This window comes from Xanthomonas phaseoli pv. dieffenbachiae (genome assembly GCF_008639345.1).
GTDB lineage: Bacteria > Pseudomonadota > Gammaproteobacteria > Xanthomonadales > Xanthomonadaceae > Xanthomonas > Xanthomonas phaseoli.
The window spans coordinates 4,367,894-4,425,071 of the sequence record NZ_CP041380.1; the positions used below are offsets into that span (position 1 = coordinate 4,367,894).

The 57,178-nt window shown below is 63.1% G+C and carries 50 protein-coding genes and 4 pseudogenes (2 of these 54 cut by a window edge); 27 read left to right on the plus strand and 27 right to left on the minus strand.

Annotation, left to right across the window (positions count from 1 at the left end):
* The 4 genes in view from FLG15_RS19445 to FLG15_RS19460 are tightly spaced (at most 11 nt apart) and all read right to left on the minus strand, a layout consistent with a single transcriptional unit that may run on beyond the window.
* Positions 1-78, minus strand: partial view of a cysteine desulfurase family protein gene (locus FLG15_RS19445; RefSeq protein ID WP_209228146.1) — the start only. It extends 1,125 nt beyond the left edge of the window; 78 of the gene's 1,203 nt are visible here — the first part of the coding sequence; it begins with the start codon at positions 76-78; its stop codon lies off the left edge, out of view.
* 11 nt (positions 79-89) lie between these two features.
* Positions 90-926, minus strand: a complete 837-nt coding sequence (locus tag FLG15_RS19450) for a phosphoadenosine phosphosulfate reductase domain-containing protein (protein WP_150147101.1) — start codon at positions 924-926, stop codon at positions 90-92.
* Positions 919-4,245: an ATP-binding protein gene (locus FLG15_RS19455; protein WP_150147103.1), complete on the minus strand. Its 3,327-nt coding sequence runs from the start codon at positions 4,243-4,245 to the stop codon at positions 919-921. The genes FLG15_RS19450 and FLG15_RS19455 overlap by 8 nt, the downstream gene beginning before the upstream one ends.
* Positions 4,235-5,170: a DUF4007 family protein gene (locus tag FLG15_RS19460; protein WP_150147106.1), complete on the minus strand. Its 936-nt coding sequence runs from the start codon at positions 5,168-5,170 to the stop codon at positions 4,235-4,237. The genes FLG15_RS19455 and FLG15_RS19460 overlap by 11 nt, the downstream gene beginning before the upstream one ends.
* Positions 5,171-5,411: 241 nt before the next feature.
* Between FLG15_RS19460 and FLG15_RS19465 the strand changes: the two genes are divergently transcribed.
* Entirely contained in the window at positions 5,412-6,008 is a 597-nt protein-coding gene (locus FLG15_RS19465; RefSeq protein ID WP_150147109.1) for a hypothetical protein, read from the plus strand.
* Between the two features lie 142 nt (positions 6,009-6,150).
* Here the strand turns inward: FLG15_RS19465 and FLG15_RS19470 are convergent.
* From FLG15_RS19470 to FLG15_RS19505, 7 genes are all read right to left on the minus strand, one after another.
* Positions 6,151-7,295, minus strand: a protein-coding gene (locus FLG15_RS19470) for an IS3 family transposase (protein ID WP_150147752.1) whose coding sequence is annotated in 2 segments (ribosomal slippage) — positions 6,151-7,058 and positions 7,058-7,295 — 1,146 coding nt in all. Because the reading frame shifts where the segments join, the coding sequence is not laid out codon by codon here.
* A gap of 298 nt (positions 7,296-7,593) precedes the next feature.
* Positions 7,594-8,538, minus strand: coding sequence for an ATP-binding protein (locus tag FLG15_RS19480; RefSeq protein ID WP_017158593.1), 945 nt, complete (start codon positions 8,536-8,538; stop codon positions 7,594-7,596).
* 7 nt (positions 8,539-8,545) lie between these two features.
* The gene (locus tag FLG15_RS19485) at positions 8,546-9,205 is read right to left on the minus strand and encodes a 2OG-Fe(II) oxygenase (protein WP_007971045.1); all 660 of its coding nucleotides are present in this window, start codon (positions 9,203-9,205) and stop codon (positions 8,546-8,548) included.
* 26 nt (positions 9,206-9,231) lie between these two features.
* Positions 9,232-10,410 (minus strand): aminotransferase family protein, encoded by a 1,179-nt coding sequence (locus tag FLG15_RS19490; RefSeq protein ID WP_017158592.1) that lies wholly within the window; start codon positions 10,408-10,410, stop codon positions 9,232-9,234.
* 61 nt (positions 10,411-10,471) lie between these two features.
* Positions 10,472-11,515: a sulfotransferase family protein gene (locus tag FLG15_RS19495; RefSeq protein ID WP_007971047.1), complete on the minus strand. Its 1,044-nt coding sequence runs from the start codon at positions 11,513-11,515 to the stop codon at positions 10,472-10,474.
* A complete protein-coding gene (locus tag FLG15_RS19500; protein WP_007971048.1) occupies positions 11,508-12,386 on the minus strand; it encodes a TauD/TfdA family dioxygenase in 879 nt (292 codons plus the stop codon). The genes FLG15_RS19495 and FLG15_RS19500 overlap by 8 nt, the downstream gene beginning before the upstream one ends.
* Positions 12,387-12,661: 275 nt before the next feature.
* Positions 12,662-13,717 (minus strand): DNA-binding protein, encoded by a 1,056-nt coding sequence (locus FLG15_RS19505; protein ID WP_150147112.1) that lies wholly within the window; start codon positions 13,715-13,717, stop codon positions 12,662-12,664.
* A gap of 183 nt (positions 13,718-13,900) precedes the next feature.
* On the opposite strand from FLG15_RS19505, the pseudogene FLG15_RS19510 reads away from it, so the two are divergent.
* From FLG15_RS19510 to FLG15_RS19520, 3 genes and pseudogenes are all read left to right on the plus strand, one after another.
* Positions 13,901-15,171 (plus strand): annotated as a pseudogene (locus tag FLG15_RS19510) (tyrosine-type recombinase/integrase).
* 8 nt (positions 15,172-15,179) lie between these two features.
* Positions 15,180-18,173: a Tn3 family transposase gene (locus FLG15_RS19515; protein ID WP_150147116.1), complete on the plus strand. Its 2,994-nt coding sequence runs from the start codon at positions 15,180-15,182 to the stop codon at positions 18,171-18,173.
* A gap of 130 nt (positions 18,174-18,303) precedes the next feature.
* Positions 18,304-19,581, plus strand: a complete 1,278-nt coding sequence (locus tag FLG15_RS19520; RefSeq protein WP_150147119.1) for a lytic murein transglycosylase — start codon at positions 18,304-18,306, stop codon at positions 19,579-19,581.
* 499 nt (positions 19,582-20,080) lie between these two features.
* On the opposite strand, the pseudogene FLG15_RS19530 reads toward FLG15_RS19520, so the two are convergent.
* Positions 20,081-20,563, minus strand: a pseudogene (locus tag FLG15_RS19530) (IS5 family transposase); the annotation flags it as partial.
* A gap of 154 nt (positions 20,564-20,717) precedes the next feature.
* On the opposite strand from FLG15_RS19530, the gene FLG15_RS19535 reads away from it, so the two are divergent.
* Positions 20,718-21,149, plus strand: a complete 432-nt coding sequence (locus FLG15_RS19535; RefSeq protein ID WP_150147121.1) for a hypothetical protein — start codon at positions 20,718-20,720, stop codon at positions 21,147-21,149.
* On the opposite strand, the gene FLG15_RS19540 is transcribed toward FLG15_RS19535, so the two are convergent.
* The 6 genes from FLG15_RS19540 to FLG15_RS19565 all read right to left on the minus strand — a co-directional run bounded on the left by FLG15_RS19540 (position 21,135) and on the right by FLG15_RS19565 (position 27,423).
* Positions 21,135-21,386: a hypothetical protein gene (locus FLG15_RS19540; RefSeq protein ID WP_150147123.1), complete on the minus strand. Its 252-nt coding sequence runs from the start codon at positions 21,384-21,386 to the stop codon at positions 21,135-21,137. The genes FLG15_RS19535 and FLG15_RS19540 overlap by 15 nt on opposite strands.
* A 125-nt stretch (positions 21,387-21,511) precedes the next feature.
* Positions 21,512-22,417, minus strand: a complete 906-nt coding sequence (locus FLG15_RS19545; protein WP_150147126.1) for a hypothetical protein — start codon at positions 22,415-22,417, stop codon at positions 21,512-21,514.
* A gap of 575 nt (positions 22,418-22,992) precedes the next feature.
* Complete coding sequence (locus FLG15_RS19550) at positions 22,993-24,024, minus strand: TniQ family protein (RefSeq protein WP_150147755.1); 1,032 nt, start codon at positions 24,022-24,024, stop codon at positions 22,993-22,995.
* Between the two features lie 5 nt (positions 24,025-24,029).
* A complete protein-coding gene (locus FLG15_RS19555) occupies positions 24,030-24,917 on the minus strand; it encodes a TniB family NTP-binding protein (RefSeq protein ID WP_150147130.1) in 888 nt (295 codons plus the stop codon).
* Positions 24,914-26,824 carry a TnsB C-terminal domain-containing protein gene (locus FLG15_RS19560; RefSeq protein WP_150147132.1) on the minus strand — a complete coding sequence of 637 codons (1,911 nt, stop codon included), beginning with the start codon at positions 26,822-26,824 and terminating at the stop codon, positions 24,914-24,916. The genes FLG15_RS19555 and FLG15_RS19560 overlap by 4 nt, the downstream gene beginning before the upstream one ends.
* The gene (locus tag FLG15_RS19565) at positions 26,821-27,423 is read right to left on the minus strand and encodes a TnsA endonuclease N-terminal domain-containing protein (RefSeq protein ID WP_150147758.1); all 603 of its coding nucleotides are present in this window, start codon (positions 27,421-27,423) and stop codon (positions 26,821-26,823) included. Before FLG15_RS19565 ends, FLG15_RS19560 begins: the two co-directional genes overlap by 4 nt.
* Before the next feature lie 161 nt (positions 27,424-27,584).
* On the opposite strand from FLG15_RS19565, the pseudogene FLG15_RS19570 reads away from it, so the two are divergent.
* Both FLG15_RS19570 and FLG15_RS19575 read left to right on the plus strand, forming a co-directional pair.
* Positions 27,585-28,292 (plus strand): annotated as a pseudogene (locus FLG15_RS19570) (ATP-binding protein); the annotation flags it as partial.
* Between the two features lie 333 nt (positions 28,293-28,625).
* A complete protein-coding gene (locus FLG15_RS19575) occupies positions 28,626-29,135 on the plus strand; it encodes a lipocalin family protein (protein WP_057679040.1) in 510 nt (169 codons plus the stop codon).
* A 215-nt stretch (positions 29,136-29,350) separates the two neighbouring features.
* Here FLG15_RS19575 and FLG15_RS19580 read toward each other — a convergent pair whose 3' ends face one another.
* The gene (locus tag FLG15_RS19580; protein WP_017158194.1) at positions 29,351-29,527 is read right to left on the minus strand and encodes a hypothetical protein; all 177 of its coding nucleotides are present in this window, start codon (positions 29,525-29,527) and stop codon (positions 29,351-29,353) included.
* A 378-nt stretch (positions 29,528-29,905) separates the two neighbouring features.
* Here FLG15_RS19580 and FLG15_RS19585 point away from each other — a divergent pair, with 378 nt between their 5' ends.
* Positions 29,906-31,468 (plus strand): EAL domain-containing protein, encoded by a 1,563-nt coding sequence (locus FLG15_RS19585; protein ID WP_057679041.1) that lies wholly within the window; start codon positions 29,906-29,908, stop codon positions 31,466-31,468.
* Between the two features lie 64 nt (positions 31,469-31,532).
* Here the strand turns inward: FLG15_RS19585 and FLG15_RS19590 are convergent, their stop codons facing one another.
* The gene (locus tag FLG15_RS19590) at positions 31,533-32,654 is read right to left on the minus strand and encodes a fatty acid desaturase family protein (protein ID WP_017158196.1); all 1,122 of its coding nucleotides are present in this window, start codon (positions 32,652-32,654) and stop codon (positions 31,533-31,535) included.
* A gap of 9 nt (positions 32,655-32,663) precedes the next feature.
* Positions 32,664-33,740 carry a ferredoxin reductase gene (locus tag FLG15_RS19595; RefSeq protein WP_057679042.1) on the minus strand — a complete coding sequence of 359 codons (1,077 nt, stop codon included), beginning with the start codon at positions 33,738-33,740 and terminating at the stop codon, positions 32,664-32,666.
* Positions 33,741-33,832: 92 nt separating this feature from the next.
* On the opposite strand from FLG15_RS19595, the gene fabR reads away from it, so the two are divergent.
* The 4 genes from fabR to FLG15_RS19620 all read left to right on the plus strand — a co-directional run bounded on the left by fabR (position 33,833) and on the right by FLG15_RS19620 (position 39,174).
* Positions 33,833-34,480 carry an HTH-type transcriptional repressor FabR gene (gene fabR / locus FLG15_RS19600; protein WP_005989260.1) on the plus strand — a complete coding sequence of 216 codons (648 nt, stop codon included), beginning with the start codon at positions 33,833-33,835 and terminating at the stop codon, positions 34,478-34,480.
* Positions 34,481-35,765: 1,285 nt separating this feature from the next.
* Positions 35,766-36,890: a slipin family protein gene (locus tag FLG15_RS19610; protein WP_057679044.1), complete on the plus strand. Its 1,125-nt coding sequence runs from the start codon at positions 35,766-35,768 to the stop codon at positions 36,888-36,890.
* A 54-nt stretch (positions 36,891-36,944) separates the two neighbouring features.
* Positions 36,945-38,168, plus strand: a complete 1,224-nt coding sequence (locus FLG15_RS19615; RefSeq protein WP_057679045.1) for an RtcB family protein — start codon at positions 36,945-36,947, stop codon at positions 38,166-38,168.
* 205 nt (positions 38,169-38,373) lie between these two features.
* Positions 38,374-39,174 carry a hypothetical protein gene (locus tag FLG15_RS19620; protein WP_150147135.1) on the plus strand — a complete coding sequence of 267 codons (801 nt, stop codon included), beginning with the start codon at positions 38,374-38,376 and terminating at the stop codon, positions 39,172-39,174.
* A gap of 263 nt (positions 39,175-39,437) precedes the next feature.
* Here the strand turns inward: FLG15_RS19620 and FLG15_RS19625 are convergent, their stop codons facing one another.
* The 3 genes from FLG15_RS19625 to FLG15_RS23610 all read right to left on the minus strand — a co-directional run bounded on the left by FLG15_RS19625 (position 39,438) and on the right by FLG15_RS23610 (position 41,653).
* Positions 39,438-40,307, minus strand: a complete 870-nt coding sequence (locus FLG15_RS19625) for an alpha/beta hydrolase family protein (RefSeq protein WP_057679047.1) — start codon at positions 40,305-40,307, stop codon at positions 39,438-39,440.
* Complete coding sequence (locus tag FLG15_RS19630; protein WP_057679048.1) at positions 40,307-41,401, minus strand: DUF3182 family protein; 1,095 nt, start codon at positions 41,399-41,401, stop codon at positions 40,307-40,309. Before FLG15_RS19630 ends, FLG15_RS19625 begins: the two co-directional genes overlap by 1 nt.
* Before the next feature lie 87 nt (positions 41,402-41,488).
* Entirely contained in the window at positions 41,489-41,653 is a 165-nt protein-coding gene (locus FLG15_RS23610) for a hypothetical protein (protein ID WP_005914365.1), read from the minus strand.
* A gap of 411 nt (positions 41,654-42,064) precedes the next feature.
* Here FLG15_RS23610 and FLG15_RS19635 point away from each other — a divergent pair, with 411 nt between their 5' ends.
* The 8 genes from FLG15_RS19635 (at position 42,065) to FLG15_RS19670 (ending at position 47,808) form a co-directional block, all read left to right on the plus strand.
* Positions 42,065-42,346, plus strand: a complete 282-nt coding sequence (locus FLG15_RS19635; RefSeq protein ID WP_003486531.1) for a hypothetical protein — start codon at positions 42,065-42,067, stop codon at positions 42,344-42,346.
* Positions 42,347-42,389: 43 nt separating this feature from the next.
* The gene (locus tag FLG15_RS19640; RefSeq protein WP_057679049.1) at positions 42,390-42,665 is read left to right on the plus strand and encodes a hypothetical protein; all 276 of its coding nucleotides are present in this window, start codon (positions 42,390-42,392) and stop codon (positions 42,663-42,665) included.
* 75 nt (positions 42,666-42,740) lie between these two features.
* On the plus strand, positions 42,741-43,334 hold the full coding sequence (locus FLG15_RS19645) for a DUF4142 domain-containing protein (protein ID WP_150147138.1): 594 nt from the start codon (positions 42,741-42,743) through the stop codon (positions 43,332-43,334).
* A 206-nt stretch (positions 43,335-43,540) separates the two neighbouring features.
* Positions 43,541-44,428 (plus strand): TIGR01777 family oxidoreductase, encoded by an 888-nt coding sequence (locus tag FLG15_RS19650; protein WP_057679051.1) that lies wholly within the window; start codon positions 43,541-43,543, stop codon positions 44,426-44,428.
* A gap of 145 nt (positions 44,429-44,573) precedes the next feature.
* On the plus strand, positions 44,574-45,239 hold the full coding sequence (locus tag FLG15_RS19655) for a response regulator transcription factor (RefSeq protein WP_057679052.1): 666 nt from the start codon (positions 44,574-44,576) through the stop codon (positions 45,237-45,239).
* The gene (locus tag FLG15_RS19660) at positions 45,236-46,420 is read left to right on the plus strand and encodes an ATP-binding protein (RefSeq protein WP_057679053.1); all 1,185 of its coding nucleotides are present in this window, start codon (positions 45,236-45,238) and stop codon (positions 46,418-46,420) included. Before FLG15_RS19655 ends, FLG15_RS19660 begins: the two co-directional genes overlap by 4 nt.
* A gap of 376 nt (positions 46,421-46,796) precedes the next feature.
* Entirely contained in the window at positions 46,797-47,081 is a 285-nt protein-coding gene (locus FLG15_RS19665) for a hypothetical protein (protein ID WP_057679054.1), read from the plus strand.
* A 64-nt stretch (positions 47,082-47,145) separates the two neighbouring features.
* On the plus strand, positions 47,146-47,808 hold the full coding sequence (locus FLG15_RS19670) for a DUF3313 domain-containing protein (protein WP_057679055.1): 663 nt from the start codon (positions 47,146-47,148) through the stop codon (positions 47,806-47,808).
* 276 nt (positions 47,809-48,084) lie between these two features.
* Here the strand turns inward: FLG15_RS19670 and FLG15_RS19675 are convergent, their stop codons facing one another.
* Positions 48,085-48,936, minus strand: a complete 852-nt coding sequence (locus FLG15_RS19675; protein WP_057679056.1) for a hypothetical protein — start codon at positions 48,934-48,936, stop codon at positions 48,085-48,087.
* 243 nt (positions 48,937-49,179) lie between these two features.
* Here FLG15_RS19675 and FLG15_RS19680 point away from each other — a divergent pair, with 243 nt between their 5' ends.
* From FLG15_RS19680 to FLG15_RS19710, 7 genes are all read left to right on the plus strand, one after another.
* Positions 49,180-50,616, plus strand: coding sequence for a Do family serine endopeptidase (locus FLG15_RS19680; RefSeq protein WP_017158213.1), 1,437 nt, complete (start codon positions 49,180-49,182; stop codon positions 50,614-50,616).
* Between the two features lie 116 nt (positions 50,617-50,732).
* Positions 50,733-51,095: a hypothetical protein gene (locus tag FLG15_RS19685; protein ID WP_008574792.1), complete on the plus strand. Its 363-nt coding sequence runs from the start codon at positions 50,733-50,735 to the stop codon at positions 51,093-51,095.
* Positions 51,096-51,098: 3 nt separating this feature from the next.
* Positions 51,099-51,584 carry a phage holin family protein gene (locus FLG15_RS19690; protein ID WP_150147141.1) on the plus strand — a complete coding sequence of 162 codons (486 nt, stop codon included), beginning with the start codon at positions 51,099-51,101 and terminating at the stop codon, positions 51,582-51,584.
* The gene (locus FLG15_RS19695; protein ID WP_057679058.1) at positions 51,581-51,964 is read left to right on the plus strand and encodes a hypothetical protein; all 384 of its coding nucleotides are present in this window, start codon (positions 51,581-51,583) and stop codon (positions 51,962-51,964) included. The genes FLG15_RS19690 and FLG15_RS19695 overlap by 4 nt, the downstream gene beginning before the upstream one ends.
* Positions 51,965-52,577: 613 nt before the next feature.
* The gene (locus tag FLG15_RS19700; protein WP_150147144.1) at positions 52,578-53,684 is read left to right on the plus strand and encodes an AI-2E family transporter; all 1,107 of its coding nucleotides are present in this window, start codon (positions 52,578-52,580) and stop codon (positions 53,682-53,684) included.
* A gap of 100 nt (positions 53,685-53,784) precedes the next feature.
* The gene (locus tag FLG15_RS19705; RefSeq protein WP_150147147.1) at positions 53,785-54,522 is read left to right on the plus strand and encodes an HAD family hydrolase; all 738 of its coding nucleotides are present in this window, start codon (positions 53,785-53,787) and stop codon (positions 54,520-54,522) included.
* A gap of 41 nt (positions 54,523-54,563) precedes the next feature.
* On the plus strand, positions 54,564-55,934 hold the full coding sequence (locus FLG15_RS19710; protein WP_057679060.1) for a leucyl aminopeptidase family protein: 1,371 nt from the start codon (positions 54,564-54,566) through the stop codon (positions 55,932-55,934).
* 55 nt (positions 55,935-55,989) lie between these two features.
* Here the strand turns inward: FLG15_RS19710 and FLG15_RS19715 are convergent, their stop codons facing one another.
* Positions 55,990-56,742 carry an anti-sigma factor family protein gene (locus FLG15_RS19715; protein WP_150147150.1) on the minus strand — a complete coding sequence of 251 codons (753 nt, stop codon included), beginning with the start codon at positions 56,740-56,742 and terminating at the stop codon, positions 55,990-55,992.
* Positions 56,739-57,178, minus strand: a pseudogene (locus FLG15_RS19720) (RNA polymerase sigma factor) (it continues 78 nt past the right edge of the window). The gene FLG15_RS19715 and the pseudogene FLG15_RS19720 overlap by 4 nt, the downstream one beginning before the upstream one ends.

Here is a 57,178-nt window from a genome sequence, read left to right on the forward strand (position 1 = left end):
CATCGCATCAACGACCTCCTCGGCTGGAGGTGTCGACGCGGCGTAATCTAGATACAGCGGCTCTGCAGCGGCGTCCATGATAGTCACGTCTACTTGTGACACACCAGGCATGCCTCACCCGCGCTGAACATGTCCTCCATGTCCAACCCCTCGGAGGCTGTCTCCGGTCGCAATGGATTAAGCCGCTTTTTGGCCTTGGCACGTACCCGGCGGTGCTCGTGCTCGCGCTCGATGGCGGCCACACGCTCAGGTTGTTCGAGCTCCACCAGCGACTCACGGTCGCTCCAGGTGAATGGCGAGCCGTGTTCCATGGCGCTCTTCTCGTAGCGCTTGGCTTCCTCGAATTTATCCGGATGCTGCTGCTTCAGGCGGACCCACTCGATCTTCTGCTGGAAGAAGCAGAACGTACACCCGCTACGGGAGCGCCAGTCGTAGTACTTGGGCAAACCGACACCTGCGCCTTCCAGCAGATCCATGACGCCAGCGTGGTCCACGCCCGCCTCACGGAAGGGCAGATGCACGGTCAGGTTTTCGTGACCCGAGTCATACCCTTCTCGATGCGACTCGTCGGCGCGGATGGCGACATAGCTGTGCACGCAATCGCCAGCCTCCAGCCAGGGCTTGATCCAATTGCGGAAGGGCACCAGCTTTAGCTGCCGTGTACACCAGCGCGTCCTCACCGAAGGCAGGAAGTGGCCGTATTCGCGCAACCAGAAGTCGAAGTCGCGCTGGGGATTCAAGCGCAGGATGGGCTTGCCAAGGAAGCCTTCCAGGCTACCCAGGAATTCATACACCTCCGGCAGCTCCTTGCCAGTGTCGGTGAAGAAGTACTGGAGGTCGAGCTCGGGATGATGCAGCCGCATGTACACGGCAAGCGCCGCGCTGTCCTTGCCACCCGAAATCCCCAGAACATGCCGGTCAGTCACGCTTGCCTCCCTGTGCTTGCAACTCTTCGAGCACCTTGGCGCCGGCCTCTACGATGGCGGCTAGGATCAAATCTGGCTTTACCGCATTGCTTCGCAGATGCTCGATCAGGCCATCTCGAACGCGATGGATGACCGCCGCGTCGGACTCGGCAACGTCGATCGTCGCCGAGAGTGTGTCCTGTCCACCAAAGACCACCGCCATGGCGCGGCGACCGGACGGACGCCCCTGCACCGAGGCAAGCGCTTCGATACGGCGAAACTCGAACGCCCACTGCGAGAGCTGCACGACGGCCTGGTCCAGGTCGTGATCACTAAACTCCCGGGCTGGCTTGCTTACGGCCAACGCCGCCAGACTCTCGATGTCCGCATCACTGCCTGTATAGGTCGCCAGCCGGCTAGCAAAGGCCTCCAACTTCAGATCACCGCTGACGCCTCGCACCGATTGAGCGCGCTGCTGCAACGCATCCAATGCGCCAACATGGTCGATGCTGCCAAGGAGCTTGCCCTCGAGCGCCTTCAAAGCAGCCGGATAGGCCTGATTGAGCTCTTCGACGACCTCCCCGATCTTGTCGACCAATGCCTTGCCATCGCGACCCGTGTCGAGCACTTCAGGCAGGTCCACGAAGATCGTTTTGACAGGATCCGACGCCCGTAGCAGCATCGTGCGCGTGTTGCGCGCCAAGTCACTGACTTTCGCCGTGCGCTGTGTCCACTGCGGGAGGGACAAGGTCCAAGACACCAGCGCCCGTGCTGAGTCAAGCGGATCAGCCGCGACCGGACGCTGCGTCGCTTCTTCCAAACGTCCGGCCAAGCGGGTGAGCATCTGCTTGGCCGAGGCATCCATGCGAACCCACTTCCAGCCGATGCGCGCAGGGTCCTGCAGCCACTCATCCACGTCTGCGTCGTTTAGATCCGGGCAGAACATGCCATCGACATACAGCGCGATCTCGCTGCGATGGGCCATCAGGAATGCTAGCGCCAGAATGGGCAGCGCGCCTTGTTTGACGCCGTAGGGAATCTGCCGCGCCAAGTCGTAGAGCTGTGCCAGGGTGATCGCTCCATCGGCGTCCTGCAGCAGTTCGCGCCATGCCTGCCACAGCGGCACCAAAGAACGCGCTCCCTCTAGCTCTTCGGACAGTTCAGGCGAAGAAAACGTGCCACGCTTCTTCACGGTCCGATGCAGGCCGAGTGGCGCCAGGATGGTGTGGTACAGACCCGCCTCGGCTGGGTAGCCCAAGTAGTCCAGCTCGTGCTGGTCACCGTGCGAAAGCATGCGGTGCATCAATAGACGCTGGGCCTTGGCCGCGTTTGAGGAGAGCACATCGCGATTGACTAGTTCGCTAAAGATCTGCGGGGCACTCTTGAAGACCGCATCACACACGCGACTAGCTGTGGGCGAGAGGCCCTCTTCGGCGGTTGGATGGAACGTCTTGCTGGCGCTGTACCAGGTGGCCGTCGCGAAGGCATCACGCAACGCTGCTTCCAGATCGCCACGCAACTGCTGCAGCCTCGCGTGGATTTCGCGCCGGGCAACGCCATCATTTTCCAACGACGGCGTGCTTTCGGCCACGTGCTCCAACGCGGCTAGCTCGCTGGCATATTCGGCCAGGCGATGATGACCTTTGGGGACACCAAACAAGGTCAGCGGGTCCTTGCTCGCCCTCGCCAGGTTGTGAGCCGCCTGCGCCAGCTGTTCGGAAGTGCTCTCTTCGTTCGGCACCAGCAGCGCGAAGCGTCCAGCTGGCGTCTTCTTGGGCGGCGCATGGGGATCCAGCGCGCCGCTCGGCGTCACTACGGAGCGTTCGAACCAGCGAAGCGTGCCCGTCTTGGAGTAGTGCTTGCGCGCGGTCAGCGGGGGCAGCACACCCAGTTGCTTGAGCTGCTCGTCGATGCTTTGACTGCGCTCGCGCTTGGCAGTATCCACGGCGGCATCGATATCGAAATCACTGCCCGCGTAGATGGCCCAGGCCTCGTTGTGCTTGCGGTAGATGATAATGCTGACCGCAGCAAGCTCTTCCAATGCGGCCTTGACGGCTTTGGGCGAGGCATCGTCCGCCGAGCGTTCAAGCACTTCAGAACTGGCCGCCAAGCCCGACCCATTCCGGAACAGCTCGATCAGCGCGATCGTCTTTGCTAAGGACACATGCGGCTCACGGAAGCGCGCTTCCACGCGCTCGATGGCTTCGGCACTGATGGCCCAACGGTGGCCGTCAGCCGAGGCCAGGATTGCCGGCTCGAAATTGGCGCGCAGGTAGTCCCAAAAACGCGCCGGCTGGTAATACCCGACGCTCTTGCGCGTGTGGCCTGCCAGAAACTCACGAAAACCCAGCGGCTCGGCAGAGCTCAGGAAGCCGAATACGCTGCGCTCATTCTGCCCAAAGCGGCGACGTGAACACGGGCCGAGCAGGGCCGCTGTCACCGGATGCAGCGGCCAGCACTGATCCAGGGTCTGGGCTAGCGTGGCAGGTGAGGCAGGCCGGCGCCGTTGAATGGCCTTGGCGATCACCTCGGTGACGCTGCGACTGCCGGGGTGCGGCTCCTCGCAGCGGATGGCGCCACCGATCAATGCAATGACCTCGTCGGTCCCGGCCACGACCGGCACATCGACGAATCGGCCTTGAATTTTGGCCCACTCGCTCTGGACGACTCGACCTGAGCGCGAAGCGTATTGATCAAAGGCCTGATGCAGGATGCCGATGACCACCAGCTTGCCGTTGCTACGGCTGGCGGCTTCGGCCAGCTCTTGCAGCAGATAGATGTCCTCTCCCGCGGCAGCCGCAGCCTCCAGCAGCTTGCCCATCTCATCGAGCAGAACCACCACGCCACCGTGCTCGCCCGCCTCTGCTCGCCGAACCAGCTCAGCGATTACATCGCGGCGCCCATTGCGCATGCGCTTGGGGCCGCGTTGAGGCGCATGCTTGTCGATCGCCTGACCTAGGGCCTCTTCAAGGGCCTGACGGCGCCCCACCACTGGCACGACCAGCCAAGGCTTCTTGCTGCCGAAGGCTTTCCAGATCTCGTCATCCGCCTCGACATTGAGGGCCTGCTTGGCACGCTTGCGGACCGTGGGCGTCCCGCCGGCCAGCTGCGCCAAGGCCAGAGCCAAAGTGGACTTGCCGCCACCATAGGGCCCTGTCCAGGTAAAGGCGCGCTGTTGGGATTCGTTGATGTGATGAGCCACCACAGCAAGCGCATTGCGCGAGCTGGACTGACAGATGTAACCATCCAACGCATCGGCGCGCGCAAGGTCGGATTCCAGCTGCACGGAGCGCTGGAAGCGCGGAGTGACCTGTATGCGCAGTTCCACGTTACTTGCCATATGCGTGCTTCAGAAGTCGTTGTTTGAGCGCATCGAGCGGTTCGGTCAGCATCCGACTGACCTGCCGAATGCCTGCCGTGTCGCTCCACCTCAGCTGCCCTTCGGAGATTTCCTCCAGGTTTGTCAGACGATCACCCACCGAGTTTTCATCCAATTTGAACACCCGACCCGGCGCACCGAATTCGTGCGCGATAGCCTCGAAAGACAAAGTGGCTTGGCCCGAGCCATTGGATCGCTCCTTGCTCTCCCAGAAGTCGAGAAGCGCGAGCGCGAACAGCCCATCGGGTAGCGAAGACTGCGCTCCACGCCTGAACCGGAACGTGCCACTTGGCCCTTCGGCCAACAAGCCGAGATCTGCGAGCAGCGGCTCTGCCGCGTCATCGGCCTCACGGCCATCACGCCGCGCTACGTAACAGCGCAGGCATACGTCCACGTCGCGCTTGAGGGTGACGTAGGAGACACGGTGACCCGCCTGCTCGGCTGCGTGGGCAAGCGCCTTGGCGACCTGTTCGGATTCGAAGGTTTGCTGATTGATCCGATTGAAGACCCACCACCATGTGGTCGATCTCTTGGCGCGTCCGGCGAGTAGCCAATGCACCCACCACGCGCTTGCGGGCTTTTCCAGATAGGGATCCAGACCGCGGCTGCCGAAGAGCGCTCGACCGACCACGCCGACGCCCATCTTCCCCGCGGGCTGCTCTTCCAGAACGTCGCAAGCCAATGCCCAATGGCGGATCGCCGACACCATGTTCTTGCCGACCCCGAAACGACGAATGCCGTTTTCCGGCATGAACGCCAACTTGGCATTGCCAAAAAAGTCGGGGTGTTGCACAGCCTCGTAGGCCTTTCGCAGCCACAGTTGGCGTAGCGGAAAGGTCTCGTGACCGGAAAATTGGACGTCGTCAGGAAGAGCAGGATGGGCCATGATCGCAGTCTACTGGCGGAGGTCGCCAGTAGACAATGAATTCCCTGGCAGGCTTCACCAGCGCTTAGTAGTGCGCGGCAGATTTATTCCCTAAGCCATTGATTTATATCGATCAAGCGAATGTCTTGGTCTGACTAAGAACATTATGCGCCTATCCGGCTACGCTTCCATGCTCTTGGGGGTGGAATCCGTTATGCGCAAACCGAACACTAATGGCCTATGGGGAACTGGGGTGGTCACGATGAAATGGTTCTGGCGAGCGGCTTTTGCCGCGGCGCTGTCATTTGCCGGCGCGGATGCTCATGCAGCTCAAAGTGCGCCGGTTCCGGTGCAACCGATTGAGCCGATACCCCAGACAGCGACTCGCGCTGCACCCCCTCCTGCGGCGCAGCCTTTGGCAATCAAGCCGGCTCAGGTCGACTCCACCCTGACGCCGGCAGAGCTGCGCATTAAGCTTGATGCCAGCGAGCTTCGGCTTCGACAGGCGATGCGGGACAGCCGGGCCACGGGCTGGCTGGAGAAGCTCTGGCCAGCGCTGCTCGGCCTGACGGGCGTCCTTGTTGGTGGCGTGATCAATATCTGGCTTCACGGCAAGCAGCGGGTCGCTACCGAGAAGGCCAATCGGGCAAGTGCAGCTTTTGAGGCGCAGACACAGATCATCGAGTACCGCTCCCGGCAGGCGCATGAGTTTTACTACCCCCTGCTCCTGAGCTTGCAGCGCTCCTCAGGTGTGCGGCGTCAGATTTGCGACCACCTTCATACCAAGAGCCCGGCCCGCTTTCGGTTTCTACGCGAGGCCGATGGGCAGGAGCACGAGGGTCGGCAGGGATTCGTGTAAAAAACAGCCAAAAGTGAGCTAACTCACTGACAGTGAGAGGTTTATTACACGAATCTCTGCCGACCCTCAGGTCGTTCCCGACTGGGCCTCACTGAGGAAACAGCTCCATCAACCATTGATACGCCCAGGGTTCCGTAGACACTCAAGACCCTCGTTGCGCGTAGCGCCGTTCAAACTCTACAGGGGACAGGTCGCCGGTTGAACCATGACGGCGTTTTGGGTTGTAGAACATCTCGATGGAGTCGAAGACCTCGGCGCGTGCGGCGTCCTTGGTGGGGTAGACCCGCCGCCTGATCCGCTCGCGTTTGAGCAGGCCGAAGAAACTCTCCACCGGGGCGTTGTCGTGGCAGTTGCCGCGCCGACTCATGCTGCACACCAAGCCATGGGATGCCAGGAAACTCTGCCAGTCTTCGCTGGTGTAGACCGATCCTTGGTCCGAGTGAATCAGGCAACCAGATGCGGGTTTGCGCCGCCACACTGCCGATAGCAGGGCCTGCACGACCAACTCGGTATCGGCCCGATCGCGCATCGCCCAGCCGACGACCTGCCTGGAGAACAGATCGATCACCACAGCCAGATATATCCAGCCTTCATGCGTGCGGATGAAGGTGAAATCGCTCGCCCAGGCCGTGTCCGGCGCAGTTACATCGAACTGCCGAGCAAGCAGGTTGGCCGCTGCGGCGCACTCGGTCCCGCCATGGAAGCGGGGTTTGCGCCCATAGCCTACCTGCGCACGTACCCCTCCCGCACGCATCAACCGATGCACCCGATGGCGACTGCAACGCTCACCCAGATCGCGCAGATCCTTGGTGATCTTGCGATACCCATAGACACTGCCACTGGCCAGCCATTGGTGCTTGATTAACCCCAGCAGGCGTTCGTCTTCCTTGGCGCGCTCACTCTTGGGCGACTTTAGCCAAGCGTAGTAACCGGCCCGGTTCACCCGCAACACCCGGCACATCGCGCACAGCCTAAATTCCCCGCGATGGGTCTGCATGAAGGCGTACTTTGCCTTTACCCCTTGGCAAAGTACGTGGCGGCCTTTTTTAGGATGTCGCGCTCCTCGGTCACTCGGCGCAACTCGGCCTTCAGGCGCCGAACCTCGGCGCTCTGGTCCACCTCGGCGCGCTGCACGACGCCGGGCTTGCCGAACTTGGGCAGCCAGGCGTACAGACTGTGCGTGGTGACCCCTAGCCGCTCGGCGACCTCTGCCACCTTGAAGCCACGATCGATCACTTGCCGGACCGCCTCGATCTTGAACTCATCCGTATATCGCTTGCTGCTCATGGACACCTCCGAATTAGCCATTTTCCATGGCCTTGAGATGTCTAGGAAAGCCTGGGCGTATCATTGAGGGCCGGCAAGAATCTCCGAAAAAATTCTTTACTAACAGCAAGTTATCCCACTCTTGGCTTTTTTTGCACGAATCCCTGACGACCCTCAATTTCGCCGGCTGGCCACGAAGATCGACCAGCATATGCAACAGCTTGCCACCCAAGGTGTCAGCGAGGCCCATTCCATCATCAATCGCATGATGGGGTACGTGCCTGACAACCGTGCAGCTGGGCCAGGTCGAGGGGTCGGCTCACACGATCTTGCAAGGGATAGAAGCGTCCTCGTCGAAGCTATAGACGGCGCACAAACGGTGATAGCCGTCGGCAACTACGATGCGCTGGCCTTCCTGGCGCACCAGTAGAAGCGGTGACAGAGCGGTGCTGGACTGGATTTTTTTGATGTCCCTTTCCACGTGTGCATTGCTCATTCCTAACGGCGAGAGGCCGCTGGCGCGCAGGATGTCCTTGGCCTTGAAGGCCGACATGGGTGCCGCGTGCATCTTGCGCACCAGCTTGGTGCAGTGGGCGTCGTCATACAGCAGATTGAGATAGGACTGCGCAGCTGGATAATCATGTTCCTCCGGTTGAGCCAGCCAGGCGATTGTGTTCTTGTCGGTCTTGTCACCCATTAAAGTGCTCACTTGTTGGTAGGACGTGACGATCGCAAGAGCGGTGTCATCTGGCAATAGCATGGATGTATCAAGGCAAAGATGGTGGTCTGCTGGGATCGCGAGCGTATATGCGCATTCCTGCAGGATTGCCGAAAGTTGACTGCTGCTGTTCACCTTTCCGAAAGCGCGTCTGTCGACGTTTTCGACTCTGTCCAGAAGCTGGCTGCGCTGCGCGGTGAGTTGAACAAAGCGCGGCGTCATGAGATGGTCAGCGCAGAGCGTCTTCAGCGCGTCGATGTACCAGTCGTCCTCCGCGCCGCCGTAGCAGAACGTCGTGATGATGGTGCGGGAGTCGGACTTAAACAGGAGCGCCAGCGCATGGAGCCTGAGTTTGCACGCAAACTGCCTGCGCGCGTCGAAGCCGCTATCGGCACCCAGTAGCTCGATGGCGAGATCGTAGGTCAGGTGATTGTGAAACAGGCATGCGGACAGCCGATTCGCTAGCGCCTTCCCAACGGTCAATTTGCCGACGGCAGGTGGGCCATAGAGCATGACGAATTGTCTATCGTGGTGGAACAAGCGCATCCTCGCGTCATTGGACTGTGCTTGTGGTTCCGGGCGCATAGTAGGTGACATTGAGCGTGTTGCGAGTGACGCTGCCCGTGGTGCACAGCCGTGTCACTTCGTGCCACGTGTCTTCGTAGGCCCCATCTCGAATAATCACTGTTGCGTTTCCGACAATGGGGAGCACAACGTGGCGCGCGTCATGGTGATTGCGTGGATCAAGAATACGAAGCAGCCCGCCCCAGTCGCGCTCCCAGTGGGCGTTGAAGTAGATGATCAGGCGAAATCCCTGGCACAAAGATACGTCGACATGGGGCAGGTAATGGGTGTCTTGCCCTCCACGAAACGCAACGGCCTCCATCGGGAATTTGCTCAGGTCCGTTCCGCAAAAGTGGGACATTGCGGACCTGAAGTCCTCCGACACGAGCTCGCCGCACATAGCCTGCCACGCATCCGTTAGCGACGCTGGCTGGTCGACGCCGAACGAGCCAAGAGGGACGATCGTGCGTCGATAAAAATGCCCGCCGTTGCGTTTCCGGAAGTTGAATCCCTCTGTCGGAAATTCATCTGCGAGTTTGTTCGCCAAAGCGTCGTTTTGCCATATGTTCTGCAGTTCTCCCCATTGGAACGGCGCATCGTGGCGTTTTCCTCCTGCAATCTGCCTGAGCGCGAAGTATGCGGACGTCATGTTCTCCCTCGTACGAAAAGAAAGCGTCAGTAATGCGATGCTTTGTCTATCGCATGGCTCAATCGTTGCGCCAACTCGTCGATCTCGTGTTCATCAATGATGAACGGCGGCGCGACCTTGAGATGTCGATCCGCAGTGCCAATGAACAGACCGTGTCGACGCGCGTCGTATTGCGCTTGGCTACATGCCGCTGGCGACGAAAAGGTGATCGACAACATCAGACCTTTCCCTTGCACACTCACGACATCGTCGGTCGCGGGTAGACGGTCACGAATCGCTTGCAGCAAGCGCGTGCCCTTCGCTTTAACCCGTTCGTAGCAATCATCCGCATCCAGGTGCTCGAGAATGAATAAAGCTGCGCGGCATCCCAGCAGGTTGCCGGACTGGGTATGGCCGTGGCGGAAAAACGGGAGCGGCTGTGTGGCGAAGACATCGGCGATCGTGGCGGTCGTCATGACGGCGGTGATCGGGAAGCCGCCGCCGAGACATTTGCTGAAGATCACAATGTCCGGACTCGCGCCCTGGGACACTGACTCGCACAGGACGCCGGTGCGTCCAATGCCACAATACACTTCGTCAAAGATCAGGGGGATATCGTACGCCTTGGCGAGCGACGACAGGACTCGCAAGAAGCCAGCTGGGAACTGCCGGGTTCCGGCCATCGCCATCACCGGTTCGATGATGATCGCCGCGACGGTCGATCCATGCTCGGCAAGAAGCGCATCCCATTCTGCCACGTCGTCGATGCTCTGCGGCAATGGCATCGTCATTGAGTACTCTTCGACAAGCGCCAAGGAGCCTTCGTTGATGAAGGAGCGTCGTGTCGCAAGCATCGCGCCAAGCGTGCAGCCGTGATACGCACCGTCGATGGCGACGACTTTCATCCGCTGTGGCTGCCCGCGACCGCGTTGATACTGCCAAGCCATCTTCATTGCGGCTTCGACCCCCTCGCTGCCGCTTCCTACCAAGAACGTATGTACGAGTCCGGCTGGCGCCAATACATCGCCTAGCCGCTCTGCAAGCGCTTCGGGTAGGAGCGTACTCGTCCCGATGTTGCACGCGTGCACCAGGCTGTCCATCTGCCGTTTGACGGCGTCGATCAGTGCCGGGTGAGAATGACCGAGGCAGTGGTTGTAGCTGCCGGAGATGCCGTCCAGATAGGGCTTGCCCGCATCGTCGTAAAGATAAACCCCTGCGCCGCGCACGATCCTGGGGCGACAATCCTCAAGGCTAATTGGCGTATACGGCGGCCAATAACTGCGCGGCCTAGATGTAGCGTTCATAGGGTGTCCCTTTAATCGAACATCTCAGTTGCGCGTCGTTCTCAACTATCGATGAGATCGAAACTGTTTCTTTTTTTCCGGTTCCCGGTTCCAGTCGTATGGCCGATACCCCCAGAAACGCGAGCAGCTCGGCATGGCTGCTCTCAGGGTTGTCGAGCAGTTGCTCGTATTCGATGGAGAGGATGTCGTAGTGGCCGAAGCGTTCGCAGAACGCGGCGCGATTGGCAAGGTCGTGATCGATGAAATCTTCGAGTTCCTTTTGCGCTACGGACAGCCGGACATACCCACGCGCGGGTTCATCGTCCCTGCCGACATACCAGACATGATCGAGCAGGCTTTTTCTCAGAGAGACCATGCGCTCAAGGCGATTGCGCCGATCCAGCAGAATGATCTTCAGTTCAGTCAAGTCCGCCAACGTCTCCCAGACATTGACGCCCCCCCATTCAGAGTCGAGATCGCGAAAGAGTACGAACCCGACAGCCTGCACGTACTCAAAGTACGGGCGGAACAGATGTCGATCGAGGATGTGTTCCGCAGTGGTGTCCTGTACGGAATAGGGCAGCAAGTGCTGACCGAACCGATTGAATGCTTCGCCATGCATTTCGATGCATGGGTGGGAGCCGAGCAGCGTGCGCAACAGGTGCGTCCCGGAACGAGGCGTCGAGACGATGACGAATTTCGTGTACTGCTTCTGCGCCTTGGCAACCGTGTCGTTCATGCTGCCGCCGACCCATTTGTTGTGCTCCGCCTGGGCGACTTTCGCGCGCAAGAGATCAAAGACCTCTGGCGAGTACTTTGCCAAGCCGAGCAGCGGTGCGATCACCTCGTCACCCCGCAACCCTTTGCTACTCCAGCTTCTTCCACTGTTCCGGTACTCGCGAACGACCTCGACGATCGCCGAGGTCATGGGCGGGTCGATCAGGTATCTTGCAAGATCACTATCAATGCGTGCCGCAAGTTCGCTGGTGGGATACGACATCCACAAGGACCACTGAGACGCAAGCAGTGGTGCCGTTGTCTCAGCCATTCGTGCGGGGCCTGTTGTCAGGGACCTTCGACCGAAGCGCGGCGGACTGTGTCTGCGCGGCGCATGCGCCAGGGGCTGAGAGGAACAGGCCTCGCAGCAGAATACGCGGGTTGCCCGGATCGTCGATGTAGGCGCTTCGTCCGTGCGAAAGCTGGTCATTGCGCATGATCAATGCTTGCCCCTTTGGCAGCGGAAAACTCACTGCGTAGCCGCTATCCGGCTTGGTGAGGCGCGTCAAGTAAGCTACCGCATCGAGCACTCTCGGGTCCATGCGCCGGGAATAGTCCCAGTCGGCCGTCACGTCCAGAGTAAACCCACCAACCATTGAGCCGTCTTCTTCTGCAAGGAAGATCGGGCCGACGTGCTCGTACTGCCTATCTAGCCGCGGATCGGTAGATCTGCGTCGGAACGACTTTGGGGAAAGGAGGCATTGGGCGAGATCCGGGTGCTGGTGGGCAAGCGTCTGAAATGCCGACACGCTGTCGAACAGGATCGATTCACCGCCACGCAGAGCGTGCTGCTTGCAAAGGAGGATTGAGGTCTTGATCGTGCCGATGGGGAGATACGAACCGTCAGTGTGCAATGCCGCGCTTGACGTACTGTTGAAGACATCATGCACGCCTGTGGTCAAGCCACCGACTTGGTTCATGCCTGACGGTGACATGCCTTCCGTGTGCAGGCGACGATTGAAGTCAGACTGATACATCGGGCCAAGACAATAGCGCGCTGACATCTGTTTGAAATCGGATGCATCAAATCGCCATTGATCCCTGACAATCGCGAATCCATATCTGCCGACGTCACGCATGACTGCTGTGACATCGTCCGCATCAAGCACCTGTGCAGACCAACCGCTGAAACGACTTTGCATACCACCTCATCTGATGGCGATAAAGGTTGGTGCATGAAGCTCTGAAGAGGAACCCAGGTGTCAGGTTTGTGTCAACATCGAGATGTTGTCGCCTAACATGCGCTCTCTTGTACTCGACGAAATATCGCAGCAATCTGCTCTGAGCGCGTGTTCGTCGAGCCGGTCATTATCGTTGGCTACTCAAGGTCCAAGTGCAACACCCTGGCACCGAAATCCTGGCTGGGACAACGAAGGCACTGACGCGGAGGATTCCCTAGCCTTCGCCAAGCGGCTGATCATTTGCCTGCCGGCATTGCACCGGCTGCGATGGCGTTTTCGAGTTCGCCAACGGAGTGCGGTGGCCGCAGCTGCGCCAGCAGTTGTTCCAACGTGCTCAGACGTACCGTGGCACGCAAGGTGTCCGCCTCGGCGTGTTCCCGGCGCTGGCGCTCTTCGACCAGCTCGGCCCGCGCCGCCGCCAGTTCCGCGCGCACACCTTCCAGCGCCTGGACATTTTGGGTCCAGCGCACCTGCAGGGCTTGGTGCTCGGCGGCCGTCAGGCGCAGCGCGTCGCGCTCGCGTTGCTGGGCGTCGGCCTGCTGGCGTGCCTGCGCTACCTCCCTTTCCAGCCGGGTGTGGCGTTCCAGCCACTGGCCATTGTCCCGGTTGAGCTGCATCAGGTCGTGATTCTTGGCGGTCAGCGCCTCGTTGGCCTGCCGTAGGGCGACCTGCAGCTCTTGCACCTGGTGCGCGTGCCGGCGCTGTTCCTGCTCACGCTGGTCCTTGACCGAGGTGCGGTAGTGCTCCAGGGCTTCCCTGGCATGCTCGTGCTTGTGCTCCAGCGACTGGGCATGACGTTCGTGCTCCACCAATCGCGCCGTGAGGCCCGCGATCCGCTCCTGCAGCTGGGCCAGTTCGGTGGTGCGGCTGGCCACCTCGCTCCTGGCGGCGTCGCCCGCCTCGCGCTCGGCCTGCAGGGCTATTTCTGCACGTTGCAGTTGCGTCCTGAGCGAGTCAGCCTCGTGCCGGGCCTGCTCCAGCGCTTGGATGCGCTCCTGCAGCTGCGCCTGGAACCGCGCCTGCGCCTGCGCTACGACCGTGTCGGCCTCAGCGTGCAACCGCTCGGCCAGGCGGCTGACCAGATCCTGCAGCGCGTCGCCGATGGCGACCTTGGCGCCGGGGCGCTGCCCGTCCTCCTCTTCCAACTCCCTCAGATAACGGTGGATGGTGGTCTTGGACCCCGTGTTGCCCAGCGCCACCCGGACCGCGTCCACGGACGGATGCGTGCCCCTGGCGCGCAGGCGATCGCGGGCACGTTGTACATCGCTTTTGTACACCCCGGACCTTGCCATCCGGCACTCCACGTATTTCGTAACGTATTACATACCACGTAATTACATGCTAATCAACGCACTGAACGGACCATCGGTGCGCATTGAGCTAACGCGGGATAATGTTGAATTATCCCGCCTTATCCGGAATTTTCGGCTGCAGTCGCCCTGCGGCCGTACGAAACGGCGTTTCGGAGCGAGGCGGTGAGCTCGGTCAAGCAATATCTGGAAGCGGCAACCCGCGCCAACACCGAGCGCGCGTATGCAGGAGCGACCCGTCCTTCGAGGTCGAGTGGGGTGGTCATCTGCCGGCGACTGCGGAGCAGGTGGCGCGCTACTTGGCCGCCTACGCCGGCCAGTTGGCGATTAACACACTCAGGCACCGGCTCGCAGCACTGGCGCAGTGGCACCAGGTGCACGGCTTTGTCGACCCGACCCGGGCGCCAGTGGTGCGCCAAGTGCTCAAGGGCATCCAGGCGCTTCACCCGAGCGTCGAAAAACGCGCCACGCCCCTGCAACTCACCCAGCTGGGCCAGGTCACGACATGGCTGGAAGACGCTGCAGCTGCGGCCCACTCTCGCGGCGATCGCGCCGCCGAGCTGCGGCATCTGCGCGATCGCGCCTTGCTGCTACTCGGCTTCTGGCGCGGCTTCCGCGGCGATGAACTCACCCGCCTCCAGGTGAACCACCTGCGCCTGGTGCCGGGCGAAGGCATGACCTGCTTCCTGCCGCACAGCAAGAGCGATCGCCAGCACGCCGGCACCACCTACAAGGTCCCGGCGCTGTCGCGCTGGTGCCCGGCGGCTGCCACCATGGCCTGGGTCGCGGCAGCCGCCCTCCACGAGGGGCCACTGTTTCGCGCAGTCGACCAGTGGGGCGGGATTGCCGCCGCCCCGCTCCACCCCAACAGCCTGGTGCGCCTGCTACGGCGGATCTTCCGCGAGGCCGGGCTGAGCTCTCCCAACGCCTACAGCGGCCACTCGCTGCGCCGTGGCTTCGCCGGCTGGGCCAACGCCAACGGCTGGGACGTCAAGGCGCTGATGGAGTACGTCGGCTGGCGCGACGTGCACTCGGCGATGCGCTACATCGACGGGGCCGATCCGTTCGCCCGCCAGCGCATTGAGGCGAGCCTGCCGCCAGCCACGCCGCCGCCGCCGCTGGCGGCGCCAGTCCCCGATCCAGTGCCGACCACCACGGTCGAAGCGACCGTCACCCTGACGCGCTTCAATCCGCGTGTGCGCGGACTGCCCAAAGCGCATCGGCTGATCGAGCACATCTGCCTGCAACCGCATCAGGCGCAGCGACTCAACGCCGACGGCACCCGCTACCGATTGGCGATCGCTGCCGGTGACGAGGCGGCCTTTGAAGAAGCCATCGCAATGCTGCTCGACGAGATGCATCGCATCGCCGACAACCACCAGTGCTTCCTGGCCGTCGCCTTGCGCGATGAAGCGGGCGGGCGCCATTGGGACTGATCCTGAGCATGACGACGCTGCACGAAACCGCCTACCCGCGCCTCAAGCCCGATCCCACCGCCAAAGAACTCCAGGATATCTACACGCCTACTGCGGCGGAGGTGCAGTGCGTCCGGAACATCGCTACCGGCCCGGCCACACGTCTGGCCCTGCTGCTGCACCTGAAGCTGTTCCAGCGCCTGGGTTATTTCACGACTCTGGCCGAGGTGCCCGAACGTATCGTGCAGCATGTCGCTCAGACGCTGGGAATGCGCCGCGTGCCCGCCGACCGGTTGGCGAGCTACGACGCCTCCGGCGCCAAGCGCGGGCATCTGGCCCAACTGCGGGCGTTCCTCAACGTCTGTCCGCTCGATGCGGCTGGGCGAGACTGGCTCGGCACCGTGGCTGAAACGGCTGCGCAGACCAAGCACATCGTGCCCGATATCGTGAACGTGATGCTTGAAGAGCTGGTGCATCACCGCTTTGAGTTGCCGGCCTTCAGCACGCTCGAACGCATCGCGATCGCCGCCCGCGAACATGTCCACGATGCGTACTACCGCCAGATCGCCGGCGCGTTGTCACCGACCATGCGGACGCTGATCGATAACCTGCTGCTGACGCCGCCAGGCAGCCACTACAGCGATTGGCACACCCTCAAGCGCGAGCCCAAGCGCCCAACCAACAAGGAAGTGCGCCATTACCTGCGGCACATCCAGCGCCTGCGCATCCTGGCCGAGCAGCTGCCGCCGATCGATGTCTCGGTGCCCAAGCTCAAACAGTTTCGGGCGATGGCCCGCGCACTCGATGCCGCCGAGTTGGCCGAACTGGTCCCGATCAAGCGCTATGCGCTGGCCGCGGTCTTCATCCGCTCCCAGTATCGCAAAATGCTCGACGATGCGGCCGACCTGTTCATCCGCCTGATCCAGAACCTGGAGAACACCGCGCAGCAGAAGCTGATCGCCTACCAACTCGAACACAGCAAACGGGCCGATACCCTGATCGGCCAGCTGGGGGAGATCCTGCAGGCCTATCAGGTCGATGGCACAGACACCGAGCGTGTGGACGCGATCGCGGGCGTGCTGGGCGCCGACATCGGTCTGCTGATGGCTGAGTGCGACGAGCACATGGCCTACGCCGGCCGCAACTATCTGCCATTCCTGCTGGCACCCTACGGGACGTTGCGTCCGCTGCTGTTCAACTGCCTGGAAATCATGGGCCTGCGTGCCGCCAGCCAGGACCCCAGCATGGAGCGCATGATCGGTGCCGTACTGGCGCTGCGCAGTCAGCGACGCGAGACGATCGACGCAGCCAGCCTGGGCGTGGAGGCAACAACCGACCTGACGTGGTTATCGGCGGCCTGGCGCAAGCATGTGATGCCCAAGGCCTTGGCCGCCGCCAGCCCCGGCTGGATCCACCGCAAGTACTTCGAGTTGGCGGTGCTGGCGCAGGTCAAGGATGAACTCAAATCCGGCGACCTGTACATCCCGCACGGCGAGCGTTACGACGACTACCGCGAGCAACTGGTCGACGAGGCGACATTCGCCCAGGAACTGGACGCCTACGGCGAAGTCTCGGGCATCGGTACCGACGCGGCTGACTTCGTGCAGGGTCTGCGCACCGAACTGACGACATTGGCCGATGCCGTGGACGCTCGGTTCTCGGACAACCTGCACGCCAGCATGGTTGACGGGCGGCTGGTGCTCAAGCGCCTGCAGGGCGCACAAGTGACTCAGGCGATCGCCACGGTGGACAGCGCGATCACCGACCGGCTGCCACCGACCAACATCGTCGATGTCTTGGTCGACACCACCCGCTGGCTGGACCTGCACTTGCATTTCCGGCCGATCGCAGGCACCGACGCGCGGGTCGACGATCTGCTGCAACGGGTGATCACCACGCTGTTCTGCTACGGCTGCAATTTGGGACCGACCCAGACCGCGCGTTCGGTCAAGGGCTTCAGCCGGCGCCAGATCTCGTGGTTGAACCTGAAGTACGTCACCGATGAAACGCTCGACCAGGCGATCACCGAGGTGATCAACCTGTACAACAAGTTCGAGCTGCCCGGCTACTGGGGCAGTGGCAAGAGCGCCTCGGCCGACGGCACGAAGTGGAGCGTGTACGAGCAGAACCTGCTGTCGGAGTACCACATCCGCTACGGCGGCTACGGTGGCATCGGTTACTACCACGTGTCCGACAAGTACATCGCGTTGTTCAGCCACTTCATCCCGTGCGGCGTGCATGAGGCGGTCTACATCCTTGACGGGATGCTGGCCAACCGGTCCGACATCCAGCCGGACACCGTACACGGCGACACCCAGGCGCAGAGCTTCCCGGTGTTCGGGCTGGCGCACCTGCTGGGCATCAACCTCATGCCGCGTATCCGCAATATCAAGGACCTGGTGTTTTCCCGTCCCGAGCCGGGTCGGACCTACGAGAACATCCAGGCGCTATTCGGCGACAGCGTCGACTGGAAACTCATCGAGACCCACGTGCACGACATGCTGCGGGTCGCCATCTCGATCAAACTTGGCAAGATCACCGCTTCCACCATCCTGCGCCGGCTCGGCACCTACAGCCGCAAGAACAAGGTGTACTGGGCGTTTCGCGAACTGGGCAAGGCGGTACGCACGCTGTTTCTGCTGCGCTACATCGACGATGTCGAAGTGCGCAAGACCATCCACGCCGCCACCAACAAGAGTGAGGAATTCAACGGCTTCGTCAAATGGGCCTTCTTCGGCGGGGAAGGGATCATCGCCGAGAACGTCCAGCACGAACAGCGCAAGATCGTGCGTTACAACCAGTTGGTGGCCAACCTGGTCATCCTGCACAACGTGGAGCAGATGACCCGCGTGCTGGCCGAGCTGCGGGAGGAGGGCTCAAACATCAGCCCGGAAGTCCTGGCTGGCCTATCGCCGTATCGGACCAGCCATATCAACCGGTTCGGTGACTATACCTTGGACCTCAAGCGGCAGGTCGAGCCAATCGATTTTTCGCGGAGAATTCTTGCGGCGACAACGCGTTAGGACGCAATCAGCTGTTTTTTACCGGGCGAATTCCTGCCTGCCCAGCGCGGTCAAAACGCATAGCTGCAATAATTACATCTTGGGAACAGGAGGACTAGAGTGGCCGCTCAACCACCACCTCCGGTATCTCATGATCATGCCTTCGCGCCTTTTGCGTCTATCGCTCGGTGTCAGCGTCTGTGTGGCCGCAACCAGCTTAGCAGCGCAAGCCATCGCTCCCGAAACAACCGCATCCTCCGCAACCGACGCCGGTGGGCAACAGCAGGATCCCGCACCCACTGCGAGCTTCGAACAGTGGCTGGCCGACTTCCGCCAACGTGCGCTTGCCGCCGGCATTGAAGCCACCACGCTGGATAACGCATTGGCTGGTGTCACACCCGATCCATCGGTGCATGAACTGGATCAGCAGCAACCCGAATTCACCCAGTATCTGTGGGACTATCTCGACGCGCGTGTCACACCTTCGGCCATCCAGGAAGGACAGCAGCTGCTGATCAGCCAGCACGCCCTCTTCCAGAAGTTGCGGCAGCACTACGGTGTGGATCCGGGCATCCTGACCGCCATCTGGAGCATGGAAAGCGGGTACGGCAAGCAGATCGGGGACTTTTATGTCATTCGCTCGCTGGCGACACTGGCCCATGAGGGGCGGCGCACCACGTATGGCAACACGCAGCTGCTTGCGGCCCTGCAGATCCTGCAGACGGAAAAAAGCATTGATCGCTCACAGCTGGTGGGTTCGTGGGCCGGCGCCATGGGACAGACGCAATTCATTCCGAGCACCTATCGCGACTACGCCGTCGATGAGGATGGCGACCAGAAGCGGGATGTTTGGAATTCCAAGGCGGACGCTTTGGGCTCTGCGGCGAATTATCTCAAGCAGAGCAATTGGACAAGCGCTGTTCCCTGGGGACAGGAAGTCCAGCTGTCAGCCGGCTTCGACTACGCGCAGGCCGACCTGACGATCAAAAAAACCGTCGCCGAATGGCGGCGCCTGGGTGTGGCGCCCCACAGGCCGATTGCGCCCGCACTGGCGCAGCAGTTGGCATCGGTGTTGTTGCCCACCGGATACCGCGGCCCGGCATTCCTGGTGTTCGATAATTTCCGCAGCATTCTGCGCTACAACAATTCCACCGCCTATGCACTGGCGGTCGGCTTGCTGGCAGATGGCTATGCGGGCAGGGCCGGGGTCGAGCAATCCTGGCCCAAAGACGATCCGCCGCTCAATAGCACGGCCCAGATCACCGAGCTGCAGCAGAGGCTGACCGACAAGGGATTCGATGTGGGCGGCATCGACGGTGTGCTGGGGGCGCAAACTCGCCAGGGAATCCGTGCGTTCCAGCGTAGCCAGCAATTGCCGCAGGACGGTTACGCCAGTACGTCGCTGCTGGCGAGGCTGCGGGCCGCCTGATCGGGGATATCCCTCACCTTGGCTATGCTTCAAAATATTAAATGTTAACCAACAACGAGGAATTAAGCATGCTAAGAAAATCAATAATTTGCGCTAGAATATCGTCATTTCTCGCTGCAACAGCATTCGGATTCCTTCTTTTATCGATATCGACCCCAAGCCAGGCAGACGATTTGGGGGCAGTTTCTGTGCTTGGTAACATTCAACCCGCAAATCCTACAGATAATCAGGTGCGGAGCGCACACCAGCAGCAAGCTTTGGGTAAATGCAAACAACAGTTTGTAAATTCCAGCTCTGCATATTTAGCGAGTTGGGCCGTTACTGCAGGGGGGAAGCATCCTGATTACTGGAATATTAATAGCGTCTGGATTTGCACAAGTCGCTAAGGAAGGTCTGAACAACGATGCCTGACAGGGTGGAAGGTGGCGTCGTTCCGACGAGTGGCTTTTGGAACTTCGGAATTTCGCCATTTCTAGCGTTTTCCGTGGGAATTTCCGGGTTACAGGCGCACGCTCCCCATCGCAGGCAGTAACTGCTTTCGCTTCATCCACAGGTTTGACAGCGCAAACAAGGTCAGCACCTGTGCCGTGTTCTTGGCCAGACCGCGATAGCGAACCTTGGTGTAGCCAAACTGGCGCTTGATCACCCGGAATGGATGCTCCACCTTCGCGCGCACGCTGGCCTTGAAGTGTTCCCAACGTTGTTCCCGGGCACGCTCGCGCTTGCTGCCGATGCCTTGGATCGTCGAGGGCCTGGCGGCGATGAAGAATGCTGCTTGGCAGTCCCGCAGTTCTTGGCGTTTGTCCGCGCCGGTATAGCCGCTGTCGCCGAACACGCTGTCTTCCTTGCCATGCAGCAATGCGTGCGCCACCGTGACATCGGCCACGTTGGCTGCGGTGCACTGCACGTGGTGCACCAACCCGGAAAATTCATCCACCCCGATGTGCGCCTTCATCCCGAAATACCACTGATTGCCCTTCCTGAGGGTCGGCAGAGATTCGTGTAATAAACCTCTCACTGTCAGTGAGTTAGCTCACTTTTGGCTGTTTTTTACACGAATCCCTGCCGACCCTCAGCACCTCTTCATCTACGACCCCTCCAAAGATGAGCCGATCAGATTCCGTTTGATCGAAGCCATGCACGAGCTGGCCAAGGGACATCCGGAGACCTTGCCGATGGTCAACGAGATCGTTGCCATCGGCGAGCAAATGAGCACGCTGATTCACGACAAGGGCGGGCTCGTCCTATCGTCCAACGGCGCACTCACTGCATCCCTCGGCCGCTACCTGGCGCATTTCAGCATTCTGCGAGAGGTCGCATGTAAGGCCGAGAATCCGTCCTCACTGGAGGGCATCAGCTACAACGTGCTATATCCCAACGAACTGGATGGACAACTGCAAAACGACATCGTGTTCCTCCAGAAGAGCATTGGCGCTTGGTCTGTGTTCTCGGCTGAACTGTGGAAGCAAGCCATGCCCGATATCCCTATGCCCGCGCTTACTCCACAAGCGCCCGTCCCGGCAAGCTCCTCGGGTGCGCACGCTGCTACTGGATCAGCGGGGTACTGACTGGCTATCTCGGCTATACCCAACCGTCAGCAGCGCCTTGGCAAGGAATTCGACCTGGCTAGCTACGGGCGGATCAAGGCAAAACATCGGAATGATGTGGCCTTTGGCCGCGAGCGCCTCGCGGAATTCCTCAAGCACGAATGCTGGATACTGATCGAGCTTGGTGACGCCCACAACAAAGCAGGCGTCTGGAAAGAGCCGATGCGGAAGGACCTCGCGCTGGTCTGCGATCAGCACGTCGCTTCTCGGCAACTTCCACCTGGAAGGGAAGAACGCGCTTTCTTGTTCGCTGCTTACCCTTACGTAAGCTTGTTAGCGATACAGCTTCACTCAATGAACGCGGATATGTGTCAAGACAGAACTCAATCGGTGACAGCGCCCACCCGGGTTGCCCATGTTTTTACCAGCGGTTGCATGGGCTCTGGTACACGAATGCTGTCGTGCGCGTCGGACAGATGAATTTCCTCGCCCCGCGAGATCACGCGCCATTGGCCAGCAGCCAGACGCCTGACGGGGAAACCAAACGCCTTGGCGATTGCCCGTTGCAAGAGCTTCGTTGGCGCCTGTTCAATGCCGACCTGTTCGATCTTGCGCATGAGCACGGACAGATCGCGTACAGTCCGCGGCGGCCGCGCCTTACCGGCGCTGCGCTGCGGCATAGTGATCTCCCAGCCCAGGACCGTTCGACCGAAGGTGAGCCAACGGAACAGACTCGCCCGGCCGCCTGGATGGCGGCGCAGGAAGTGCTGCAGTTGCTCTTCACTGCACTCGCCGCTGTCACCAAGCCCCTCGATCTCGCACAGTTGACTCGCGGCGGTCAGGTACAGGCGGATCGTCCGCGTTGGCGTTTCCTGACCATCGAGCCAGTCGACATAGCGTTTAAGTACCGCTGCATAGGGCGCACGGCGCGAGGCGAGCAGCTTTTCTGTGATCCGGCTCCGCTCGACCTGCTCGACCTTGGCAGCCTCGTCTAGACTGGCACCGAGGTGCGCTTCGAGGAAGCGCACAGGCAAGAGATGCTTTCTCAGCTCAGCGACGCTGAACGTCTCCAGCAAGCCGTTGCCCCGGAGCATGTCCGGATCGGAGACCGAAGCATCCAGTCGGGCAAAGAAGGAAAAATGGCTGGCGAAGACCTTGGCCAGATGCGGTTTGTTCGGCTGCGCCTTGAGCAGCCATTGACCAAAGGCCAAGTAGGCCGCCCGTGACCAATCCCGCTCCAGCGCTAATACTTGGACTGCAGCATCACGCTCGATGCGCTCACGGTTCAAGCAGGCGGTACATCGGCCTTGACCGCTACCTGCCTGTATCGATCCACACCCCGGGCATGTGTGGACCTGCTCGGCCCCAGGCGTACACGCCTCGCAGTGGGGTTTGCCGTTAGGCAACAGGCCCACCACCGATCTATAACGCCGGCAAATTCCACAGCTGCGATGGGTCAGCTTGTTACGGCAGGCGTTGCAGATCTTGTCCTCGATCCCAAGGCGCGGCGCCCGGGACAAGTGGACGCTCTCCACGCCACACCACGCACAAGGTTCTGGCTGCAGGAAGTAAGGCGCGCACGAAACGCATACAGGCCGCCCGTCCACAAGTCGCGCGGCCTTTCCCTGCACCGAACGCTCGCAACGAAGGCATTTTCGGGTCACCCGTTCGCATTGCCGACAGATGGGCTCAGTGGTGGCATGGCGATGGGTTCGCGTTGGCCGCGCGCAGCGGGCGCATGGCAGAGGAATAAAAACCCGCGGGTAGCACGACGAGCAATACTCCGCTCCCTTGTGGAGGCGATGGGCGTTGATGATCGTACGGCCGCATTCGTCGCAGTACCGCTGTCCTTTGGAATCGATGCTCATTTGCTCGCCGCCTGCCACAGCAGTGCTGCGCGCGTGGTCCGCCAATCCGTATTACGACGCCGGTCCTGTTCCAGTTTGGCTCGCAGCGCGTGGCGCTTCCTGGGCTTCGTGTGACGCGTCCTTCCTACCGGCAGCTCTTCCACGGCTGACCTCAACCAATCCGGCAATGAACTCCTCACGAAGCTGCGTTGCGTCAAATGTTGGTCTTTCGCGATCCTCTTGAATCCCAGCGGCCAGCTGGCCAACACCTCGGCAACGCGCAGCACGACGTGGGCCCGAGTTTGGACACGGGCCAGCTCCAATGAGCGTCGTTGGTGCCTGGCAGGAGCACGCGGCGAGGGTGAGCGAGGCGCCAGCAGGCTGGCCAACACCCGCGCCCCTTGGAACAGATCCTCGCAACAGACGGTCTGACCGCCAATCTCCGCAATCCCGCCATGCAGGGCGCGCTCAAAGTAGGACTGCGCCTGCATCAGCGTGTCGATCGGTACGCTCAGATCCTGCGGAATCCTTCCCAACATGCAGCTGCAGTGATGACACAGCTTCACCGAGAGCATTTGCCGGTGAATGGCCAGTGGCGCATCGCAGTGGGGACAGGCGTCCTGCAGGAATCGCCGATGGTGGCTGCACACCACCATGAAGGACATGCGCCAGGCTCGGCAAAGGACCGGCCGCTCTGCCAGACAATCGGGGCAGTACTGCAGGCCCCAGCCTCGTCGCAAGCGGTGGTAGATGCCGACCCGATTGATCCAGGAGGCCGAGTCGCGTACCACGCCCTTGCTCAAAATGGCCTGGGCGCCGCGGAGTGTCATCTGCGCCACACATACCGGCGACAGCCCTGCCTTGACCGCGACTGCGGCGATCAGCGCGTCCGATGCCGAACGATCAATGTCCCGGTTCCAGACCGGAACACCGGGAAAGTGGAATGCGCAGAAGCGGTAGGGCGACAGACCGTGCCGCTGTGCCGCCCTGACCAGGAACGAGCTCAGCAACTCATCTTCCTGGGGTTCAACGGGCAGCGGCCAACGCATCTGGCTCACACCACGCGCGCCACTGCGTCCCAGTCACCCAGGCGCGTCCATCCCAGATCATCTAGGACAGGACCAGTGATGCGCTCCACGCCGGTGTTGATGGCATGTGCCGATGCGGCCTTGAGTAACTTCACCGTACCGCCAACGGTGTCCCCAGCCATTCCGTAAAGCTTCGGAGCCAGCTCGCGACTGGCCAGCTGCGAGGGCTCGGCCAGCGGCAGCAGTTGCTCGTAGCTGGCCAGGAATCGCAGGTACTCGCTGTTGAGCTTCCACCGATCCAGCGCCGTAGGCTCAAAGCGCGATTTCATCTGCGGATCGGAATTCAACGCGTTGATGGCCGCCTGCGTGCCGGCTGCAACGATCGAGATCTTCAGCTCGTTGCTCAGCCCCTTGATGGCCGCCAATAGGTCGCCCGCGGCCTTACCCGCATTGGTGAGATTGTTGAACTCATCGATCACCAGCAGCCGCACGTTGGCGTATTGCAGGACGGACTTGGCCTGCCGCTTCTTGATCGAGGCCGGATCCTTCTCGCGATGCGAGATCGCCAGCGCCCAAAGCAACGTCGACCAGAACTCGGTCTCGTCCGGCGTCTCCGGCATCTCGATGCGCAGGATCGGGGCGATCGGCGAACCCGACTCGGTCATCTGCACGGGATGTCGGTTGGTGAAATGCTCGATGATAGAACTCTTGCCATTGCCACTACGCCCTACCATCAGCAGGTTTGGCATCCGCAGGCTGCGCGGATAGGTCAGCAGCTGATCAAGCTGATCAAGGATTTGCGTCGCCCGGGTGTAGCCGATCCAGCGGTCGGTCTGGCAGAACGTGATCCGCTCAGACTTCGGCAGCTCCAAGGCCTGCGCAACGGCCGGGGTGAGGTGGTTGTATCGCGTCATCGGACCAGCGAGACCTCATCAAAGGGACGGATGGGCTCATCGAACGGGTCCGGCTCGATCGTGGACGCTGGCGCCGACAGCTGCGACACGTGGGGCGACGCTGCGGGCTTGGGCACATGATGCTTGGCTGCGGCCGGGTTGCGGGTAGCCTGCCGCCTGGCGGCCTTGCTCTTTTGCTTGGCCTCGGCAACCTTGGAGCGCATGCGCTCCAAGGCCTCGAAGATCAGGTTCTCATCCACGCCCCTTCGCCCTTCGGCCTTCAGTCGCGCCTGGACCTCTCTCAGCTCCCAGGCACTCATCGCCGGATAGCCGATGTTGCGGTATGGCAATGGCGTGTAGCGGCCATCCTTGGGATCAAGGAAATACACCTTGCTTATATCCCGCGGATCGCGTCGGATCAGGAATTCGCGCTTGGCCTTGGCATTGTCTGGGTCCATGGCGCTGACGTAGGGGTCCAAGACCGGATCGTAGTAGCTGATGTTGTCGATCTGGATGCCGTATTGCTGCACCGAGCGATGGAAGAACGGCATGAAGTCCAGGTGGATTCGCAGCGGATCTTCCGGTATCGGGAACATGCCGGTACCCGTGGAGTTCGCATCACCTAGGACGCCGAGGCTCCACTTGGTCTTGGGCGACATGCCCAGTTCGGAATGCACACGCTGGTGATAGACGTTGACGATGAAGTCGACCAAATGGTTCTCGAACTCTTTGAGCGTCAGCGCCGCCATGGCTTCGGAGTCATAGCCGCGGCGCTGTTGGGGGTTGGAGAAAGTTGCCCCCGGCAGCTTTCGGAGCTGATTGGCCATGGTGCCCATCAGGCGCTCGATGTGGCCGCCAAAATGCGGGAGCGTGACCGGACGCCATTGCAGGTCCATGCCGTACTCCTCGCAGGCCCGCTTGAGCATCTGGCCCCGGAATTCCTTGCCGTTATCGCTATGGACGACACTCATCGCGCCCCACACCGGCCACTCACCGCCCACGCCGAGCTCGGCCAGGTACTCGCGCTTGGGGCAGATCGCTTGCGCCAGGCACATGCCCACCGAAATCGCCGCAGGCTTCTCGAAAGTGACGTAAATGCCCGCGACCATTCGGCTGTACACATCAATCGCCAGGGTCACCCAGGGTCGTCCGATCGGCTGGCGATGCACCTCATCCACGAGGATGACGTCCGCCTCTGTGTGATCGATCTGGACCACGGCAAGCGGATGGTTTGCCCCCGGGAAGGCGCCCTGGATCGCCTCGTAGCGATTTCGCGCCACGTCCCGAAACCCGCGGCGGCGTAGGGTCTGCGCGGGTTCCAGTGCGGCAATGCGGCTTCGGACAGTGTTTGCGCTGGGCGCATCGATCTTGGCCAGACGGCAACGCCGTATCACTTCATCCACAACGTCCTGCTTGTTGTGGCGCTGCTTGCTCAGGTAAACGTCTTCGATGGCAGAGCCAATGACCTTTTCCTGCTCATCGCGGAGTAACAGCGCGCCACTCTTGCGGCCGCGCTTTTCCGGGACCAGCGCCGATACGTGTCCCGCGGCTTGGTAGAGCTTCAACCACTTGTACAGGGTCGAGGTGTGGACACGCTCCTTCTCGGCGAGCTTCTCGGCCATTGCGCGTGTGCGCAACGGATCTCCGAGCAATGGCTTGATCGCGGCGAAACGCCGCTGCGCTTCGGCCCACTCCTCCTTGCTGTATTGCGCCAGGTCCCGTTCGATGTCAACTCGGGATTGCGTATCCACTTCCGGTGCGAGTGGCGTCATCAATTCCACCCGCAAACGTTGGCTCTCGTGACTTCCTAGATCGACTGCAAGCACGCTGTCCACAGACAGCAAATGGGTAATGCGAAAGCGCCGCCCCCCATATCCGACCAACTGGCCAGGTTCCGCGCGAAAGAACGCCTTGGAAATTCCGCTCATGCGCTGCTTCCCGGCAGCCAAATGGGCGCGCTCATGGTGAGCGGCACATGGAGATCAGCACCGAGGCGGCCGGTGGCGATGAGCTTCCACAGCATAGGCAGTGCGGCCATCCGCGACTCTTCGGCCCAATAGGCCGCTGCCAGGAGCGCCTGTGGCGTGGTCGTGCCGAGCGCCCGCAGCGTGTAGAGCAGCTGCTGCACACAAAGATCCTGCTCGGGCATTGCACGATAGCGACGCAGGAACCTGGCGTTATCCAGCAGCGCAGTTCGGATGTGGCGCTCCGTCACAAGCTTGAAGCGCCAGCCGTGATCCCGGCAGTAGCGGACAGCGGCCTTGAACCGCGGGCGGTACGCCGACCAGTTCAAGCGCAGTTCTTCGGAGGGCTTCACCTCGTACACCACGGTGGCCATACCCGACTCCAGCCTGTAGTCAGCCCGCACGTCCGGCGTATAGCGGCGCGTTGCCCCTCGATGCTTGTAATGCAGAGAGAAGGGCTGGACCTGGATGGCCTGGACGCGGAGGTCGAAGTCGAGCGCTAGCAGCCAGTCACGCTCGAGCGAAGACTCGAAAGCGGCGGCCCCTCCATCGCCCAAAGTCACGCGTCCCGTCAGGCTTCTTCGGCTTGTCCGGAACTCGCGCACCGGGGTGTCAGAACTCAGTCGCGCCATTAGGCAGCATCCTAGAGGCAGTCGCCTCTATTACAGTGGCTTAGTCGTGCTATTTCCTGCAATCATCGGCGCCAGAGCCTTGATTTGCAATACATTTAGTCGCTGAATTTGCTGGAATTCACAGCGGCACGCACCCGCGCCCCGGCGAGATCTCGCTGTCTCACAACGGCGTGCTGTTCCTGGACGAATTGCCCGAGTGGCAACGGCAAACCTTGGAAGTGTTGCGCGAGCCACTGGAGTCGGGCGTGGTCACGATCGCGCGCGCGTCACGCAGCGTGGATTTTCCGGCGCGCTTCCAACTAGTCGCCGCCATGAATCCCTGCCCGTGCGGCTGGGCAGGCGATGGCAGCGGGCGCTGCCGCTGCAGCAGCGATAGCATCCGTCGCTACCGCAGCCGCATCTCCGGCCCGTTGCTGAACCGCATCGATCTGCATGTGGAAGTGCCGCGCCTTCCGCCACAGGCGCTGCGCAGCGGCAACCTCGGTGAAGACAGCGCCAGCGTGCGGACGCGCGTGGTCGCCGCACGACAACGACAGCTTGCACGCGGCGCGCTGCCCAATGCGCAACTGGACCAGGCCGATACCGACCGCCATTGCCGCCTGCAACACGACGATCAGGTGCTGCTGGAGCGCGCCATCGAACACCTGCAGCTGTCCGCACGCTCGATGCATCGCATCCTGCGCGTTGCGCGCACCATTGCCGATCTCGACGACAGCCCGGACATCGCCACACGCCATCTCACCGAAGCGATCGGCTACCGCAAACTGGATCGCGCGCTTGGCGCCGCCAGCGCGGCGTAGTTCGGCAGGTCAACCGGGGGCGCGGTCCGCAAGCCATGCGCGGGCGCGCATCCTGCTACTGCAAGGCGCCTGCATTGTCAGGAAGTGGCGCTGGTGCCAGTGCCAGTGCCAGTGCGCAACAGCATTCACCGTCACGGTGTTCATCGGATGCAGCCAATTGATCGCTCGCGCGACATCGGCGCACGAGTGGCATCGTGCCTAACGCCAGCACGCACCGAGCCGATGCCCTCACGGACGCCCGCCCTTGCTGCACGACCGCTGGCGCCATATCCCAACATGCATTTCATGGCGTTGCACGTACAACAGGCAGCACTCCATTGTGCAGAGGCCTGTATGAGCCACCACCCCGAACTTGCCACGGTCCCTTCGCTGGATCTGAATCGCTACCTGGGCACGTGGTACGAAATCGCCCGCCTGCCGACCCGCTTCGAGGATGCCGACTGCACCGACGTGTCGGCACACTACACCCTGGAAGACGACGGCAGCGTGCGCGTCCAGAATCGCTGCTTCACCGCGGAAGGCGAGCTGGAAGAAGCGGTAGGCCAGGCGCGTGCCATCGACGACACGCACAGCCGGCTGGAAGTGACCTTCTTGCCCGAGGGTCTGCGCTGGATTCCTTTCACCAAGGGCGACTATTGGGTGATGCGCATCGACGCCGATTACACGGCTGCACTGGTCGGCAGCCCGGATCGCAAGTACTTATGGCTACTGGCGCGCTTGCCGCAGCTGGACGAAAACATCGCCCAGGCCTACCTGGCGCATGCGCGCGAACAGGGCTTCGATCTGTCGCCACTGATCCATACCCCGCACACCGGGCGGCTGACCGAGCAACCGCTTCCGTAGGCGACCCCGGCTGGCTGGGGACTGGTCAGGCCAGCAACGACGCACCGCCTGCAACCCTTGCGACCTGGAGGCACTGACCAGTGGACGATAGGCATATGCTCTCAACGACCACCCAGCCCACAATCACCCACTGACGCAGTCGCCATGGCCACTGCCGTGGCGACCCAGGGCACCGGTCCTGGCGGCTGCATCGCGCAGACCAGCACCCCAACCTCTCAGTCGTCGAGCGTGCCGAGATCCTTGGCAGCTGCCTGTGCACCTTCCAGGCTGTCGAAAGCCACGCCCGTGTCGCCGACCACGTACTTGGTCAGCTCGCCGTCGCGTGTTGTCTCCTGCATCTTGAAGATCGGCACCGCATCGGTGCCGCCGACGCGTTCTTTCTGCGTTGTCATGCGTGATTCCTCCAGTGAAAGCGTCCTGCGTGGGACGGGTGTCCGGCTGCTCCCGGGCGGGAGCGCAGACAGTCCGACCCTAGCGCGGTCCTGCGTGCAGTCGCGTGAATCCGCAGGCGGCCCCGACTGCCACGATGCGAGGCAAGACGGTCGGAAAAAAATCACAGCCGCTTCGCTCCGCAAACGCGCGCAATGCACGCGTGTGTCGTACATTCGCGACGTGCAGCCTCATCAGTCCATGCCGTGCGTCACCAATCGCGACGTGTGCCGTTCGCGCACGCCGGTTGGCGTGCACGTTCGATCTGCGCAAGCCCGCGCTGACGGCGTTTCTGCAGGGGCCATGCGTGAACCGGCAGCACGGCCGTCGCGGGTGGTGGGATGAAGCGCCAACGCATCATCAGCGTCACCGTGCTGCTGGTGTTGCTGAGCGCAACGCTGCCGATCGGCCTGTCCTACTACCTGGCCTGGCGGCTGGCGTTGGCGCGCGAAGAGGGCAAGCTGAGCCAGCTGGCGGCGCTGTCGATCCGGCGCACCGAAACCGCCTTCGACGAGGCGCATGGCGCATTGTTGAGCATGGCCGCCTCGCGGTTGCCGCCGTGCTCGCCTGCGCACCTGGCGCAGATGCGCGCCTTGGTGCTGACCAGCCACTACATCGTCGAGCTGGGACGGTTCCAACAAGGTCGTCTCAGCTGTACGTCGTGGGGCCAACTGCGCAACACCGTTCCGCAGCGCACGGCCGACTTCGTGGTCAAACGCGGCATCGCGGTGACCACGCGGCTGCTGCCGTTGGCCAATCCGCAGCGTCCGCTGATGGCACTGCAACTGGGCGACTACAACGTCCTGGTCAACCCGGACACGCTGGCCGACATCAATATTCCGCCGGGCCTGCAACTGGCGATCGGCACGCCGGACGGGCAGATTCTCAGCAGCACCGGCACCGCCGCCGAACACTTGCTGATCGACCCCACGGCCAAGCGTGAGCCGGGCGACCTCGTGCTGTCGCAGGTGTTGTTCGGGCGCGACCGTCGTGGCGACTGGGCCGCGGTGGTCACCGAGCCGGTGGCCTATCTGCGCGGGCCGCTGGCGGCGGCACGCTTGCAGCTGGTACCGATCGGCATTGCCGTGGCGCTGCTGCTGGTCGGTGCGGTGCTGTGGGTCTCGCGGCGGCGCCTGTCGCCACTGGCGCGGCTGGAAATCGCCGTGCAGCGCGGCGAGTTCATCGTGCACTACCAACCGATCGTTGCGCTCGACAGCGGTGCCTGCGTTGGCGCCGAAGCGCTGGTGCGCTGGCAGCAGCCCGACGGTGTGCTGGTGCCGCCGGACGCCTTCATCCCGCTGGCCGAACAAAGCGGCCTGATCCTGCCGATCACCGATCTGGTGGTGGCCGAAGTCATCCGCGAACTCGGCCCCACCCTGGCCGCCGATCCAGCGCTGCATGTGGCCATCAATGTCTCCGCCGACGACATCAAGAGTGGCCGCGTGCAGGGCGTGCTGGCCCAGGCGTTGCGCGGCACCGGCGTGGACAGCGGCCAGCTGTGGGTGGAGGCGACCGAACGCAGCCTGATGGACATCGAGGCGGCACGCACCACCATCACCCATCTGCGCGGTGCCGGCCACACGGTGTCCATCGACGATTTCGGCACCGGCTATTCGAGCCTGCAGTATCTGCAGGGCTTGCCGCTGGACGCGTTGAAGATCGACAAATCGTTCGTGGACACCATCGGCACCCACTCGGCCACCAGCGCCGTGACCGCGCACATCATCGAGATGGCCAAGACGCTACGGCTGCGCACCATCGCCGAAGGGGTCGAGCGGCAGGAACAGCTCGATTATCTGCGCGCCCATGGCGTGGATCTGGCGCAGGGCTGGCTGTTTTCGCGCGCATTGCCCGCCACTGGTTTCATCGCCTACTACGCACAGGCACGCAGCGCCAGGCAGTGAACCCGGCAAGAAAAAGGCCGCCATTGGCGGCCTTTCGATGTCGATCAGGCGTTGCGCAACCCAATCACGCGCCCTGCAATGCAGCACTGCTCTGCCGCACCGGCTTAGGCCGGCTCGGGAAGGCATGGCGCACGATCCGCCACATCACCTGGCCGAACTGGCGCGGCAGCGAGCCGGTGTTGTAGTGCTGGCCGTAGCGCGCACAGACCTGCTTCACTTCGACGGCGATCTGCGCATAGCGGTTGGCCGGCAGGTCGGGATAGAAGTGATGCTCGATCTGGTGGCTCAGGTTGCCCGACAGCACGTTCATCAGCTTGCCACCGGTCAGGTTGGACGAACCACGCAGCTGACGCAGATACCAGTGGCCACGCGATTCGTTGCGGATGGATTCCTTCGGAAACACTTCCGCATCGGCGGTGAAGTGGCCGCAGAAGATGATCACGAAGGTCCAGATGCTGCGCAGCACGTTGGCCGCCAGATTGCCCAGCAGCACGGTCAGGAAGAACGGGCCGGCCAGCAGCGGAAAGACGATGTAGTCCTTGAGCATCTGGCGACCCATCTTGCGGCCGACCGGCAGGAACGAGGCACGCAATTCGGCGGCCTTCATCTTGCCGGCGAACCAACGGCCCAGACGCAGGTCCTGGATCGCCACGCCCCATTCGAACAGCAGCGCGAACACCACCGCGATAAAGGGCTGCAGCAGGTAGAAGGGGCGCCAGCGCTGCTCGGGGAAGATGCGCAGCAGGCCGTAGCCGATGTCGTCGTCCATGCCACGCACATTGGTGTAGGTGTGGTGCTTGAAGTTGTGCGTCTTGCGCCAGTTGTCGCCGGTGGCAACGATGTCCCACTCGTAGGTGTTGCCGTTGAGCTGCGGGTCGCCCATCCAGTCGTACTGGCCATGCATGACGTTATGGCCCAGCTCCATGTTCTCCAGGATCTTGGACAACGCCAGCAGCAGCACGCCGGCGATCCATGCCGGAATCAGCACGCTGTGCACGAAGGCGCCCAGGAACAGCAGCGCACGGCCGGCCACGCCGGTCCAGCGCACGGCAGCCACGATGCGGCGGATGTAGCGCGCATCGGCGGCGCCCACCTGGCGCAGCACGCGCGCGCGGATGGCATCGAGTTCGTCGCCGAAAGACTGCAGTTCGGCAGCGGACAGGGCACGGTTATGGACTCGGCTCATGAAGATTCCTTACAGATCCAGGATCAGGTCAGTGCTCGGCGCACTGATGCACAGGCGCACCTGTGCGGTGGGTTCGTTGCTGCGTTCACCGGTCAACAGGTGCCGGGTGGTGCCGGACTGGCGCGGGCAGGCGCAGGTATTGCAGATGCCCATGCGGCAGCCGTGTTTGGGCCGCAGGCCTTGCGCTTCCAGCCCTTCCAGCAGCGACTGGCCGCGCGGCAGGGTCAGGGTACGGCCGCTGCGTGACAGTTGGACCTGCACCTGGCCGGTCTCGGCCTGGTCCAGTGCCGGCACGCTGAAGGCCTCTGCCTGAAAGGCAGCCACGCATCCCTGCAGCCGCTCGCGCGCGGCCTGCACAAAACCGCCCGGCCCACAGGCCATCACATGGCGCTGGTCCAGCGCGGCAATGTGGTCCAACGAATAGGTGTCCACGCGTTCTGCGGGGGTCTCGCCTTCGCGGGTGGTCAGCAGTTGCACACGCAGGCGCGGATGCGTCGCGGCCAGCGCGGCGAATTCGTCGACGAAGCAGGCTTCGTCGCGCTGGCGCACCCAATACAGCAGGTCCACGTCCATCGGCATGCCGGCCTGCGCGGCGGCCTGCAGCAACGCGCGCATCGGCGTGATGCCCGAACCGGCGGCCAGCAGCAGGAGCGGAGTTGGCGTGGTCGGCAGCAGCATGTCGCCGAACGCCGGGGCCAGCGACACCACCGTGCCCAGGGCCGCATCGTGCGCCAGGAAGCGGCTCACCAGCCCGCCCTCGATCGCCTTGACGGTGATCGCCAGCCGGCCGTCGGCCAGCACCGTCGGGCTATAGCTGCGCAGCAGGCGGCGGCCGTCGATCTCCACGCCCAGGCTCACATGCTGGCCGGCCTGCAGGCCGCGCCAATGGCCGTTGGGTTGCAACACCAAGGTTACCGCGTCCCGGCTGGCCGGGGTGCGCTGGACCAGCCGCGCCATCGGCTGTTCCAGCGTCCACAACGGGTTGAGTCGGGTTGCCCAGAAATCGAACAGTTGCGGGGACACCAGCCGACGCGCCAGGCGTGCCGGCAACGGGGACTTGGACTTGCGAGGAGATGCCAGGTTCATGGGTCGCACTATACGCATGCATGTACAGCCGTGTATACACTTGTATATTGCCAGAGGGGCTATGATTCAGGCCCACGCCCGGCTGCAGCCTCATGACCTCTATCGCCCTGCCTTCCCACGACGCGCCGCCGTCCCGCAAGCCGGCGATTTCACGTGAGGATCTCATCGCTGCAGCGCTGTCCTTGATTGGCCCGCACCGCAGCCTGTCCACGCTGAGCCTGCGCGAAGTGGCACGCGAGGCGGGCATCGCGCCGAACAGCTTCTATCGCCAGTTCCGCGACATGGACGAGCTCGCCGTGGCCTTGATCGACCTGGCCGGGCGTTCGCTGCGCACCATCATCGGCCAGGCGCGCCAGCGCGCGACCTCCACCGACCGCAGTGTCATCCGTGTCTCGGTCGAAGCCTTCATGGAACAGCTGCGCGCCGACGACAAGCTGCTGCACGTGCTGTTGCGCGAAGGCGCAGTGGGCTCGGACGCCTTCAAGCAGGCGGTGGAGCGCGAACTCACCTATTTCGAAGACGAGCTGCGCGTGGACCTGATTCGCCTGGCCGCGGCCGACAACGCCAAGCTGCATGCTCCTGCCCTGGTGTCCAAGGCGATCACCCGGCTGGTATTTGCGATGGGCGCGGTGGCGATGGATTCGCCGCCGGAAAAAGATCCCGAGCTGATCGAGCAGATCTCGCAGATGCTGCGCATGATCCTTACCGGCGCGCGCACCCTGGGCACGCACGGCGGTTGATTGCTTGCCGGCGTCCGCGCGCTGCGGGCATCGGCATCGGCGCATGGACCGGGTGTCTACAGCGATTTTGAGCGCGCCGTGCAAACTTTCCGACGACTGCTCACGACGCGCTACCGGCATGCGTCATCGGCGGTGCTTGAATCAGATCATCGCCGGATTCCACCGCCCTCTTCGATTTCATCAGCGCGTTGTAGCCGATACACAGCTGCATTCTCTTTCGCCTCGCGAAAGATAATCCGAAAAATAATTGCATAAAGTGCTTGCATCGTTAAAAAGACGCAGGTAATGTTCGCGCCCTCAGCAGCCACGTCTGCACTTTCACCGAACCGACCTCATGTCCCTGCTCAACTCCGCCACATTCAATCGACTGCCCAGCGCGCACCGCGCGGCATCGTATGTGCGCACGAAGAAAGCAGACGTGCGCATCACCCTCTTCGACTGATCCCCTCAAGGAGATCGGTCATCCGATCTCCGAGGCACGCGAACGCCCTCGGATGCTGCATCCCGGGGCGTTTTTCGTTGTGCGTTCGCATCACATCCTGTGGATGACCTTCCAGGCACCCGGGCATGGATTGCCCGACAACATGGACGTTGCACGCGACCAGGCGCGAGAGCGCTGTGCCCAGGTGCCGGGCACGGGTAGCGCGTGGTCATGCACAGACAAGAATTACCGTTTGAATAAAACGGTGATCAGAAACACTGCGAAAGATATTCAGCGGCCTGGAGTTTATTCCAGCTGGTGCGCGCGGCGATGCCGTGGCGTATACCGAACTCTTTGGCATGTTTCTCGTTACGGGTATCGGCTCCTGGTGGAGCGGCGGCGAAAGCCGTAGGCCTGGTTCGATTCCGGAATACCCACCCCTGGATAGCTCAGTTGGGTAGAGCAACAGATTTGTAATCTGTCTGTCGCGGGTTCGAATCCCGCTCCATGCATGACCTTCTCGGTCATTCCTCGGGACGCAAGTCCCCTTACGGAAACGCCCATGCCGCAGGCAACAGGCAAGCCATCGCCTGACTGCCTGCAGCAGCGGCGCCCCTGCCGGGCCATTGCCCTGAATGCGCGTGCTGCGCCGTTCGCTGCTGCTGCGCAAGCCATCGCACCGCAGCAGTCACACAGATGCAGGCGCCAACAGCGCATTGCGCCCCGCACGGCCGCCGTCACCGGCGTTTCCACCTTTCAACGCCGCGTTGCATCGGCACACGTTCCGCCGGCAGTCCGATCCGGGCAGCGGAACGGCTGCATTCCCGGATCGGACCACCAGAGCCAAACCTAAGGAGAAGTGCCATGTTCTGGACCAAGAGGGTCGTGATCGGTGACGGCGAGCGCGGCCTGGTGTATCGCAACCGTCGGTTCGAGCGCGTGCTCGTCCCCGGCGTCTATCGCCTGTTCGACCCGTTGGGTCGCAGCCAGGTCATCATCCACGCCATCACGCAAGGCGCCGATGTGGGCTGCGATGCAGAAATGCTGATCGACACGCTTCGTAGCATCCTGCCGCAACACTTCGTGCTGGCCGACATCGGCACCGCGCAGGTCGGCTTGCTGATCCGCAATGGCAAGCTCGACGACGTGCTGCCACCGGGCACGCGCACGCTTTACTGGCGTGGTCCGTCGGCAATCGAGGTGCAGACCCTGCCATTGGGCGATGGGCTGCAGGTGCCCACCGATGTGCAGCGCAGGCTGCGCCAGCTCGGCACGCTGTCGCGTGTGGCGGTCTGCATGGATGTGCCGGCCGAGTCGCAAGGGCTGGTGTTCGTCGACGGCAAGCTGCTTGCACCGTTCGGACCGGGGGCGTATGCATTCTGGAATTTCCAGAAGAACATCACCACCGACGTGATCGATCTGCGCGTGCAGTCGGTCGAAGTGTCCGGGCAGGAGCTGTTGACGCGCGACAAGGTGTCGTTGCGGGTCAACCTGGCCGCCAGCATGCGCGTCACCGATGCCGTGGCGATGCGTACGCGCGTGGCCAAGGCCGGCGATTACCTGTATCGCGAGTTGCAGTACGGTTTGCGGCGCGCAGTCTCGGCCAAGACGCTGGACGAGTTGTTGGGCGACAAGGCCTGCCTGGATGCAGATATATTCGGGTATGTGCGCGGCAGCGTGAGCGGCTTCGGCATCGAGGTACTGGGTGTCGGCGTCAAGGACGTGATCCTGCCGGGCGAGATGCGCGAGATCCTCAACGCAGTCGTGCAGGCGGAGAAGCAGGCGCAAGCCAACGTCATCCGTCGGCGCGAAGAGGCCAACGCCACGCGCTCGTTGCTCAACACCGCCAAGTTGATCGAAGACAGCCCGGTGCTGATGCGTTTGAAGGAACTGGAGGCGCTGGAAAAGGTCACCGAAAAGATCGACAAGCTCACCGTGTTCGGCGGCCTGGATGGCGTGCTGAAGCAATTGGTGACGATCAGGCAATGAAGGCTGCGCGTGGCGGAAGGATCTGCCACGCACTGCCGCAAGGTAATGACAACAATGAGTACATCACAACACTTTGAATTTCTGCACGCCGAAGGCAGCAGCACCCCGATCAAGGGTTGGGTGCGCGGCGTGCCGCTGGAAGAGCAGGCGCATGCGCAGCTGCGCAATATCGCAGCGGTCCCGTTTGTCGGTCCGTGGGTCGCGGTGATGCCAGACGTGCATCTGGGCAAAGGCGCAACCGTGGGCTCGGTGATTCCGACCCGTGGCGCCATCATCCCGGCGGCGGTCGGCGTGGATATCGGCTGCGGCATGGCGGCAGTGCGCACCACGCTGCGCGCCAACGACCTGCCCGACAACCTGGCGCAGCTGCGTTCCAGCATCGAGCGCAGCGTGCCGGTAGGCAACGGCCGTGGCGGCGAGCACCGCAAGCTGCCGGACAGCATCCAGACCCGCATCGCGCAGTCCGGGCTGGTGCAGCGTCTGGATGCCATCAAGCAACAGCACAAGCGCATCCGGACCGACAAGCTGGACTGCCAGATCGGCACGCTGGGTGGCGGCAACCATTTCATCGAGATCTGCCTGGACGAAACCGATGCGGTCTGGGTGATGCTGCACAGCGGTTCGCGCGGCACCGGCAACCTGATCGGCACGTATTTCATCGAGCGCGCGCGTGAGCAACTGGCGCATCGCGTGTTGGGTTTTCATCTGCCCGACAAGGACCTGGCCTTCTTCATGCAGGGCGAGCCTTTGTTCGACGAGTATGTCGAAGCGGTGTCGTGGGCGCAGGATTACGCCCGCGAAAATCGCGAGGCGATGATGGCGCGCGTGCTGGCCGAGATGCGTCACCGCTTGCCCAAATTCCAGCTGGAAAAGCTCGCAGTCAATTGCCACCACAACTATGTGCAAAAGGAAACGCACGGTGGCGAGGAATTGTTGATCACCCGCAAGGGCGCGGTGAGCGCTCGTGCCGGCGAGCTGGGCATCATTCCGGGCAGCATGGGCACGCGCAGCTACATTGTGCGCGGGTTGGGCAACGCCGACAGTTTCCACAGCTGCAGCCACGGCGCAGGGCGCGTGATGAGCAGGACCGCCGCACGCGCGCAAATCACCCTGGCACAGCATCGCGAGGCCACCGCACATGTGGAATGCCGCAAGGACGCGGCAGTGATCGACGAGTCGCCTGCCGCGTACAAGTCCATCGATGCAGTGATGGCGGCGCAGTGGGACCTGGTCGAGGTGCTGCACACCTTGCGCCAGGTGGTGTGCATCAAGGGATAGAAGAGGGCCGCGCTTGCGGCCCTCTTCACTACAGACACGTTGCAAGCGCGAGCGAGCAACCTCATCCGCAATGCACTGCACAGTTCAGTCATGTCGCGGCAGCGCTCACATCAAAGCACGCGCGTTTCACTCTTTCGACGCCATCGTGGCGCCTCGTTCGCGGTCTGATTTACAGGGCGCATCCATCAAATAAGCCGGAGGCGGTATGAGCAATCTCGACAAGCAGGAACGCAAAGAAGAAGCGAAGGACTTGAACCGCGACCCGATCTTCGGAGCGCCTGGTTCGCATCCGGTTGGGGTGGGCGTGGGCGGCATCGCCGGCGGCGCGGCAGCTGGCGCGCTGGCGGGCACGGTGTTCGGGCCACTCGGCACCTTGATTGGCGCAGCAGCCGGCGTGGTTGCGGGCGCTGCAGCTGGCAAGGGCGTGGCCGAACGGCTCGACCCCACGGTGGAGACCGAATACTGGCGGCAGGAGCATCGCAACCGTCCTTACTACAAGGAAGGCACCGACTACGATCGCGACTACGCCACCGTCTACGGATTCGGTTTGCAGGCACGCGAAACCCGCCCGACCAGCACCTGGGAAGAAACCGAAGCCACCCTGGCTGGGGAATGGCCACGTAACCGCGGGCAATCGCGCCTGGAGTGGGACGAAGCCCGGCTTGCAGCACGCGACGCATGGGAGCGTGCGGACCGTACCCACACGGTCTATCGCGACAGCGATACGCACTATGCGGGTCGCTTCGACAGCGCCAGCTACCGCGATGCCGAGTATTCGTATGACGACTATCGTCCGGCTTACCGCTATGGCATGCAGGCGCGCCAGCAGCACGCCGGCCGCCAGTGGGACGACCATCTGGAACGCGACCTGGGCGATGGCTGGGACCGCTTCAAGGCCAATTCGCGCCTGAGCTGGGAAAAGGCCAAGCATGCGGTGCGTGAGGCGTTCGATTCGGATCATCACGATGCAGCGGCGCGCCGCAACCCAACTGATCCGCGCGTCTAAGGCTTGATCGCAGCGGCTTGGTAAAGATTGCCGCGGCGAGCGCAATGTGTTGACCCAGGGCGGGCCTATTTGGGCCCGTCCTGCATTGTGGAGTGATGAACGTTCGTTGCTCGTCGGGCGTCAGTGGAAGTGCATGGATGCCGACACGCATTCCAGGGTGATTTACCCACACGACGGCCCGCGCGCACTGGATGTCCAACACGCCGGGGAAGCAACGCATGCACGCCCGCACGGTGTTGCACGCGCTACCTCGTTCCTGACGCCTAACCTGCGGTCTTCTCTACCGCCCGGATGTCGCCGCGAAAGACCGGAGTGCTCTGCTCCAATTGGGTCGCAGCAGCGCCTTGCTGATCCTTGAGCAACTGCTTGCGCATGGCCACCACCTCCTTGGCCAATGCGATACGCCGGCCGACGACCATCTCGGTCAGCCAGTCGATCAGTGCGCGCGTGTATTGCTGCTGGTGCTCCTTGATGCTGAGCGCATGGTCGGCACCGGCGATGACGCGCGATGTGAGCGAACGCGCCTGCACGAATGATTGCGCGTAGTTGTGCAGCACCGGCTGCGGCACGATCACATCGTGTTCGGCTTCCACCAACAGCACATCGCCCTTGTACTCGGCGCAGGCGGCCAGGGCGATGTTGTCGGCCGGGCGCAGGCGCTGCCGGCGGTACGCCATCAGCTCCGGGTCGGCATTGAGGCTGACCTTGGGTTGGTCCCAGTGGGCGTCCTTGTAGAGCGCAGGCGAACGCAACGCCAGCCACTCCACCGGGCGCTCGCGCGTCAGCAGTGCGGACAGATAGCCCCCGTAACTCAGGCCAACCACGGCGATCGACTGCGCATCCACATAGGGCAGAGCCGCCAATTGATCGTACGCAGCCTTGATGTCGTCCAGGTTCTGTGCGCGTGTCACGGTCTGGCGCATCGATGCGTAACCCTCATGCCCACGCAGATCGAAGGTCATGCAGATGCAGCCCAGGCCTGCTGCCTCACGCGCCCGTACCAGGCTGTGGTGCTGGCTGCCGCCCCAGCCGTGCACGAACAACACCGCAGGCATGCCTGAGGGTGTGAGCAAGGTGCCACTGAGTGCGTCCTGGCCGACCGGGATATCGATGCTGGAAAGTTTGGCTTCCATTACGTCGCAGAGATGCTCCTGCATTTGTAACGCGGCCCTGGACCGGATTGGGTTGCGCGATAGTAGACCTGCGCATCGGCCGGCGGCTGGCCCTGATAGATTTCGTGTGTGGACGCATTGACCCACTGCAACGCGGGATCGTGCTGGAACGCGGCGATTGCAGCGAGTTCGGCCGGGGTTGCGCCACCGATTCGCCAGGATTGTTCCAGCACGCCGCATACCGGGACATTGATAGCATCCCGACCGCTGACCACATCGTAGTTGCGGCGGGAAATCTGCAGCTCAGGATACGCGGCGGTGACGCATCGATCGTATCTGCACGCTTGCTCGACCACCTGCCGTTCGAGCAATGGTAACGCGGTCGCCATCAGTGCCTCCAACGACCCACGAAAGACGCGCAACGACGAGCCGCCGTACACCTCGCTGCCGTCCGCATCGGGCACGCTGCATTGCGTGCCGTAGTACGCAATCTGGACACCTGCCAGACACAACTCGCCCACGCTATGCGTCATCGGCTGCAAGATATTGCGTTCCAGCACGCCACCATGCGTGCCCAGATAGGTCTCGGGCAGGCTGTCCAGCACCTGCGCTAGCTGCGATGCGTCGGCGATGCGCCACTGGTCGTTGCCGCCCACGCCGGTGGGCAGCTTCAGGCGCACGTCTCCACCACCAGACAGCGCCTCGAACGCGTGCATCGCATCCGGGCGAGAAAACGCGGTGTAGCCCGGCAGCGTGGCGGGAATCAGCGACATGGCCAGCGCCTGATCCCAGCCTGCAGGGCGTGCCGCATCGGCGCCAATCAATGGGTGACCGATGACCTTGGTGGCCAGAAATGCATGCGGCACGATACCGCCAAGCAAGTCGTCCACGCCGTCAATGCCAAGCCCACGCGCTTGCGCAATCGTGAGCGTGTCGTCAGGTACGTGGAATGTTCCTCCTTCAATCACGCCATGGCCGGCGACGCCGGCGTCAGGCACATCCAGCAAGCGCGCAATCTCGCGACATACCCACGCATGTGTTGCACGCTCATGACCGTGCTCGGGCACCCGGCGCATGGCATGCCCAAGCACGTGGCGATAGTGCGTCTGTGCCATGACCTCTCACCTGCGGCGTGATCGCGCGTTGTTACTGGCCTCGGTCGCAGCTGAGGGACGGGTCTAAAAAGCAGGTGTCGTCCGGCCTTACTTCAAGGCCAGATACAGGCCAAGCACGATCAGGAACACCACGATCAAACTGATGGCGATACGGCCTCCGCGCAACTCCAACAAGGCATGCCACCATACGCGTGCTTCAGGGGTGCCGCTCGCATGATGTGGCTTACGGCTACTGGTCTCGCTGTCCTGCATCCTGGGTACTCTCGCTCCATTACGTCACCACCCACCTTAATGATCAGACGTTACACAGGTGTGGAGCGGTTCAGAATCTTCCGTGAAATGCGGCATTGCGAAAGCGATTTTCGCCCGATTGTCCATTACACGCCTGGACTCAAGTTGGTCAGGTGCACCACGTTGGCAACATCGGAACGCATACGAGACCAACGCGTTGCCTTGAGCACAAGGTTTCAAACGCGGTCACATCAGACGTATGAACCACTTGTACGCGCCTGCATGCGTGGCGTATAGACGCGCTCGAACAATCTGACCAGTTAAGCGTGCAATGCACCGACGTGCTGCAATGGTCGGGTTCGATGATCAATCGTTGACATACCCGCAGTTACCCTGCAGGTCAAGTTTGTTTATAGCGGAACACCCCCAGTCATGAGCAGAGATCCATCCGTCATCGATGTACAGGCCGAAATCGCGCATTGGCAGGCGCGGCATGCCCAGGGCAACCTCGGCGCAGGCAAGTTCAGCGAGTTGTCCCCGGTGGTGAAAATGGCCTGCGACATCTACCTGCAAGCCCCGCGTTCGAGCGACCAGGAACGTCTGCGCTTATTTCGGGACCGCTTGGAGCACCACTTCATTTCTTCCAGCACACAGTCCAACTACGAACAGTTGGCAACTGATTGTTGGCAGCGCCTGGGCGCGCGCAATAGTTGAGTCCGCAGTATCGAGCAACATCTGTTTTTCATTGGAGATCGTCATGAAAACCCCGTATCAAGTGCAGCAGGAGCTGGAACGATTGGAGCGGTTGGTACCGCACATCGTCAGCGACCAGGGCGACCGCGCGGAGGAAATCCTTGGCTTCCACGTTGCCAGTCTGTTGGGTAGCGCGCCGGTCAGCGAGCACGCGTTGATTCGCGAACGCACCGCGCGCATGGCGCGTACCTGCCGCAGTGCGCAGGAGGCCGTGTGTGCTCCCAAGGTGCCTGCCAGACCATTGGGCTTGGCCCCCGTCGCCCAGCCGCAGTGGGCCTGACCGACCTCCCCGGAGCCGCCTAGCGGCTCCTTTGCATTCCACCTCTGGCAATTGCCGATTCACTCCAGGATCTTCATGAAAGTCACGCTTCTCACCGCTTCGCTGTTGGCCATGCTCTCTCTGACTGCCTGCGATCGCCCCGGCGGCGATGCTTCGCGCACTGCGCCAGCAGTGTCGCCCGAGCCGACGGCTGCGCCCGTCAGTGGCAGCGGCGCGACCGAGTTGGCCAAGGGCGATGGGGCAGTGCTGGGCGTGCTGGCTGCGATCGACGACAACGAAATCGCACTCGCCAAGCAGGCCATCGAACAGGATCTGGGCGGAGCCACCGGCGAGTTCGCGCAGCAGATGCTGCACGACCATGAAGCCAACCTTGAAAAGACCAAGTCGCTTGGCGCATCCGAGAGCCCGCGCGCGCAGGCCATACGTGCCAAGGGCAAGGCGGCAGTGGAAGCGCTGTCCAAGACGCTGACCTTGCCGGACGGCAAGGACGCCTACCGCAATGCCTTCATGCGCACCATGGTCATCGACCATGGCGACACCATCAAGATCATCGATTCGGAGCTGCTGCCCGCCGCCGAAAGCGCGCCGGTCAAGCAGCATCTGGAGCAGACGCGCCGCGTTGTCTCGGCGCATTTCGAACGCGCCCACGCGGTGTCCTCGTCCAAGTAAGCAGCTGATCAAGCGCTCACCCCGCAAACGCGCCGGCCAGTCCGGCGCGTTTGCGTTAGGTGGACAGCACACGCCGCTATCGTCGAGGTCGTAGGCCACGCTGCAGGCCGACGGCCGCAGCGCACAGCCGCATGCCCGCGCCAGCTTCACCTCGCTTGGCGCGATCCTGGCCTATCGTGCCGCATCGATTCGGCCAGGAGCCCTCCATGCATCTGCTCATCACCGGCGGCACCGGCTTCATTGGCCAGGCCCTGTGCCCGGCATTGCTGCAGGCCGGCCATCAAGTCAGCGTGCTGACCCGCGACCCGCAGCGCGCCACGCGCATCCTGCCCGGCATGACCGCCGTGCACACGCTGGATGGGGTACAGGCCGATGCAGTCATCAACCTGGCTGGCGAGCCGCTGGCCGCCGGCCGCTGGACCGATACCCGCAAGCAGCGCTTCCGCCAATCGCGCCTGGGCATCACGCGCCAATTGCATGCCTGGATTGCGCAGCAACCGGCCGCACAACGCCCCTCGGTGCTGATTTCCGGCTCGGCCGTGGGCTACTACGGCGAACGTGGCGATACGGCGTTGACCGAAGCCGAGCCTGCCGGCGACGACTTCTCTGCCGTACTGTGCCGCGACTGGGAAGCCGAAGCCGACGCCATCGCCGCACTCGGCCCGCGGGTGAGCTGGGTGCGCACCGGCATCGTACTGGATCGCGATGGCGGCGCACTGGCCCGCATGCTGCCGGCATTCCGCTTCGGCGGCGGTGGACCGTTCGGCGATGGCCGGCACTGGATGAGTTGGATCCACCGCGCCGATATGGTTGCGCTCTTGCTGTGGCTACTGCAGCACGGCCAGCCCGGCGCCTACAACGCCACCGCGCCCAATCCGGTGACCAATGCCGACTTCGCGCGCACGCTGGCGAAGGTACTGCACCGCCCTGCCCTGCTGGCGCTGCCGGCCGGCGTGCTGCGGCTGGGCTTGGGCGAGATGGCCGACCTGCTGTTGATCAGCCAGCGTGTGCTGCCGCAGCGCGCGCTCGATGCCGGCTTCCGGTTTCAGTACCTGCACCTGGATGCTGCGCTGCGCGCCATTCTGCGGCGCTGAGCGGCGGCCCGGGCCTGACCGGACGGGATCGAACGGCCTGCATGGCTGCCTGTGTGCGGTTCGGCCATGCACTAATATTTGCCCAAACTTCATCACCGACAGTGCTGCGGATCTCGGACTGAACCCTGCGCACGGCAGCACACCCATGCATCTGCTCCTCGTCGAAGACGACACCATGCTGGCCAGCGCCATCTGCGACGGTGTGCGTCAGCAGTCATGGACCGTCGATCATGTCGGTCATGCCAATGCCGCCAAGACGGTGCTGGTGGACCACCGCTACAGTGCGGTATTGCTGGATATCGGCCTGCCGGGCGAGTCCGGGCTGAGCGTGATCCGGTTCATGCGCAGCCACTACGATGCCACCCCGGTGATCGCGCTGACCGCGCGTGGCCAGCTCACCGACCGCATCCGCGGTCTGGACGCCGGCGCCGACGATTATCTGGTCAAGCCGTTTCAGTTCGACGAGCTGATGGCACGGCTGCGTGCAGTCACCCGGCGCAGCCAGGGCCGCGTGGTGCCCCTGCTCAGCCACGGCGACGTCTGCCTGGATCCGGGCAGCCGCAAGGTCACCAAGGACGGCAAATGGGTGGCGCTGAGCGCACACGAATACCGCCTGCTGCTGGCGTTGATGGAACGTGCCGGACGCGTGGTCACCAAGGATCAGCTGGAAGAAGGCGTCTATGGCGGCCCATCCGAAGGTGGCAGCAACATGATCGCGGTGTATGTGCACCAGTTGCGGCGCAAGCTGGGCGATACGCTGATCTCCACCGTCTACGGCCAGGGCTACATGGTCGGAAAGACCCCTGAATGAAGTCGCTGCAGGCACGCATGCTGGCGGCGCTGGCCGCGATCGTTCTGCTGAGCTGGTCCACCTCTCTGTGGATCCTGGTCGCACTGGTCACCCAGGGTCATCACAGCGTGTTCGAGCAGGAACTCAACCTGCTCGGCGATCGACTGATCGCCATCTTGCCCGACGCGCTCCAGCAGCGCTTCGATATGCAGGCAGAACCGCCCGACGCGGCGGTAACGTCGACCCCGATCGGCAACCCATCCTCGCGCATGAGCGTGAAGCAGACCCTGATTGCGGTGGTGCTCAACACCGTGCAATTGGGCGTCCTGGGGCTATTGATGTGGTGGGCCGTGCGGACCTCGCTGGGGCCGCTGCGCGCCTTGTCCGGCAACATCGCGCAACGCACCGGTCTGGATACCGAGCCGGTGCCGCTGGCTCAGGCGCCCGACGAAGTCCGCCCGTTGATCGCCTCGTTCAACACCTTGTTGGCGCGGGTGGAACAGGCCGTGCAGGCCGAGCGCGATTTCGTCGCCGATGCCGCGCACGAACTGCGCACCCCGCTCTCGGCACTGCATGCCTACGCCGAGGTCGCATTGCGCGCGCCCACACTGGAGGCCAAGGACGCCGCGCTGGGCCAACTGCTGGAAACCGCGCGTCGCAGCAATCGGCTGGCCGAACAATTGCTGGATCTGGCGCGACTGGATGCCGGCATCAGTTCAGCGGCCTATCATCAAGTCGAAATGGGCGAGCTGATCTCGCATGTGCTGGACGAATTCAGCGTGCAGGCCGACGCACGCCAGATGCAGTTGCAGGTTGAGGCATCGCCCTGCCTGCTGCGTTGCGATGTGGATGCAGTGGGCATTCTGATCCGCAACCTGGTCGACAACGCCATCCGCTATGGCCGCCTGCATGGCAAGGTGGAAGTGAGCTGCGGCTATTGTGTGCGTGCTGACGTATTGCACCCCTTCTTGCAGGTCAGCGATGACGGTCCCGGGGTACCCGAAGGCGCGCAGACCACTATTTTCGAGCGGTTTTATCGTGTGCCCGGTAGCGCCGTACAGGGCAGTGGCATCGGATTGTCGCTGGTCGCCGGCATTGCGCGCCTGCACGGAGCAACGATCGAAGCCGGCGACGGCAACGATGGACGCGGCCTCTGCGTACGCGTGGTGTTTGCCGGCGACCGCCCGGCCGGCGCGGCCTGAATCTGCCTGTCCTGTAGCGCGAGAGCACGACGATACGCGGCCAACCAAACGGCTACGCAATCACGGGCTGGCGCGGTTGGTGCTTGGAGCGCAATGGACCAGGGGCCGCACGTGGAATGCGCGACTGCGCACACACGGGCCCAGCGCGAAACGCGATACGGCCTATCTGCGGCGTACGGTGCGGTTCCCGAGCGCCGTCAATACCACCTGACCACTGCGCGCTCCGTTTGTGTAGGCGCTCTACTGCGGACACCCTGGTGTGGCGCACGGAAACACCTTGCCTTCGCCGGGGTGCGCCGTCGTCGCGACGATCCAATAAGTTCCCAAACTCGTTTGCCTACCGTGCACTCACCGCACGCATCAAGGATGCCTGGTGATGCCTCACTCGATCCGTTTCACCCAACACCTCCCTACCGCGCCATCGCTGGCGGTCGGGCAGTGCGCCGCCAACGACCCCGTGGCCGCGCATACGCTGCCTGTCGCGCCGGAATTTCGCTGCGGCCTGCCCGGCACGCGCAACCGCGACATCTGGTGCGCGTTGCCGGATATCCGCAGCGCGCGCGATGCCCGCCGCCTGCAGTATTTGGCCAAGCGCGGCGTGTTGTTCACTGCCGCAACGGCGGTCTTGGCCCTGGCAGCTACCAGCGTTCTATTGCACTGAACATCAGGTCACGACAGCGCGCAGGGACTGCGCCCACCCACCTTCTTGCACCAGGTCATTCTCCATGTCGACTTCCTACTTCGTTCGATACTGCGCACTCGCCGTTGTCAGCGTCAGCCTGATCGGCTGCGCCAGCACCCGCCCCGTGCCCTATCGCCAACTGCCATCTTCGAGCTACCTGCGTCCGCACGATGGCAGCCGCGGCGGCCGCATGCCGTACGCGTATCACGGCGAGGTCGATTGGTCGCGGTATCGGACCGTATTCGTCGAACCGGTGAGCATTTACCGCGGTCCGGATGCGCAATTCGAAGAGGTGCCCGAGCAGGACAAACGCATGCTCGCCGATTTCATGCAACGCGAGTTCGGCGACGCAATTGGCCAGCGCTGGCAGCCCACCACTGCCATCGGGCGCGACACCTTGCGTGTGCGACTCACCTTGACCGGCGCCAAACCCAGCAAACGGGTCATCGGCACCTTCATGAAGGTCGATATCGGTGGGGGCTCCTACAATGCCGTCCAGGCCGCGCGTGGCAAGGAAGGCGCATTCTCCGGCTCGGTCAGCTATGCGGTGGAAATCTTCGACGCGTCAAGCGATCGCTTGCTGGCGGCCTATGTCGAAAAGCAGTACCCCAATGCGATGAACATCAAGGCCAGCCTCGGTGCGTATGGCGCGGCCAAGGCAGGGATCGGCCTGGGTGCGAAACAATTGGTCGATGGCATGCGCTAGGCCTTGCTCCTTTTATTGCATGCGCGATGCCTGTGCGTATCGGAGTGCACGTACGCGATACGTTCGGGCAATCCTCCCGCGCAGTGCAGGGTCATCAGCGTGTTGGCTGCAGGCGGGGAGCGCCAGCCAAAGCTGCTGCAACAAAAACGCCGAAGCTGTTGAACAGCGCCGGCGTTTTCACCATTGCACAGGGTCGGTGACACCTATCGCGTGCGCTGCACGCCTTCCACGCTACCTGGCGACCCGCACATCTCGCCTGCGCCCTGCGTGACAACCTCAACGCGTGACGCGCTTTGCCGCTTTCTTACCCACTGCCTTGCGCGCGGCGGTGGTCTTTGCCACGGCACGTGTAGCCGGGGTCTTGGTGACCTTGGCGGCTTTCTTCAACGCGGTCTTGGTCACGGCTTTCTTGAGCGGGGCCTTCTTCACTGCGGCCTGCCTGGTCGCGGTTTGCTTGGCGACCGGCGCCTTCTTGGCTGCAGGCTTGACCAGCGGCTTCTTCGCTGCCGCCGACTTGGCCACCGCCTTCTTCGCAGCCTTCTTCGCCGCCGTGCGCGCGTTCACCGTTGCGACGGCGGTCTTGCGTGCGGCGCTCTTGGCAGCGGTCTTGGCACTCAGTGCGGCCGCCTCGGCCTTGGCATTGGCCTTGGCGGTTTCCAGCTTGCGCTTGGTAGTGGCCTTGGTGTCGGTGATCTTCTTCTTGGCCGCGGCGCTGGTGCTGCTCAACTTCTGCTTGGCGGCCTGCGTGGTCGAGGTCAACGTTTGCTTGGCCGCGTCCTTGGTGGCGGTGAGCTTCTGCTTGGCGGCCTCCTTGGTGGCGACCAGCGTGTCCTTGGCAGCGTCCTTGGTGGCCGCCAGCGAGCGCTTGGTCCTGGCCACGCTGCGTTTCACTGCAGTGGCTGCATTGCCGGCGTTCTTGACCACGTTCTTTTCGACCTTGACCACTGCCTTGCGCGCTTTGGCCACCTGCGTCTTGACCTCTTCCACCGCCGTGCCTGCCGCCTCCTGCACGCTGGCAACCGCCTCGCTTGCGGTGCTGGCGAGGGTCTCGGTCAACTCGGTGGCGGTGCTTTTTACGCTATCGACGGCGTCGGACAGGGTTGCCGTTACACCATTGCCGTTGCTCATAGACCCTCCTTAAGGGCGTCAGTGCGGAAAACTTAGGCGATGCGCGACCGCACGCAACATGCTGAACAGGCATCGGATCAAGCGGACGCTACGCCCGGCCCGTCGGGCTGTCAACGCAATCAGGGCAAGGGATGCGCGGCACTTTCACCAGCAGTTAAATTGCGCGCAGGCACTCTCGTTCAGCTTGATTTACGCAGTCAGACGCCCTATTCCTCATCCACCGCGTAACCCGGAATCCGTTCCATGCGACCGCTGCCTACCCTGCTGACTCTTTCGCTGGCCGCTGCCTTCGGCGGATTTGCCGCCACCGGCGTCAACGCCTGGCTCGACAATCGCGCCGAAGCCACGCCCCCCAGCAATGCCGCCTTCACCCTGCCGACGGCCGCCGCATTGCCGGCTGCGGTGGCCGGCCAGCCAGTGCCGTCGCTGGCGCCGATGCTGCAGCAGGCCATGCCAGCAGTGGTGAGCGTGAACACCAAACAGGTGGTGCGCGTCCGCAACCCGTTCTTCAATGACCCGATCCTGCGCCGGCTGTTTCCGCAGGTGCCGCAGGACCGCATCAACGAATCGCTGGGTTCGGGCGTGATCATCGATGCGCAAAAAGGCTATGTCCTGACCAATCACCACGTCATCGAAAACGCCGACGACGTGCAGGTGACGCTCGGCGACGGACGCACGGTCAAGGCCGAGTTCATCGGCTCCGATGCCGATACCGATATCGCGCTGATCCGAATCAAGGCCGACAACCTCACCGATATCAAACTGGCCGACAGCAACGCGCTGCGCGTGGGCGATTTTGTGGTGGCCATCGGCAACCCGTTCGGCTTCACCCAGACCGTCACCTCCGGCATCGTCTCGGCCGTGGGGCGCAGCGGAATTCGCGGCCTGGGCTACCAGAACTTCATCCAGACCGATGCCTCGATCAACCCCGGCAATTCGGGCGGCGCGCTGGTCAACCTGCAAGGCCAGTTGGTTGGCATCAATACCGCCAGCTTCAATCCGCAAGGCAGCATGGCGGGCAATATCGGCCTTGGGCTGGCGATTCCGTCCAACCTGGCACGCAATGTGGTCGAGCAATTGGTGACCAAGGGCGTGGTGGTGCGCGGCACGCTCGGTCTGGAAACCCAGAACCTCACCCAGCAGATGTTGCAGGGCCTGGGCGTTGATTCGTTGCGCGGCGCGTTGGTGACACGGGTGTTGCCGGGTTCCGCAGCGGCCGCGGCAGGCGTGCAACCGGGCGATGTGGTGGTGGCGGCCAACGACCAGCGCGTGGACAGCGCCGAAGCGCTGCACAACTACGAAGGCCTGCAGGCGGTGGGCAGCGCGGTGACGCTGGATATCCGTCGCGATGGGAAGCCGCTCAAGCTCAAGGCCACGTTGAAAGAGCAGGACCGCGCCGTCACCGGCGATATGCTGGACCCGCGACTGACCGGCGCGACCTTCGTCGATCTCCCCGAATCGCTGCGTCAGTCAGGCATCACCGGGGTGATGGTGAGCGAGGTCAAACGCGGCGGTCGCGCTGCCGCCAACGGCCTGGTCGCCGGCGATGTGATCGTGGCCAGCAGCGTGGGCGAGTTCGCCGACCTTGCCAGCTGGCGCGCCAATTTCCAGCGTAAGCCGCAGCAGCTTGTCGTGCGTATCCTGCGTGGCAACGCGCAGTACGACGCGCTGATGCGTTGACGCGATGTGCACCGGAAGGTGCTTCCACTAACGCCTCCTACACCCCCCCGATGCTATTGCTACTGCTCGACCGCACGTGAGTGGCGGCTGCCATCAATGACCGAAGGAGATATCGCATGAGCCCCACCAATACCGATCAGCTGAAGGAAAACCTGAGCGAAGCCGGCACCCACCTGAAGTCGGCAGCGAGCGCCGCTGGCGAAGCCGTCCGCGGTGCCACCAGCGCCGCCGGCGATGAGCTCAAGCTCGGTCGCGCCAACGTCAAGGCCGAACTGTCCGACACCGCGCTGGCCGGCATGGCCGCTGCCGAGTTCGGCGGTGCCGCTGCCAAGGAGCAGATGGACGTCCTGGTTGCCAAGGGCAACGATCTGCTGGAAAGCGCCACCGATCTGATCCGCGAGCGTCCGCTGGCTGCCTTTGGCGTTGCCTTCGCCGCTGGCTGGGTCATCGCCAAGCTGGCACGCAGCAACGACAACTAAGTCGTGAGCGATCAGGCCTCTCCCGCTGCCGGAACCGACGCGCCAGACGCGCGCGAGCAGACGCCAGGACTGGACGAAAGCGTGCGCGCGGTCGCCGCAGCCGGCCGTGCAACGCTGGGCTCGGCCAAGGACACCAGCCGCGCCTTGCGCCGGCTGGTGTCGGCCGATCTGCAACTGGCACGCAGCGCATTCGGGCGTGGCCTGGCCTGGGCCTGCGTGGCGGTGGTGTTTGGCGCCTCGTCGTGGTTGCTGCTGGCCGGTGCCATCATCGCGCTGTTGCAACGTGCCGGGCTATCGTGGTTCCAGGCGATGTTTTTCACTGCGTTGGGCAGTCTGTTGGTGACCGGCATCGCGGCATGGCGGGTGTTTTTCTACTTCGACCACACCGGCATGAATGCAACGCGCCGTCAGCTCATCAAGCTGGGGATTTTCGATGACCCCAGCAAGGACGACGACGCGGCAACCTCTGCCAGTGGAGCACGTCCATGAAGTTTGGAACCTTGCGTCAACGCGTCGAGCGCGCCGAATTCCTGGTCGAAGGACGCGCGCAGGAAACGCGCCTGCATTGGAGCGAACTGCGCCAGACCTGGCGTGCTGGATGGTCCCCGCTACGCATCGTGACGGTGGGTTTCGTGCTCGGGTTTGTCACCGGCCGTCATGAGCCGCAGGCGGCATTGGGCAGCATCGCTAGCAAGCTTGGCGGGATTCCCAAGATTTTGCAGATGATCAGCACCATCTCTGCGCTGTTCACCGCGCACCGCGCGCAGGAAGCCTCCGAGCAGGCCGAACGTGCGGCAGACAATGCCGAGGAAGTGGCAGCCGACCCGCCGGTGACCGTGGTGCAGGTTCCAACCGATCGCGCGGCCTGAGCGCGGACGGCATTTGCAGCGGCTAGCGAATTGCTGCGCCGCCGTTGTGGCTGGCAGATTGGGCTGTGCAAGGCATCGGCTCACCAGAGTCATTTGACTGTGCACGCGCTCCGGACGGAGGTGTTCGGACACTGGCCCTGCATGCAACACGCACGATTGCGCTTGGGGATTGGGCGAAAGAACCGCTGCACCGCGAACCACGATGCTCGAATCTGCGCGTTCCAACTCGCCAAATGACCGCACGCCGTGACTCCTTGCCGATGCTCGCCGCGGGTGCTTGTGATCTCGGCTCTGAGATGTGGGGATCGCGCCATGGTGACCAAGCCATGGGTGACCAATAAGCGTCGCCGATCGCAGCGAGGTCTGACGGCCGTTCGCACGCAGCCTGCGTGCTGTCGCAGATGGCAGCGTGCGGCAGATCCTGGCGTCGTTTGCAATGCCACCCCGACGAGCGATTCGGCGCCTTACGACCTGCACCAAGACGCGTGCGGCCGAGTTCGCCACAAGCCTTCGTTCGCTGACATCCTGCCCACAGGCCCTGTGCGCGCCGTTGACGCATTGCACCGATAATGGCGCACCGCTGGCAGCACGCCAGTCTGCTGCCAGGGCGCGCATGTCTCTTCCCGTCGATTTACCGGATGCCGCCACCGCGGCAGATTCGCTTCCGCCCGCACCGGCGCCCCGCCCGCGCGCGCCGGCCTCGCTGGTGGTACTGGCCACGCTCGCCATCGGTTACACGCTATGGGCGGCGCAGACGATCATCCTGCCGATCATGCTGGCCGCGTTTTTCTCGCTGATCGGCAATCCCATCCTGCGGGGTTTGCGCAAGCTGTACATCCCGCGGTTTCTCGGCGCCTTGCTCATCCTGTGCCTTGGCCTGGCCGGTACCGTCACGCTGGCCGCGCAATTGGCCGGCCCTGCCGCCGAATGGGTGCAACAGGCACCAAGGCAAATGCGCCAGATTGCGCGCGATGTGCGCGATCTCACCAAGCCGGTGATGCAAGCCAACCAGGCAGCGGAAAACTTTGCACGCGCGGCCGGTGGCGAAGGCCAGCGCGGCGTGCAGATCGTGCGCACGCAGATGGACGACCCCTACAAGGCACTGGTCCGCACGCCCAAGCTGGCGGCCTCGGTGCTGGCCGTGGTGCTGCTGACGTTCTTCTTCATGGTGTATGGCGAAAGCCTGCAGCGGCATGCGATCGCCCTGCTACCGAACCGGCAGCAGCAACGTTTCACCACCGAGATCATGCTGGACATCGAGCGCGAGGTCTCGCGCTACGTGCTCACCATCAGCGTGATCAACACGCTGGTCGGGCTGGTATTTGCCGGCATTTTGTCTGTGCTGCAGATTCCGCTGCCTGAAGCGATCCTGTGGGGAACAGTGGTCGCATTGCTGAATTTCGCACCGTATGTCGGTCCGTTGATCGGCGTGATGCTGATGCTGCTGATGGGTTTTGTGGAATTTCGTACCACCTTGTCCTCGCTGCTGCCGGCGATCCTGTACCTGGCGCTGCACACGATCGAAGGCCAGGTGGTCACACCGATCGTGCTGGGCCGACGCATGGCGATCTCGCCGCTGATGCTGATCCTGGCGCTGATGCTGTTCGGCTGGCTGTGGGGCATGGTCGGCCTGCTGCTGGCGGTGCCGTTGCTGGTCTGCATCAAGATGGTGCTGAGCCGGGTGGACGGGATGCAGCGCTGGGCGCGGCTACTGGAGTAGCCGCGAATAGGGAATCGGGAGTTGGGAATCGCAAGAGCAGAGGCGCCGCTCTCCCCATTCTCGATTCCCGACTCTCCATTCCCGGCATTACAATCAGGCAATGAGCTTCCACATCAGCGCCATCACCCTCGACCTCGACGATACGTTGTGGCCCTTTGCGCCGATCGGGGCGCGCATCGACCAGGTGCTGTACGACTGGATGCGCGAGCACAGCCCGGTGACAGCCGAGCGCTTTCCGGTGGAGGCGATGCGCGAGCTGCGGGAGCGCAGCTTTGCCGACAACCCGCACCTGCATCACGACCTCAGCGCGCTGCGCCGGTTGACGCTGGAAATGGCCTTGCGCGAGAGCGGCGGCGACTTGGCGTTGCTGGAGCCGGCCTACGAAGTGTTCTATGCGGCGCGCAACCAGGTGGAATGCTATCCGGATGCGCTCGACGCGCTGGCGCGCATTGCCGCCCATGTGCCGGTGGCCGCGCTCAGCAACGGCAATGCCGATCTGCAGCGCATCGGGCTGATGCACCACTTCGCGTTTCAGTTGGGCTCGCGCGAACACGGCAGCGCAAAGCCCGACCCGAGCATCTTCCTGGCTGCCTGCGCGCGGCTCGAGGTGCCTCCCGCACAGGTGCTGCATGTGGGCGACCATGTGCGCATGGATGTGCTGGGTGCGCTGGATGCCGGCCTGCGTGCCTGCTGGATCAATCGCGAGGGCGCGGTGTGGTCGCACCCCACCCAGCAGCCGGATCTTGAATTCGACAGCATGACCGGGCTGGCCGATTGGCTGGACGCGCAGCAACCGCATCCGGGCCCCGCGCGCGCCGGCATCACCCTTCCCGCCTGAGCCACTCTGCACGGCGCACGGCGCTGCACTCGAGGATTCCCATGTCGCACCTGACCGGTTTCACCGATCCCACTGCCGCAGCCTTGCCGCTGTATGTGCTCGACCGCGAGAGCTTTACGCGCTGGTGCGCGGAGCAGCCCACCCGTGTGCTGTCATGGGCGCAGGCGCAGCGTTTCGATGCCGCGCCGGGCAGCATGCTGTTGTTGCCGGGCGACAACGGGCTGGCCGGAGCAGTCCTGGGGATCGGCGACCGCGCCGATGCCTACGCCTACGCGCATGCGCCAATGGCCTTGCCGCCGGCCAGCCGCTGGACGCTGGCCAACCCGTTGAGCGATGCCGAGCAGGCGTTGCTGCATCTGGGCTGGGGATTGGGCGCCTATCGCTTTTCGCGGTATCGCAAGGTGCCGCGCGCGCCGGCCGAACTGGCGGCAACGCCGTCGGCACACACCCATGCACTGATCCAGGCGTGCCTGCGCGTGCGCGATTGGGTCAACACGCCCACCGAAGACATGGGTCCGCAGCATCTGGAAGAAGCCACACGCACGCTGGGACAGGCGCATGGCGCACAGGTCGATGCAGTCGTCGGCGACGCGTTGCTGGCGCAGAACTTCCCCACCATCCATGCCGTGGGGCGCGCCTCGCATCGCGCGCCGCGACTGATCCAGTTGCAGTGGGGTGACACCGCGCATCCGCATCTGGTGCTGGTCGGCAAGGGTGTGTGCTTCGACACCGGCGGGCTGGATCTGAAGCCGGCCGATGGCATGCGCAACATGAAAAAGGACATGGGCGGTGCGGCGCATGCGTTGGCGCTGGCCGGGCTGGTGATGGCGCAGCAGTTGCCGGTACGGCTGACGCTGCTGATTGCGGCAGTGGAGAACGCGGTGGGCCCGGAGGCATTCCGCCCTGGCGAAGTGATCACCACCCGCGCCGGCGTGACGGTGGAAGTGGACAACACCGATGCCGAAGGCCGCCTGGTGCTGTGCGATGCGCTGAGCTATGCCACCGAGCAGCATCCGGATCTGATCCTGGATTTCGCTACGCTCACCGGCGCGGCACGCATCGCGCTGGGCCCGGACCTGCCGGCGCTCTTTGCCAACGACGATGCGCTGGCGCAGGCCTGGATCAGTGCCGGCGAACAGACCCGCGACCCGGTGTGGCGCATGCCGCTATGGCGCCCGTACCTGCGCTATCTCAACAGCCATGTCGCCGACATGGCCAACGCCGGCTCGCGCATGGCTGGCGCCGTCACCGCCGCGCTGTATCTGGAACGCTTCGTGGCACCCGGCCAGCCGTGGGCGCATCTGGACGTCTACGCCTGGAACGACAGCGACCGCCCCGGCCGGCCCGCCGGCGGCGAAGCGCTGGCACTGCGCTCGGCGTTCGCGATGCTGCAGCAACGCTACGGCGGCTGAGCGCGGGCAGCGCTGCAATCAGGCCGAGGCGAACACAACCTTTGCGCTGCGCTGGTCAGCCCTGGCGACGCAACAACGGCGCGATCGTGCGCATGCGTGTCTGCGTCGCCGGGCCAACCAGCGCGAACGCGGTATCGCCTTCGGCCCAGTACTGCGCCAACAGCCGGCCATCGCGGCGCTCGCCGGTCGGCATCGGTCCGCTGCGTGGACGCAGATACAGGCCAATGCGTGCGCCGTCGGCATCGCCATACACCAGCATCGCGGCCGCGCCTTCCGGTGTGGAAAGCAGTTGCCCACCGCGCAGCGTATAACCCTGCGCACGCAGATCCGGCACGACGCCTGCGTTGCCGAAATGCGTTCGCAACCACGGTTCCAATTCGGCGCGGCGTTGCACGTCCAACGCAACGCCCTGATGCGCGCCGGCATCGGCGAACAGGCGGTAGGCGGCTACTGCATCGGCCATCGGTACGCGTTGGCTGGCGATCCGGCTCGCATGCAGCTGCCAGCCCAGCCCGGTACCCAAGCCAAGTGCCAGCACGCAACTGGCGGCCACGGCAAACATGGCACGGCGGCGCTGTTGCAGCCCGCGGCGAATCGCCGCGGGCGTGAATGCTAAGGCGCTCATTTCCGGCGCCAGACCAGCGTGTGCGGCACGCAGCGCTTCGGCATCGCGCTTCCAGCCCGCCACGCGTGCGGCCTGGGCGGGGTGCGCGTGTAGCCAGGCGGCCACTGCTGCATGTTGCTCCGGCGCCAGGCGGCCATCGACGTAGGCGTGCAGCGCGTGTTCGTCCGGCGGTGTGGCGGTCATTTCAGGATCCTCAATGCAGGTGCGTGGCTCACATGCCCCTCGTTCAATGCGCGCAGGCGTTCGCGCGCGCGCGCGACAGGCGCGACATCACCGTGCCGATCGGGATGCCGAGGGTGTCGGCTACCTCGCGATAACTGAAGCCTTCCACGCTCACCAAGAGCAATAACGCACGTTGTTCGGCCGGCAACGATGCAAGGCTGGCCAGCATGGCGCGCCCGTCGTGCACCTGCTCAGGGGATGCGGATTGGCTGGGCTGCTGCGGCGCGAACAGGCCCACGACCCGCTGCCAGCGTGCGGCACGCCGCTGCCCATCCAGAAACTGCCGGTACAGGATGGCGAACAGCCAGGGCTGCAGGGCGTCGGCGGTATGCCGGGTGCGCCACCGCCGCAGCGCGCGCTCCAGCGTGGCTTGCACCAGATCGTCGGCGCTGGCGGG

What these genes read in the sequence shown, in the direction of transcription:
- FLG15_RS19595 (WP_057679042.1), bottom strand. Translation starts at nt 33,740, where the DNA reads ATGAACCTGGCATCTCCTCGCAAGTCCAAGTCCCCGTTGCCGGCACGC.
- FLG15_RS19495 (WP_007971047.1), bottom strand. Translation starts at nt 11,515, where the DNA reads ATGGCTGAGACAACGGCACCACTGCTTGCGTCTCAGTGGTCCTTGTGG.
- FLG15_RS19665 (WP_057679054.1), top strand. Translation starts at nt 46,797, where the DNA reads ATGCCTCACTCGATCCGTTTCACCCAACACCTCCCTACCGCGCCATCG.
- FLG15_RS19655 (WP_057679052.1), top strand. Translation starts at nt 44,574, where the DNA reads ATGCATCTGCTCCTCGTCGAAGACGACACCATGCTGGCCAGCGCCATC.
- FLG15_RS19460 (WP_150147106.1), bottom strand. Translation starts at nt 5,170, where the DNA reads ATGGCCCATCCTGCTCTTCCTGACGACGTCCAATTTTCCGGTCACGAG.
- FLG15_RS19660 (WP_057679053.1), top strand. Translation starts at nt 45,236, where the DNA reads ATGAAGTCGCTGCAGGCACGCATGCTGGCGGCGCTGGCCGCGATCGTT.
- FLG15_RS19705 (WP_150147147.1), top strand. Translation starts at nt 53,785, where the DNA reads ATGAGCTTCCACATCAGCGCCATCACCCTCGACCTCGACGATACGTTG.
- FLG15_RS19685 (WP_008574792.1), top strand. Translation starts at nt 50,733, where the DNA reads ATGAGCCCCACCAATACCGATCAGCTGAAGGAAAACCTGAGCGAAGCC.
- FLG15_RS19590 (WP_017158196.1), bottom strand. Translation starts at nt 32,654, where the DNA reads ATGAGCCGAGTCCATAACCGTGCCCTGTCCGCTGCCGAACTGCAGTCT.
- FLG15_RS19585 (WP_057679041.1), top strand. Translation starts at nt 29,906, where the DNA reads ATGAAGCGCCAACGCATCATCAGCGTCACCGTGCTGCTGGTGTTGCTG.
- FLG15_RS19520 (WP_150147119.1), top strand. Translation starts at nt 18,304, where the DNA reads ATGATCATGCCTTCGCGCCTTTTGCGTCTATCGCTCGGTGTCAGCGTC.
- FLG15_RS19635 (WP_003486531.1), top strand. Translation starts at nt 42,065, where the DNA reads ATGAGCAGAGATCCATCCGTCATCGATGTACAGGCCGAAATCGCGCAT.
- FLG15_RS19480 (WP_017158593.1), bottom strand. Translation starts at nt 8,538, where the DNA reads ATGCGCTTGTTCCACCACGATAGACAATTCGTCATGCTCTATGGCCCA.
- FLG15_RS19575 (WP_057679040.1), top strand. Translation starts at nt 28,626, where the DNA reads ATGAGCCACCACCCCGAACTTGCCACGGTCCCTTCGCTGGATCTGAAT.
- FLG15_RS19695 (WP_057679058.1), top strand. Translation starts at nt 51,581, where the DNA reads ATGAAGTTTGGAACCTTGCGTCAACGCGTCGAGCGCGCCGAATTCCTG.
- FLG15_RS19550 (WP_150147755.1), bottom strand. Translation starts at nt 24,024, where the DNA reads ATGCGTTGGCCGCTGCCCGTTGAACCCCAGGAAGATGAGTTGCTGAGC.
- FLG15_RS19455 (WP_150147103.1), bottom strand. Translation starts at nt 4,245, where the DNA reads ATGGCAAGTAACGTGGAACTGCGCATACAGGTCACTCCGCGCTTCCAG.
- FLG15_RS19715 (WP_150147150.1), bottom strand. Translation starts at nt 56,742, where the DNA reads ATGACCGCCACACCGCCGGACGAACACGCGCTGCACGCCTACGTCGAT.
- fabR (WP_005989260.1), top strand. Translation starts at nt 33,833, where the DNA reads ATGACCTCTATCGCCCTGCCTTCCCACGACGCGCCGCCGTCCCGCAAG.
- FLG15_RS19485 (WP_007971045.1), bottom strand. Translation starts at nt 9,205, where the DNA reads ATGACGTCCGCATACTTCGCGCTCAGGCAGATTGCAGGAGGAAAACGC.
- FLG15_RS19535 (WP_150147121.1), top strand. Translation starts at nt 20,718, where the DNA reads ATGCACGAGCTGGCCAAGGGACATCCGGAGACCTTGCCGATGGTCAAC.
- FLG15_RS19640 (WP_057679049.1), top strand. Translation starts at nt 42,390, where the DNA reads ATGAAAACCCCGTATCAAGTGCAGCAGGAGCTGGAACGATTGGAGCGG.
- FLG15_RS19710 (WP_057679060.1), top strand. Translation starts at nt 54,564, where the DNA reads ATGTCGCACCTGACCGGTTTCACCGATCCCACTGCCGCAGCCTTGCCG.
- FLG15_RS19465 (WP_150147109.1), top strand. Translation starts at nt 5,412, where the DNA reads ATGAAATGGTTCTGGCGAGCGGCTTTTGCCGCGGCGCTGTCATTTGCC.
- FLG15_RS19620 (WP_150147135.1), top strand. Translation starts at nt 38,374, where the DNA reads ATGAGCAATCTCGACAAGCAGGAACGCAAAGAAGAAGCGAAGGACTTG.
- FLG15_RS19650 (WP_057679051.1), top strand. Translation starts at nt 43,541, where the DNA reads ATGCATCTGCTCATCACCGGCGGCACCGGCTTCATTGGCCAGGCCCTG.
- FLG15_RS19680 (WP_017158213.1), top strand. Translation starts at nt 49,180, where the DNA reads ATGCGACCGCTGCCTACCCTGCTGACTCTTTCGCTGGCCGCTGCCTTC.
- FLG15_RS19700 (WP_150147144.1), top strand. Translation starts at nt 52,578, where the DNA reads ATGTCTCTTCCCGTCGATTTACCGGATGCCGCCACCGCGGCAGATTCG.
- FLG15_RS19515 (WP_150147116.1), top strand. Translation starts at nt 15,180, where the DNA reads ATGACGACGCTGCACGAAACCGCCTACCCGCGCCTCAAGCCCGATCCC.
- FLG15_RS23610 (WP_005914365.1), bottom strand. Translation starts at nt 41,653, where the DNA reads ATGCAGGACAGCGAGACCAGTAGCCGTAAGCCACATCATGCGAGCGGC.
- FLG15_RS19580 (WP_017158194.1), bottom strand. Translation starts at nt 29,527, where the DNA reads ATGACAACGCAGAAAGAACGCGTCGGCGGCACCGATGCGGTGCCGATC.
- FLG15_RS19645 (WP_150147138.1), top strand. Translation starts at nt 42,741, where the DNA reads ATGAAAGTCACGCTTCTCACCGCTTCGCTGTTGGCCATGCTCTCTCTG.
- FLG15_RS19560 (WP_150147132.1), bottom strand. Translation starts at nt 26,824, where the DNA reads ATGAGCGGAATTTCCAAGGCGTTCTTTCGCGCGGAACCTGGCCAGTTG.
- FLG15_RS19630 (WP_057679048.1), bottom strand. Translation starts at nt 41,401, where the DNA reads ATGGCACAGACGCACTATCGCCACGTGCTTGGGCATGCCATGCGCCGG.
- FLG15_RS19500 (WP_007971048.1), bottom strand. Translation starts at nt 12,386, where the DNA reads ATGCAAAGTCGTTTCAGCGGTTGGTCTGCACAGGTGCTTGATGCGGAC.
- FLG15_RS19670 (WP_057679055.1), top strand. Translation starts at nt 47,146, where the DNA reads ATGTCGACTTCCTACTTCGTTCGATACTGCGCACTCGCCGTTGTCAGC.
- FLG15_RS19555 (WP_150147130.1), bottom strand. Translation starts at nt 24,917, where the DNA reads ATGACGCGATACAACCACCTCACCCCGGCCGTTGCGCAGGCCTTGGAG.
- FLG15_RS19675 (WP_057679056.1), bottom strand. Translation starts at nt 48,936, where the DNA reads ATGAGCAACGGCAATGGTGTAACGGCAACCCTGTCCGACGCCGTCGAT.
- FLG15_RS19615 (WP_057679045.1), top strand. Translation starts at nt 36,945, where the DNA reads ATGAGTACATCACAACACTTTGAATTTCTGCACGCCGAAGGCAGCAGC.
- FLG15_RS19610 (WP_057679044.1), top strand. Translation starts at nt 35,766, where the DNA reads ATGTTCTGGACCAAGAGGGTCGTGATCGGTGACGGCGAGCGCGGCCTG.
- FLG15_RS19625 (WP_057679047.1), bottom strand. Translation starts at nt 40,307, where the DNA reads ATGGAAGCCAAACTTTCCAGCATCGATATCCCGGTCGGCCAGGACGCA.
- FLG15_RS19505 (WP_150147112.1), bottom strand. Translation starts at nt 13,717, where the DNA reads ATGGCAAGGTCCGGGGTGTACAAAAGCGATGTACAACGTGCCCGCGAT.